This is a genomic window from Leifsonia poae, assembly GCF_027921845.1.
GTDB lineage: Bacteria > Actinomycetota > Actinomycetes > Actinomycetales > Microbacteriaceae > Leifsonia > Leifsonia poae.
Window position 1 is genome coordinate 277,235 of the sequence record NZ_BSEN01000003.1, and the last position, 56,879, is coordinate 334,113.

Annotated in this window: 54 protein-coding genes (1 of these 54 cut by a window edge); 22 read left to right on the top strand and 32 right to left on the bottom strand. The window is 69.3% G+C overall.

The annotated features are described in order from the left end of the window. Window positions 1-20: 20 nt before the first annotated feature. The 7 genes from PKE84_RS04960 (at window position 21) to PKE84_RS04990 (ending at window position 6,521) form a co-directional block, all read left to right on the top strand. Window positions 21-587, top strand: coding sequence for a dihydrofolate reductase family protein (locus tag PKE84_RS04960; protein WP_271176106.1), 567 nt, complete (start codon window positions 21-23; stop codon window positions 585-587). Continuing rightward, window positions 584-1,447, top strand: coding sequence for a DMT family transporter (locus PKE84_RS04965; RefSeq protein WP_271176107.1), 864 nt, complete (start codon window positions 584-586; stop codon window positions 1,445-1,447). Before PKE84_RS04960 ends, PKE84_RS04965 begins: the two co-directional genes overlap by 4 nt. A 132-nt stretch (window positions 1,448-1,579) precedes the next feature. Further along, window positions 1,580-2,203 (top strand): ECF transporter S component, encoded by a 624-nt coding sequence (locus PKE84_RS04970; RefSeq protein ID WP_271176108.1) that lies wholly within the window; start codon window positions 1,580-1,582, stop codon window positions 2,201-2,203. Next, window positions 2,200-3,942, top strand: a complete 1,743-nt coding sequence (locus tag PKE84_RS04975; RefSeq protein WP_271176109.1) for an ABC transporter ATP-binding protein — start codon at window positions 2,200-2,202, stop codon at window positions 3,940-3,942. The genes PKE84_RS04970 and PKE84_RS04975 overlap by 4 nt, the downstream gene beginning before the upstream one ends. Continuing rightward, a complete protein-coding gene (locus PKE84_RS04980; RefSeq protein ID WP_271176110.1) occupies window positions 3,939-4,751 on the top strand; it encodes an energy-coupling factor transporter transmembrane component T family protein in 813 nt (270 codons plus the stop codon). The genes PKE84_RS04975 and PKE84_RS04980 overlap by 4 nt, the downstream gene beginning before the upstream one ends. Beyond that, window positions 4,748-5,596, top strand: a complete 849-nt coding sequence (locus tag PKE84_RS04985) for a siderophore-interacting protein (RefSeq protein WP_271176111.1) — start codon at window positions 4,748-4,750, stop codon at window positions 5,594-5,596. The genes PKE84_RS04980 and PKE84_RS04985 overlap by 4 nt, the downstream gene beginning before the upstream one ends. 82 nt (window positions 5,597-5,678) lie before the next feature. After that, a complete protein-coding gene (locus PKE84_RS04990; RefSeq protein WP_271176112.1) occupies window positions 5,679-6,521 on the top strand; it encodes a helix-turn-helix transcriptional regulator in 843 nt (280 codons plus the stop codon). Window positions 6,522-6,542: 21 nt separating this feature from the next. Here PKE84_RS04990 and PKE84_RS04995 read toward each other — a convergent pair whose 3' ends face one another. The 14 genes from PKE84_RS04995 to PKE84_RS05060 all read right to left on the bottom strand — a co-directional run bounded on the left by PKE84_RS04995 (window position 6,543) and on the right by PKE84_RS05060 (window position 22,473). Further along, a complete protein-coding gene (locus PKE84_RS04995; protein ID WP_271176113.1) occupies window positions 6,543-7,763 on the bottom strand; it encodes an RNA polymerase sigma factor in 1,221 nt (406 codons plus the stop codon). Continuing rightward, complete coding sequence (locus PKE84_RS05000; RefSeq protein WP_271176114.1) at window positions 7,760-8,128, bottom strand: YciI family protein; 369 nt, start codon at window positions 8,126-8,128, stop codon at window positions 7,760-7,762. Before PKE84_RS05000 ends, PKE84_RS04995 begins: the two co-directional genes overlap by 4 nt. 322 nt (window positions 8,129-8,450) lie before the next feature. After that, window positions 8,451-9,212, bottom strand: coding sequence for an SDR family NAD(P)-dependent oxidoreductase (locus PKE84_RS05005; protein WP_271176115.1), 762 nt, complete (start codon window positions 9,210-9,212; stop codon window positions 8,451-8,453). A gap of 135 nt (window positions 9,213-9,347) precedes the next feature. Further along, complete coding sequence (locus tag PKE84_RS05010; RefSeq protein WP_271176116.1) at window positions 9,348-9,839, bottom strand: hypothetical protein; 492 nt, start codon at window positions 9,837-9,839, stop codon at window positions 9,348-9,350. 134 nt (window positions 9,840-9,973) lie between these two features. After that, entirely contained in the window at window positions 9,974-10,444 is a 471-nt protein-coding gene (locus PKE84_RS05015) for a MarR family winged helix-turn-helix transcriptional regulator (RefSeq protein ID WP_271176117.1), read from the bottom strand. A gap of 15 nt (window positions 10,445-10,459) precedes the next feature. Beyond that, window positions 10,460-12,211 (bottom strand): MFS transporter, encoded by a 1,752-nt coding sequence (locus PKE84_RS05020; RefSeq protein ID WP_271176118.1) that lies wholly within the window; start codon window positions 12,209-12,211, stop codon window positions 10,460-10,462. A gap of 124 nt (window positions 12,212-12,335) precedes the next feature. After that, entirely contained in the window at window positions 12,336-13,769 is a 1,434-nt protein-coding gene (locus tag PKE84_RS05025; protein ID WP_271176119.1) for a protein kinase domain-containing protein, read from the bottom strand. Between the two features lie 166 nt (window positions 13,770-13,935). Then, a complete protein-coding gene (locus PKE84_RS05030; protein WP_271176120.1) occupies window positions 13,936-14,304 on the bottom strand; it encodes a VOC family protein in 369 nt (122 codons plus the stop codon). Between the two features lie 137 nt (window positions 14,305-14,441). Next, entirely contained in the window at window positions 14,442-15,236 is a 795-nt protein-coding gene (locus PKE84_RS05035; protein WP_271176121.1) for a thioesterase family protein, read from the bottom strand. 134 nt (window positions 15,237-15,370) lie between these two features. Then, entirely contained in the window at window positions 15,371-16,129 is a 759-nt protein-coding gene (locus PKE84_RS05040) for an SDR family NAD(P)-dependent oxidoreductase (RefSeq protein WP_271176122.1), read from the bottom strand. Further along, a complete protein-coding gene (locus PKE84_RS05045) occupies window positions 16,120-17,298 on the bottom strand; it encodes an ATP-NAD kinase family protein (protein ID WP_271176123.1) in 1,179 nt (392 codons plus the stop codon). Before PKE84_RS05045 ends, PKE84_RS05040 begins: the two co-directional genes overlap by 10 nt. After that, window positions 17,299-18,954 (bottom strand): aminomethyl-transferring glycine dehydrogenase subunit GcvPB, encoded by a 1,656-nt coding sequence (gcvPB, locus tag PKE84_RS05050; RefSeq protein ID WP_271176124.1) that lies wholly within the window; start codon window positions 18,952-18,954, stop codon window positions 17,299-17,301. Then, window positions 18,951-20,363 (bottom strand): aminomethyl-transferring glycine dehydrogenase subunit GcvPA, encoded by a 1,413-nt coding sequence (gene gcvPA / locus PKE84_RS05055; RefSeq protein WP_271176125.1) that lies wholly within the window; start codon window positions 20,361-20,363, stop codon window positions 18,951-18,953. Before gcvPA ends, gcvPB begins: the two co-directional genes overlap by 4 nt. 55 nt (window positions 20,364-20,418) lie before the next feature. Beyond that, window positions 20,419-22,473 (bottom strand): beta-galactosidase, encoded by a 2,055-nt coding sequence (locus PKE84_RS05060; protein ID WP_271176126.1) that lies wholly within the window; start codon window positions 22,471-22,473, stop codon window positions 20,419-20,421. Between the two features lie 176 nt (window positions 22,474-22,649). Between PKE84_RS05060 and PKE84_RS05065 the strand changes: the two genes are divergently transcribed. Beyond that, entirely contained in the window at window positions 22,650-23,327 is a 678-nt protein-coding gene (locus PKE84_RS05065; RefSeq protein ID WP_271176127.1) for a GntR family transcriptional regulator, read from the top strand. A gap of 349 nt (window positions 23,328-23,676) precedes the next feature. Here PKE84_RS05065 and PKE84_RS05070 read toward each other — a convergent pair whose 3' ends face one another. The 9 genes from PKE84_RS05070 to PKE84_RS05110 form a co-directional block, all read right to left on the bottom strand. After that, window positions 23,677-25,431 (bottom strand): amylo-alpha-1,6-glucosidase, encoded by a 1,755-nt coding sequence (locus PKE84_RS05070; RefSeq protein ID WP_271176128.1) that lies wholly within the window; start codon window positions 25,429-25,431, stop codon window positions 23,677-23,679. A gap of 17 nt (window positions 25,432-25,448) precedes the next feature. After that, complete coding sequence (locus PKE84_RS05075) at window positions 25,449-26,360, bottom strand: carbohydrate ABC transporter permease (RefSeq protein WP_271176129.1); 912 nt, start codon at window positions 26,358-26,360, stop codon at window positions 25,449-25,451. Beyond that, window positions 26,357-27,337, bottom strand: a complete 981-nt coding sequence (locus PKE84_RS05080) for a carbohydrate ABC transporter permease (RefSeq protein ID WP_271176130.1) — start codon at window positions 27,335-27,337, stop codon at window positions 26,357-26,359. The genes PKE84_RS05075 and PKE84_RS05080 overlap by 4 nt, the downstream gene beginning before the upstream one ends. Window positions 27,338-27,350: 13 nt before the next feature. Further along, on the bottom strand, window positions 27,351-28,649 hold the full coding sequence (locus PKE84_RS05085; RefSeq protein WP_271176131.1) for an ABC transporter substrate-binding protein: 1,299 nt from the start codon (window positions 28,647-28,649) through the stop codon (window positions 27,351-27,353). 218 nt (window positions 28,650-28,867) lie between these two features. After that, window positions 28,868-30,019 (bottom strand): Gfo/Idh/MocA family protein, encoded by a 1,152-nt coding sequence (locus PKE84_RS05090; RefSeq protein ID WP_271176132.1) that lies wholly within the window; start codon window positions 30,017-30,019, stop codon window positions 28,868-28,870. A gap of 106 nt (window positions 30,020-30,125) precedes the next feature. Next, window positions 30,126-31,763 (bottom strand): fucose isomerase, encoded by a 1,638-nt coding sequence (locus tag PKE84_RS05095; protein WP_271176133.1) that lies wholly within the window; start codon window positions 31,761-31,763, stop codon window positions 30,126-30,128. 32 nt (window positions 31,764-31,795) lie between these two features. Then, window positions 31,796-34,336, bottom strand: a complete 2,541-nt coding sequence (locus PKE84_RS05100; protein WP_271176134.1) for a GH116 family glycosyl hydrolase — start codon at window positions 34,334-34,336, stop codon at window positions 31,796-31,798. 145 nt (window positions 34,337-34,481) lie between these two features. After that, a complete protein-coding gene (locus tag PKE84_RS05105; RefSeq protein WP_271176135.1) occupies window positions 34,482-35,990 on the bottom strand; it encodes an FGGY-family carbohydrate kinase in 1,509 nt (502 codons plus the stop codon). Between the two features lie 66 nt (window positions 35,991-36,056). Further along, entirely contained in the window at window positions 36,057-37,037 is a 981-nt protein-coding gene (locus tag PKE84_RS05110; protein WP_271176136.1) for a LacI family DNA-binding transcriptional regulator, read from the bottom strand. A gap of 183 nt (window positions 37,038-37,220) precedes the next feature. On the opposite strand from PKE84_RS05110, the gene PKE84_RS05115 reads away from it, so the two are divergent. Together PKE84_RS05115 and PKE84_RS05120 are read left to right on the top strand one after the other, a co-directional pair. After that, a complete protein-coding gene (locus PKE84_RS05115; protein WP_271176137.1) occupies window positions 37,221-38,342 on the top strand; it encodes a glycoside hydrolase family 172 protein in 1,122 nt (373 codons plus the stop codon). Window positions 38,343-38,400: 58 nt separating this feature from the next. Further along, complete coding sequence (locus PKE84_RS05120) at window positions 38,401-38,868, top strand: hypothetical protein (protein WP_271176138.1); 468 nt, start codon at window positions 38,401-38,403, stop codon at window positions 38,866-38,868. Between the two features lie 25 nt (window positions 38,869-38,893). Here the strand turns inward: PKE84_RS05120 and PKE84_RS05125 are convergent, their stop codons facing one another. The 5 genes from PKE84_RS05125 to PKE84_RS05145 form a co-directional block, all read right to left on the bottom strand. Next, complete coding sequence (locus PKE84_RS05125; protein WP_271176139.1) at window positions 38,894-40,327, bottom strand: mannitol dehydrogenase family protein; 1,434 nt, start codon at window positions 40,325-40,327, stop codon at window positions 38,894-38,896. Next, window positions 40,324-41,145 carry a carbohydrate ABC transporter permease gene (locus PKE84_RS05130; protein ID WP_271176140.1) on the bottom strand — a complete coding sequence of 274 codons (822 nt, stop codon included), beginning with the start codon at window positions 41,143-41,145 and terminating at the stop codon, window positions 40,324-40,326. Before PKE84_RS05130 ends, PKE84_RS05125 begins: the two co-directional genes overlap by 4 nt. Before the next feature lie 13 nt (window positions 41,146-41,158). Next, complete coding sequence (locus tag PKE84_RS05135) at window positions 41,159-42,154, bottom strand: carbohydrate ABC transporter permease (protein WP_271176141.1); 996 nt, start codon at window positions 42,152-42,154, stop codon at window positions 41,159-41,161. A 70-nt stretch (window positions 42,155-42,224) separates the two neighbouring features. Beyond that, a complete protein-coding gene (locus PKE84_RS05140) occupies window positions 42,225-43,565 on the bottom strand; it encodes an ABC transporter substrate-binding protein (RefSeq protein WP_271176142.1) in 1,341 nt (446 codons plus the stop codon). Window positions 43,566-43,613: 48 nt separating this feature from the next. Further along, the gene (locus PKE84_RS05145) at window positions 43,614-44,762 is read right to left on the bottom strand and encodes a glycoside hydrolase family 183 protein (protein WP_271176143.1); all 1,149 of its coding nucleotides are present in this window, start codon (window positions 44,760-44,762) and stop codon (window positions 43,614-43,616) included. Window positions 44,763-44,955: 193 nt separating this feature from the next. On the opposite strand from PKE84_RS05145, the gene PKE84_RS05150 reads away from it, so the two are divergent. Next, a complete protein-coding gene (locus tag PKE84_RS05150) occupies window positions 44,956-45,930 on the top strand; it encodes a RidA family protein (protein WP_271176144.1) in 975 nt (324 codons plus the stop codon). A 106-nt stretch (window positions 45,931-46,036) separates the two neighbouring features. Here PKE84_RS05150 and PKE84_RS05155 read toward each other — a convergent pair whose 3' ends face one another. After that, entirely contained in the window at window positions 46,037-46,540 is a 504-nt protein-coding gene (locus PKE84_RS05155; RefSeq protein ID WP_271176145.1) for a hypothetical protein, read from the bottom strand. Window positions 46,541-46,649: 109 nt separating this feature from the next. Continuing rightward, window positions 46,650-47,135, bottom strand: a complete 486-nt coding sequence (locus PKE84_RS05160; RefSeq protein ID WP_271176146.1) for a MarR family winged helix-turn-helix transcriptional regulator — start codon at window positions 47,133-47,135, stop codon at window positions 46,650-46,652. Between the two features lie 80 nt (window positions 47,136-47,215). Here PKE84_RS05160 and PKE84_RS05165 point away from each other — a divergent pair, with 80 nt between their 5' ends. Genes PKE84_RS05165 through PKE84_RS05185 form a run of 5 tightly spaced genes read left to right on the top strand, consistent with a single transcriptional unit; the run spans window position 47,216 to window position 49,983 of the window. Next, window positions 47,216-47,851, top strand: a complete 636-nt coding sequence (locus PKE84_RS05165; protein ID WP_271176147.1) for an NAD(P)-dependent oxidoreductase — start codon at window positions 47,216-47,218, stop codon at window positions 47,849-47,851. A 22-nt stretch (window positions 47,852-47,873) separates the two neighbouring features. Next, window positions 47,874-48,233, top strand: coding sequence for a DoxX family protein (locus PKE84_RS05170; protein ID WP_271176148.1), 360 nt, complete (start codon window positions 47,874-47,876; stop codon window positions 48,231-48,233). A gap of 44 nt (window positions 48,234-48,277) precedes the next feature. Further along, window positions 48,278-48,490, top strand: coding sequence for a three-helix bundle dimerization domain-containing protein (locus PKE84_RS05175; RefSeq protein ID WP_271176149.1), 213 nt, complete (start codon window positions 48,278-48,280; stop codon window positions 48,488-48,490). Beyond that, window positions 48,487-49,032 carry an AAA family ATPase gene (locus PKE84_RS05180; RefSeq protein ID WP_271176150.1) on the top strand — a complete coding sequence of 182 codons (546 nt, stop codon included), beginning with the start codon at window positions 48,487-48,489 and terminating at the stop codon, window positions 49,030-49,032. The genes PKE84_RS05175 and PKE84_RS05180 overlap by 4 nt, the downstream gene beginning before the upstream one ends. A gap of 39 nt (window positions 49,033-49,071) precedes the next feature. Further along, on the top strand, window positions 49,072-49,983 hold the full coding sequence (locus PKE84_RS05185; RefSeq protein WP_271176151.1) for an alpha/beta hydrolase family protein: 912 nt from the start codon (window positions 49,072-49,074) through the stop codon (window positions 49,981-49,983). A gap of 84 nt (window positions 49,984-50,067) precedes the next feature. On the opposite strand, the gene PKE84_RS05190 is transcribed toward PKE84_RS05185, so the two are convergent. Then, the gene (locus PKE84_RS05190) at window positions 50,068-50,265 is read right to left on the bottom strand and encodes a multidrug transporter (protein WP_271176152.1); all 198 of its coding nucleotides are present in this window, start codon (window positions 50,263-50,265) and stop codon (window positions 50,068-50,070) included. A 165-nt stretch (window positions 50,266-50,430) separates the two neighbouring features. Here PKE84_RS05190 and PKE84_RS05195 point away from each other — a divergent pair, with 165 nt between their 5' ends. From PKE84_RS05195 to PKE84_RS05210, 4 genes are all read left to right on the top strand, one after another. Beyond that, window positions 50,431-50,778, top strand: coding sequence for a hypothetical protein (locus PKE84_RS05195; protein WP_271176153.1), 348 nt, complete (start codon window positions 50,431-50,433; stop codon window positions 50,776-50,778). Next, on the top strand, window positions 50,775-53,120 hold the full coding sequence (gene treY / locus PKE84_RS05200; protein WP_271176154.1) for a malto-oligosyltrehalose synthase: 2,346 nt from the start codon (window positions 50,775-50,777) through the stop codon (window positions 53,118-53,120). The genes PKE84_RS05195 and treY overlap by 4 nt, the downstream gene beginning before the upstream one ends. Continuing rightward, window positions 53,117-54,856 (top strand): malto-oligosyltrehalose trehalohydrolase, encoded by a 1,740-nt coding sequence (gene treZ / locus PKE84_RS05205; RefSeq protein WP_271176155.1) that lies wholly within the window; start codon window positions 53,117-53,119, stop codon window positions 54,854-54,856. Before treY ends, treZ begins: the two co-directional genes overlap by 4 nt. Window positions 54,857-55,016: 160 nt before the next feature. Next, on the top strand, window positions 55,017-55,934 hold the full coding sequence (locus PKE84_RS05210) for a putative endonuclease domain-containing protein (RefSeq protein ID WP_271176156.1): 918 nt from the start codon (window positions 55,017-55,019) through the stop codon (window positions 55,932-55,934). A gap of 64 nt (window positions 55,935-55,998) precedes the next feature. Here PKE84_RS05210 and PKE84_RS05215 read toward each other — a convergent pair whose 3' ends face one another. Next, window positions 55,999-56,394: a hypothetical protein gene (locus PKE84_RS05215; RefSeq protein WP_271176157.1), complete on the bottom strand. Its 396-nt coding sequence runs from the start codon at window positions 56,392-56,394 to the stop codon at window positions 55,999-56,001. A gap of 189 nt (window positions 56,395-56,583) precedes the next feature. On the opposite strand from PKE84_RS05215, the gene PKE84_RS05220 reads away from it, so the two are divergent. Further along, on the top strand, window positions 56,584-56,805 hold the full coding sequence (locus PKE84_RS05220) for a hypothetical protein (protein ID WP_271176158.1): 222 nt from the start codon (window positions 56,584-56,586) through the stop codon (window positions 56,803-56,805). Continuing rightward, a protein-coding gene (gene glgX, locus PKE84_RS05225) for a glycogen debranching protein GlgX (RefSeq protein WP_373877113.1) crosses the window boundary here: on the top strand, window positions 56,799-56,879 show its beginning. Its footprint extends 1,959 nt past the window's final position; the window shows 81 of its 2,040 coding nt (coding positions 1-81); the start codon lies at window positions 56,799-56,801; its stop codon lies off the right edge, out of view. The genes PKE84_RS05220 and glgX overlap by 7 nt, the downstream gene beginning before the upstream one ends.

The window sequence follows — 56,879 nt, forward strand, 5'->3', positions numbered from 1 at the left end:
CACGCTGCTACGCTCAGCGCATGCGTCGCTTGATCGTCACGGAGTTCATGACGCTCGACGGAGTCGTCGAGGCGCCCGGCGGCGAGCCCACGCATCCGCACTCCGGCTGGACCATGCCGTTCAGCACTCCCGAGCTCCGCGAGTTCAAGCTGCGGGAGGTGCTCGAGGCCGAGTCCCTGCTGCTCGGCCGCAAGACGTACGAGCAGTTCGTCGAGGCGTGGCCGGAACGCGAGGGCACGTTCGCCGACAAGATGAACCGGATGCCCAAGCACGTCGTCACCGCGTCGACGGAACCGCTCGGCTGGAACGCGACGCGCGTCGAAGGCGATGTGCGGGCGGCGATCGGCGACCTCAAGGCGGGCGACGGCGGCCCGATGCTCGTCGCCGGCAGCGCCACGCTGGCGAAATCCCTGCTGGTCTGGGGACTGGTCGACGAACTCCGCCTTCTCGTCTATCCCGTGATCGTCGGCGGCGGGCTCCGGATGTTCCCCGACGACCGGGCCAAGGCCGAGCTCCGGCTCGCCCAGCTCGAGGAGTTCGACAGCGGCGCGGTGCTGCACCGCTACCTCTTCAACCGCACCGCATGATCACCGCGGTTCTCGGGCTCCTCGGAGCCCTGGTGTACGGGTCTGCCGACTTTCTGGGCGGCCTGGCGTCCCGGCGCATCAGTCCCCTGCGGGTGACCGCGATCGGCGCCGTGACCGGGCTGGCGGCACTGCTGGTGGCGCTGCCGTTCTTCGGGGGCGTCTGGTCGGCCGCCGCCATCGGCTGGGGCGTTCTCTCGGGCGTGACCGGCGCGATCGCCATCTCGCTGCTCTACGCCTGCCTCGCGATCGGGCCGATGAGCATCCTGTCACCGCTGACCGCGCTGATCTCGGCCATCGTTCCGACCACCTGGGGGCTGCTCGGCGGCGAGACGTTCGAGCCGAGCGGATATGTGGCGATCGGGATCGCCCTGGTCGCCGTCGTGCTCGTGGGTTTCGTGCCGGAGAAGGGGGCTGTGCGGCCGAGCCTGCGCGGCATCCTGATGGCGATCGGGTCGGGCGCGATGATCGGCGCGTTCCTCATCATCATCGATCAGACGCCCGACGACTCGGGGCTGGTGCCGCTGGTGTTCAACCGCGGCGTCAACGGGGCGATCATGTTCGCCGTCGTCGGCGTGCTCGCGTTCGTCGCGCGGAGGCGCGGCACCACGAGCCAGACTCCCGGATGGCGTCCCGGGCTGATGCTCGCGGTGGCGTGCGGCCTCGTCGACACGGCGGCGAACATCCTGCTGCTGGTGGGCATCCGCCTGGGCGATCTGACCGTCATGTCGGTGCTCACGGCGCTCTACCCGGCGGGCACGATCCTGCTCGCGGCCATCGTGCTCAAAGAGCGCGTCGCGCCGGTGCAGCGGGTCGGCCTGGCGCTGGCCGTCTCGGCCGCGGGAATGCTCGCCATCGCGTAGCGCGGGCGCATCCCCTCCATAGCGGGCGTGCCTCCTGTGCAGAGACCGCAGATCCCCGCATCCGCTTGTAAGGGTTACCTAACCTCGCTTACGCTGAGGTGGTAACGCCCGTCGTCCGACGCGAAAAGGCCCATGAAGAACACCAGCACCCGCCTCCTGCTCACCTGCGCCGCCATCGGGGTGGCAGGCGGCATCGTGTTCTCGATCAGCGCTTACGTCTCCGGCACCCTGGCGGCTGCCGCCCCGATGTTCTACGGCGCGGTCATCGGCGTGTACTTCCTGCCGGGAGTGATCGCCCAGGCTCTGTTGCGGCGCGGCGGTGTCGCCCTCATCACCTCGGTCATCGCCGGGCTGGTCTCCGTGCCGTTCCAGCCCATCGGTTTCGCCGCCGTGATGGCCGCCGGGTCGATCGGCCTGCTGCAGGAGATCCCGTTCGCGATCACGCGCTACCGCTACTGGCGCGCCTGGCTGTTCTACGTCGCCGTCACGATCGCAGGACTCATCTTCGGCATCGGTGTCTACCTCGCGCAGGGGGCGGAGCAGAGCCAGCCCTGGGTGCAGGTTCTGCACATCGGGCTGTTCGTGCTGAGCCCGGTCTTCTTCACCTGGGTGGGCCGCGCCGTCGCCGCCGGACTCGACCGCACCGGAGCCGGGCGTGGCCTGCAGCTGCCGATCGTGCGTACACGGCAGCCCCGCAGCACCGACTCGGATGCCCCCACCAACGCCGACTCCGGCGCGGGCACCTCCACCCGTTGACCACCCCCACCGATCGGCCGCCGGCGCTCGCGGCCCGCGGTGTGCGCATCCGCCACGAGGGCGGCGAGGACTGGACCCCGGATGGCGTGAGCTTCGAGCTCGCCGCGGGTGAGGTGCTGCTGGTCCTCGGACCGAGCGGCTGCGGAAAATCGACACTGGCGCTGGCGCTCAACGGCCTGGTGCCGCACGCCGTTCCGGCGACGATGGAGGGCAGCGTGGTGGTCGGCGGCGTCGCGACGGCGGATGCGCGGGTCGCCGAGCTCGCGCAGCGGGTCGGAATGGTCTTCCAGGACCCGGACGCCCAGTTGGTGACGGCGACGGTGCTCGACGAGGTGTGCTTCGGCCCCGAGAACCTGCTGGTCGAAGCGGCGGAGGTGACGGCGCGGGCCGAACTCGCTCTGCGTGCGGTCGGCCTGTGGGAACGTCGCGGTGACAACCCCGACATCCTGTCCGGCGGCGCGAAGCAGCGACTCGCGATCGCCTGCGCTCTTGCGCTCGACGTTCCCGTACTCGTTCTCGACGAACCGACCGCCAACCTGGATCCGGCCGGCGTCGAGGAGGTCTACGACGTGCTGCGCTCGCTCGTCGCGGACGGCCGTCACAGCATCGTGCTGGTGGAGCACAACCTCGATGCCGCGATCGAGCTGGTCGACACGGTCGCCGTGCTCGACGGCGCCGGACGGCTCGTGACGGTCGGTCCAGCCCAGACCGTGCTGCGAGAGCGTGCGCCGGAGCTCCTCGCGCTCGGTGTCTGGCTGCCCGCCGCCACCCTCGCCGCCCTGCGGCTGCGCGACGCCGGCGTCGTGATCGATCCGCTGCCGCTCACCCCGGTCGAGCTCACCGACGCGCTCGACCGTCTCGACACGCTGCCCGCGCTGCCTGCGCTGCCCTCACTGCCCGCGCTGCCGAGCACGCCGGAGCCCCCACCGCCTCCGGCCGTGCGCGTGCGGAACCTGACCCTGACACGGGGCCGGAGGACCGTGCTCCACGACGTCTCCCTCGACATCGCGAGCGGCGACTTCGTGGCGATCGTCGGAGCGAACGGCGCCGGCAAGACCACGCTCGTGCAGGCGATCGCAGGTGTCATCCGCCCGCCGCGGGGCACGATCGAGGTGGGCGGCCTCGACCCGGCTCGAGCGCGGGCGGCCGACCTCGGCGAAGCCGTCGGCTTCGTCTTCCAGAACCCCGAGCATCAGTTCGTGGCCGACACCGTCACCGACGAGCTCGCCTTCGGGCTGCGCCGACGTCGCGTGCCCGCGGCGCAGATCGACGACCGCGTGAACCGGATGCTCGCGACCCTCGGCCTCTCGGGCGTCGGCGACGCGCACCCGTTCCTCCTGTCGGGTGGGCAGAAGCGACGACTCTCCGTCGGCACCGCCCTCATCGCCGGGGCACCCGTGCTCGTGCTCGATGAGCCCACCTTCGGACAGGATCGCGCTAGGGCGACCGAGCTGCTCGGGATGCTCGCCGCGCTGAACTCCGCCGGCACGACCGTCATCATCGTCACCCACGACCTGCAGCTCGTCGCCGAGTTCGCCAGCCACGTCGCCGTGCTCGCCGACGGCCGGTTGCGCAGCTTCGGCCGGACGTCCGCGGTGCTCGCGGACGCCCCGCTGCTGGAGAGCACCGGGCTGCGCGTCCCGCCGCTGGCGCGCACGTTCTCCGCGCTGCGCGCGCATCCGCAGTGGCGCTCGATCACACGCCTCGCCGACCTGCCGGGCGCGGCGGTGTCGGCATGAGCCTCCTCAGCACCGACCCGTACGGCGCCGCGCCGATCGCGCCCGCCCATTTCCTGCACCACCTGAACCCGCTCGCCAAGGTGGCCGCCGTGCTCCCGGCGATGGCGGTGCTGCTGTTCACCCGAGATGTCGTGACTCCCCTGCTGTTCGTCGTGCTCGGAGTGGTGGTCATCCTGATCGGCGCACGCCTGCGGGCGGGCATCGTGATCGGCCTGCTGGTCGTGCTGCCGGCGCTCATCCTGCTGATGGCCCTCAGCTTCGGCTTCTGGACCGATGCGTCGCGTCTCGCCGACCAGCGCATCCTGTTCATGATCGGCGACTTCGCGTACACCGCCGGTGCCTTCGCGGTCGGGCTGGCCACGTCGCTCCGCCTCGGCTCGCTGGTGGTCCTCGCCCTGATCGGCGGCCTCACCACGACCGGCCCCGACCTCGCCCGCTCGCTCGTGCAGCAGCTGCGCGTCCCCTATCGCATCGGGTACACCGCGATCGCCGCCTACCGGTTCATCCCGCGGTTCGGCACCGAACTCGCGCTCATCCGGCAGGCGCAGCGGGTGCGCGGTGTGGCGGGGGGTCGCGGACCGGTCGCGGCCGTGAGCCGGGCGTTCGCCGCCGTGGTGCCGCTGCTCGCGTCGTCCATCCGGCACGCGGAGCGGATGTCGCTGGCGATGGAGTCGCGCGCGTTCGGCGCGCATCCGACCCGCACCGAGCGGTATCCGACGCCCTGGCGCATGCGCGACACGGTCTTCGTGGTGCTCTTCTGGGTCGTGTCGGCCGGCATCTTCGCGCTCGGGGCGGCGGTGACCGCGTGAGCCGTCAGCAACCGGACGCCATCCTGCCGCGGGTGCAGAAGCTCCTGCGCCTCCGGGTCGTGCGCACCGAGCGGGTCAGTGCCGACTTCATTCGCGTCACGCTGGGCGGCGACGACCTCGCGCATTTCGAGGCGATGGGCCGCGACCAGTGGTTCCGGCTGTTCCTGCCGCACGACGCGGAGCGCGAGCCGACGCTGCCATCCGCGGCCGACGCACGCTGGTGGCCCGAGGTGCTGCGCATCCCGCAGCACGAACGCCCGTACGTGCGCAACTACACCGTGCTCGCGTTCCGTCCCGACGTTTGCGAGCTCGACGTCGACTTCGTCATCCACGAGTCACCGGGAGGGCCGGCCAGCGGCGAGCACCCGAGCAGCACGGCGCCGAGCATGTCGCCGTACGGCGTGGCGTCCGAGTGGGCGCTCGGGGCGCAGGCCGGACATCCGGTCGGTCTGCTCGATCAGGGAGTGACGTGGAATCCTCCGCTCGGCACCCGGCACGTGCTCATCGCCTCCGACGAGACCGGACTGCCCGCCATCGTCGGCATCGCGCGCGAGCTGCCGCCCGACATCACCGGCACCATCGTGATCGAACTCGGCTCCGACGCCGATCGGCGCGTGCTCGACGTACCGCCGGGGGTGGAGGTGCGCTGGCTCAGCCGGGAGGGCACGGATGCCGTGCCCGGAACGCTTGCACTGGCGGCGTCGGCCGCGGCGCCGCTCCCGCCCGATGGCGTGTACGCGTGGGTCGTCGGTGAGCAGGCGCTCGTGACGGGCCTGCGGCGAGCGCTGGTCGCGCGCGGCGTGCCGAAGTCGTGCATCACGTTCTGCGGATACTGGCGCATCTGACCTCCCTCGAGTCAGGTGAGGTCGGGGTGAGGGGGATCACCGGTCCCTTGTACGCCGCGGCAACCCTGGCGAGACTGGAGAGATGGATCGAGCACAGCTGGCGGATTTCCTGCGCACCCGGCGCGAGGCGCTGCAGCCGGAGGACGTCGGCCTGACCCGCGGGCCCCGGCGCCGCACCTCCGGCCTGCGCCGTGAGGAGGTCGCGGCGCTCAGCGGCATGTCGGCCGACTACTACACGCGACTCGAGCAGGAGCGCGGCCCGCAGCCGTCGCAGCAGATGGTCGCCGCCATCGCTCGCGGACTGCATCTGACCAGCGACGAACGGGATCACCTCTTCCGCCTTGCCGGGCACAACGCGCCGGCCAGGGCGCTGCGCAGTGACCACGTGAGCCCCGGGATGCTGCGCATCCTCGACCGCCTGCAAGACACGCCCGCGCAGGTCATGTCCGGTCTCGGCGAGACGCTGCTGCAGACGCCGCCGGCCGTCGCGCTCCTCGGTGACGAGACGCGGCACACCGGCATGGCCAGGAGCATGGTCTACCGCTGGTTCACCGATCCGGATGCGCGCGCGATCTACCCGGAAGACGACCACCCCATGCACGCCCGGCTCTTCACGGCCGACCTGCGCGCCGCCTACTCGAAGGAGGGCAGCGGGGGTCGTGCGGAGGCGATCGTGAACGCACTGCTGGCCGAGACCGACGACTTCGCGCCGGTCTGGAACGAGCACCGGATCGGGCTGCGCCGACCGCCGTCGAAGCGCATCCTGAACCCGGAGGTCGGGATGATCGAGCTCGACTGCCAGGTGCTTCAGGACCCGGATCAAGGTCAGGCGCTCCTCGTCTTCACGGCCAAGCCCGGCAGTCCCGACGCCGACAAACTGCAGCTGCTCTCGGTGATCGGCCGCCAGCGCCTCGCCGCGCACTGAATCTGTCTGGGGTGCGCCGCGCTACCCTCCCAGCCGCCTCGCGCGGGCGTTGAGGTAATCGCGCTCCGGCGTCGAGCGCGTCCCGCGGGCGGCCGTGCGGAACTCGTCGATCGCCTCCGGCAACCTTCCGTCGCGCTCCAGCAGGTGCGCGCGAACAGAAGAGACGCGCTGAGAATCCACGGGGCGGCCGCTGCGCACGAGCCGGTCGATCGCGGCGAGCCCGGCCGCCGGCCCGAGCACCATCGCCTCGGCGACGGCCGCGTTGAGCGTGACCACGGGGTTGATGGTCTGCCGCTCCAGCAGGCGGTACAGCACCAGGATCTGCGGCCAGTCCGTCGCTTCCGAGCTCGGCGCCTCATCGTGCACGGCTGCGATCGCGGCCTGGAGCGCGTAGGGCCCGGCCGGGCGGCCGGGGAGCGATCGCTCGAGGATCGCGACACCCTCGTCGATCAACTCCCGGTTCCAGAGCGACCTGTCCTGCTCATCGAGAGGGACGAGCCGACCGGTCCCCGTCGTGCGCGCGGGTCGCCGCGCGTCGGTCAGGAGCAGCAGGGCGAACAGACCGGCCGCTTCGCCGCTCGCGGGCAGCGCGGCGACGAGCATGCGGGCGAGGCGGATCGCCTCGTCGGTGAGGTCGACGTCGTTGATCGTGTCTCCGGTGGAGACGGTGTGACCCTCCGAGAACATCACATAGACGACGGCGAGCACCGCCTCGAGACGATCGTCCGCGCCGACCGGCGCCGGGAACACCGCCCCCTCCTGCCGGATGCGCGCCTTCGCGCGACTGATCCTCTGGGCGACGGTGGGCTCGGGCAGCAGGTAGGCGTGTGCGATCTGCGCCGTCGTCAGCCCGGCAACGGCCCGCAGGGTCAGTGTGATCTGGGCCGACGTGGTCAGTGCGGGATGGCAGCAGAGCTGCAGAAGCTGCACGCTGTCGTCGGCATCCGTCAGCGGAGGATCGGCGAGGGGTTCGTTCAGCAGCGCCTGGGTGCGCTCACGCTCGCGCCGGCTGCTCTCGCTACGGATCTGGTCGATGAGGCGGCGTCGGGCCGCGGTGACCAGCCAGGCGCGCGGATCGACGGGACGCCCCGAGGCCGGCCATTGCTGAACCGCCGCGATCAGAGCCTCCTGCACGGCGTCTTCGCAGATGTCGAACTGGTTCGCCCCGTACCGCCGGAGCAACGCCGCGAGGACCTGCGGCGCGAGCGAGCGCAGCAGGTCCTCGAGCCGTTCGTCTGTCACATGTCCGCCCCGGCCGAGAACATGACGGGCCGGATCTCCAGGGCGAGGCCGTCGATGCGGGCATCCGGGATCTGTGCGGCCAGCTCGATCGCGCGCTCCTTGGACTCGACGTCGACCAGGTAGTAGCCGCCCATGAACTCCTTGGATTCGGCGAAGGGGCCGTCGACGACCTCGGGGGTTCCGCCGTTGCTGCGCACGACGGTCGACTGGCTCGGGTCGCCGAGCGCGTTGGTGCTGAGAAACTCGCCCGACTCGGTGATCGCCGCCATGAACTTCTGGTGGCCTTCTCCGATCGCGGCGTTCTGCTCGTCGGTCAGCGCGGCCAGCACATCCGGGTCGACCTGCATGAGGATCACGTACTTCACGGTTGTTCCTTTCGATGAGAGTCCGCTGCTGTAGCGCCGCGGTCGCCAAGAGGTCGGAGCCGAGCGCCGATTCTCGACACTCTACGTTTTGCCGTCCCCGATGTGGCGAAGACCGACGGAACAGAAGGCGGCGAGCGCATCCGCCACCGAGAGTTGGGCCGTGATCTCACGCCGGACCAAGGGAACCGACCACGACCCGCAGACGCGGCCTGCCGGCCGCTTCCGATTCAGCGACCGTTTCATCCCTGAAGCGCCCGAAGGGGCCGCGGCATGCGGCGCCGGTCGAGCCGCCTCGCGATGCGGTCGGCGAGGGAGAACGCCCCTAGAGCAGCGTGCCGCCCGAGGCCTCGATGCGCTGGCCGGTGACCCAGCTCATCCCGTCGCCGAGCAGCGCCGCCGTCACCGGGCCGATGTCCTCGGCCTCCCCGACGCGACCGAGCGCGGTCTGGCTTCCCATCGCGGTGCGCATCTCGGCGTCGTCGCGCACGCGGCCGCCGCCGAAGTCCGTCGCCACAGGTCCGGGTGCGACCGCGTTCACCGTGATGCCGCGCGCCCCGAGCTGCTTGGCGAGGTAGCGGGTCAGCACCTCCACCGCGCCCTTGACCGACGCGTAGATGCTGTACGGGCCGATGCCGACGAAGCGGGCCAGACCGGTCGAGGTCAGGATGACACGGCCGTTGTCGGCGAGGAGCGGCTCGAGCTCCTGGGTGAGGAAATAGACGCCCTTGAAGTGCACGTCGACCATCTGGTCGAAGGCGGCCTCGTCGGTCTGGCCGAGCGGGGTGAGCGCCGCGCTGCCGGCGTTGTTCACGAGGTAGTCGAAGGTGTCGCGCTGCCAGGTGGCGGCCAGCACCTCCCTCAGCTGCGTGGAGAACGGGCCGAACTCGACGATGCGGGAGGTGTCGAGCTGCAGTGCGACGGCCGTGCGACCGAGCGCGCGGACCTCGTCGACGACGGCGGCCGCCTCGTCTGCGTGCGAGCGGTAGGTGATGATGACGTCGATGCCGTTCTCGGCGACGGCGAGGGCGGTCGCGCGGCCGAGGCCTCGGTTGCCGCCGGTGATGAGTGCGATGCGCGCAGTCATGGGGTCCTTCCCTGCGGGCGGCTGTCGCTGTGCGCGACGCGGAACCGTCCGTCTGCTTCCAGCGTGCGCCGGATGGCCGACGGCATTCAGGCCGCAGTCATCCGGGGACCGCCGATCCGTGGTTGCGCGGCCGGGTCAGGGCTGACGAGAGATCGTCACGTCGGCTCCCACCCACCACGGCAGGTGGATGCTCGCGAGCTCCGTCGAGTCCGTTCCGAGGAAGAAGACCGGTCCGGTGACCACGATCGCAAGCACCGTCAGCGCCACGATCGCGATCGCGAATGGGGCCGTGCGACCAAGCGGGTTGGTGCCGCGTTCGCTCCGGAGGCGACCGACGCGGATGCCCGCCAGTGCGACGAGCACGATGAGCGCGAAGACCCACCAGTGCGGGTGGAAGACGAGGTTGACAGCGAGCGGAACGCTTGTCGTCGGAGCTCCCGTGTCGTCGACGTAACCCCCGTCGCCGTCGTAGCCCCCGAAGACCTGTCCGATGCTCCCGGTGCTCAGCACGGCGTACATCACAGCGCACGCGATCGCGACCCAGAACAGCGCGCTTCGTCGGAGATCGACGGCGGGCATCCTCGAGCGCATCGCCGTCGTCGGCGTTCCCCCGTCCCCCAGTGGCATGCCCTCAACCTGCCAGATGCGGGCATCCGGCGTCAATCGCGCCCGGCGGATCGAGTTGCGGCGAAACGCCGTCGGCGCGGTCGCTCGACCGCACATTCGACGCAAGTCGCCGCGACGCAACGGCGCGCAGCGCGTCAGGCGTCGGCGTTGAGCAGCGCGGCAGCCTCGAGCGCGGGCAGCGCCTGGCGCAGCAGCTCGGCCTGCTCGGGCGTGAGCTCGTCCAGGATGGCGTGCACCGCGCGGGCGCGATCCGAACGGGCGCGCAGCAGCAGTTCGATGCCGGCCTCGGTTCCGGAGACGAAGAACGAACGGCCGTCATCCGGATCTTGCTCGCGCTTCACCAGGCCGCGGGCCTCGAGGTCGGAGACGACACGCGTGGTGGTCGGGGCCGCGACGACCTCGATCGCGGAGATCTCGCTGGGCCGCAGCGGTCCCCGGCGCACGATCGTCGAAAGCGCCGACAACTGGCCGTGGCTCAGGTCGCCGGTCGACGAACGCAGCCGGCGATTGAACCGGCCGACGGCGAGGGCCAGACGCCCGGCGAGGTCGTCATCCTCCGAGAGGGTCGGACCGGTCGGGGCCTGGCGCCCGTCGCCCGTCACCATTGACGTTCCTGAGAGCTACGCGCGAGCCGCACCGACTTCCTCGCCTTCCGATTCCGCGATCGCCTGCTCGGCGACCTTCTCCTCATGAACATACTTGCCTCCGCCTGCGAATGAGGCGATAGCGCCGATGATCGACATGATGGCGGCAGCGGTGAAGACGACGACGAGTCCGTCGTGGAAGGGACCGGAGATCAGCTGGGGGAAGAACTCCTTGCCGGTGAGGGTCGCCGCGTTGACGTGGCTGAGGTTCGCGAGCACGCCCGTGGGTTCGAGCAGGCTCTGGATCGGGTTGTAACCGAGGAACGCCGCGAACAGGCTGCCGACCGGCGGGGTGTTGCCGATGCCGGCGGCCACACTGGCGGGCACCCCGTGCGCGGACAGGCCGTTGGTCAACGCCGACGGGAGGGCGACCGATAGACCGGCGATCATCAGCGAGAAGAAGATGCCGATCGAGAGCGAGCTTCCGGCGTTCAGGGCGACACCCGCCATCCCGGATGCCGACCCGCGTTCGTTGGCCGGCACGCTGTTCATGATCGACGTGCGGTTCGGCGAGGAGAAGAGGCCGGAGCCGATTCCGTTGAGCCCGGTGAGCAGGGCGAACTGCCAGTACTCGAAGTTCACCGGGATGAACAGCAGCCCGATGAATGTCGCGGCGACCAGCAGAAGGCCGGTGGTCGCGAACCCCCGCGAGCCGAAGCGGTCGGAGAGCGCGCCCGAGATCGGGCCAGCGATGAGGAAGCCGATCGTGATCGGGAGCATGTAGATGCCGGCCCAGAGCGGCGTCTGCTCGTAGCTGTAGCCGTGCAGCGGCAGCCAGATCCCCTGCAACCAGATGATCAGCATGAACTGCAGACCACCACGTCCGATGGCCGCCAGGAAGCCGGCGAAGATCCCCGACGAGAATGACCGGATGCGGAACAAGTGCATATCGAACATCGGAGACTTCACCCGCAGTTCGATGAACACGAACGCGACGAGCAGGAGGATGCCGCCGATGATCGCGCCGAGCACCCACGGGTTGCCCCAGCCCTGCGAACTGCCGCCATAGGGCTGGATGCCGTACGTTATCCCGGTGAGGAGGGCGATGAGGCCGACGGCGAACGTCGCGTTGCCCAGCCAGTCGATGCGTCCGGGGTTCTTCTGGCCCACCTCGTGCAGCGACTTGTACGACCAAATCGTTCCGATGATGCCGAACGGCACGGACACGAAGAACACCGCGCGCCAGTCGATCTCGGCGAGGACGCCGCCGATGATCAGACCGATGAAGCTGCCGGCGATGGCCGCGACCTGGTTGAGACCGAGGGCGAAGCCGCGCTTGTTGGCGGGGAACGCGTCGGTGAGGATGGCGGTCGAGTTGGCGAAGAGCATGGCGCCGCCGATGCCCTGCACGAAGCGCCAGGCGATCAGCCACATGGCGGCCGGGCCGCCGGTGAACGGGTCGAGGCAGAGCGCGATGGCGGCGATGGTGAAGACGACGAATCCGAGGTTGTAGATCTTGACGCGGCCGTACTGGTCGCCCATCCGGCCGAACATCACGACGAGTACGGCGGTCACGAGCATGTAGCCCATGAGCATCCAGAGCAGGTAGCTGACGTTGCCCGGCTCCAGCGGGTTCAGCTTGATGCCCGTGAAGATGGCGGGCAGGGAGATGATCACGATCGACGAGTTGATCGTCGCCATGAGCATTCCGAGGGTGGTGTTGCTGAGCGCCACCCATTTGTAGTGCGGGTGGTCTTTGTCGAACATGCCGGAGCGGGTGCGGGCCAAGGGAGTGCGTCCTTCTGAATTCACGTCGGTAGTGATAGTTGCTTTATATGCATTAACTATATAACGGCTGCGAGATTCCGAAAAGCGGCCAGACGAGCCTGACGAGCGCGGTCGTCAGCCAGGGTCAGGCGTTCAGCGGGGTCTCCCGCAACACGAGTGCCGCCGGCACGGGAGTCGGGATGTTCCCGCTGCTGTCTCCCGCCTTGCGCATGCCTTCGCGGCGGAGCTCGAGCTGGGCGACGATGATCGCAGCGAGGTCCTCCAGATTCGCGATGTCGGACGGCGAAGCCGTTCCCGGCTCGAAATCCAGCACCGACAGGGTGCCGATGGTCTGTCCGTCCTCGCGTTTCAGGGGCACCCCCACGTAGAAGCGCACCGCGAGCGGACCCTCGACCAATGGGCTCCCCTGGGCCCGAGGATCGTTGCGCGCATCTTCGACGATCACGGGCTCCTCCTGGGGCACCGTCGCTTTGGACAGGTCGACCTCGCGGGCGATGCGCGCGACGTCGGCTCCATAGTGCGACGTGAACCAGGTGCGGTCGTGGTCGACGACGCTGACGATCGAAATCGGCGCTGAGAGCATCCGGGCCGCCATGGCCGTCGCGCGGTAGAGGGCCTCGGTCGGGAGGGTGTCGAGAGCGTCCGGCGCGGGAACCTCGAGCGCCGGCCTGCCTCCGACCGGGAAGAGGGTCTCCGCCTCCTTGTGCCGACCGCTCTCGGCGATGACGATCTGCTTCAGCGCCGAGACGAGCTCGCGTGCCTCCGGCCGAGCTGCCGGGTCGCGGCTCGTCATCGCGGTGAGGAGCTCGCGCCAGCGGGTCGGCAGCTCGTCGGGGATGTGCGGGTCGCGGGACAGGCGCGCGACGGCGGATTCCACCATCCCTCCCGGGAACTCCTTCTTCAGCGTGAAGCATTCGAGGAGCACGAGCCCGAGCGAGTAGATGTCGGTGGCGGCCGTGACCGGGGCGCCGCTCGCCTGCTCGGGGCTCAGGTAGGCGGCCGTTCCGGTGGTCTGACCCTCGGCCGTCATCCGTTCGATGTCGTCGAACAGGGCGATGCCGAAGTCGGTCAGCTTCGCACGCGCACGTGACGAGCCGTTGCCGTAGTCGACGAGCAGGATGTTCGAGGGCTTGATGTCCCTGTGGATGACGCGGCGTGCGTGCACGTAATCCAGCACCTCGGCCATGTCGTAGCCGATCTCCGCGATGTGCCGACCCGAGATAGGCGCTTCGAAGAGACGGGTCTGCAGATTGCTGCCATGCACGAAAGGCATGACGATGAAGCGCCGGGTCCGGCCTCCCGCGTCGCGAGCCACCCCGGCGTCGATCATCGGGACCAGACCGTGATGGTCGAGACCGGCGAGGACCTGGAGCTCGCCCTCCTGGTGACCGGAGTCTCCGACGGCCGCGTGATAGAGCTTGACCGCCACCGGGCGCCCCAGCGTCTCGTCGTACGCGCGGTAGACGGTCGCCATTCCGCCACGCCCGACGACCGAATCGAACCGGTATCGCTCTGCGAATACCTGGGAGACGACATCGTCGTCAGCGGCGGCAGCCATAGTCACCTATCTCTCTCCCGTCAGTGTCGCCGATTCAGGCGCAATCTCCAAGCTCAGAATCGGGGGTTGACCGGGAGATCTGCATGGTGCATAGGCAGACCACCGCTCGCCATCCGTGTACGCAGGGAATCGTCCCGCGCATGCGTCGGCGGTGAGAGCGGCGACGTCAGTCGTTGGGCTTGATCAGGCAGAACGGATGCCCGGCCGGGTCGCGGTAGACACGGAACGTCGGATGCTCCGACCCCGCACTCGTCGCGCCGAGCGCCAGCACCGCGGCCTCAGCCGTGTCGAAGTCGGTGTCGATCCTGACGTCGATGTGCATCTGCTGCGGCACGCTCTGGCTCGGCCACTGGGGCGGGTTGTATTCGGCGACCTGCTGGAAGGCGACGAGGGGTCGCCTCCCGCCCTCCGCCACGATCTCGGCCCAGTCCTCGTCGTAACCGACGATCTCCAGGCCGAGGAGCTGCGAATAGAAGCGGGCGAGAGCGCGAGGGTCCGGGCAGTCGATGATGATTGACTCGAAGGTTCCGATCATGGCCTGCACGATAGGCCCTACCCCCGACACGCGCCAGTGCCGCACCTTTTCGTCGGGGACTGTTTTCGTTGAGCGGCGGCGAACGCACCCAAAACGGCGGTTTTAGGTGCGTTCGCCGCCCTTCAACGAGAGGAACCTCAGGGGAGGGGGCGGAGCGTGAGGGATTGCTGGGCGTAGCCGACCGGTCCGCTCAGGTCGTGCAGCACGGTGGCGGTCACGCCCTGGCCGGTCGGGCCGAACGTGACGGTGGTGTCCATTCCCACCCAGCGACCCTCGGGCTGCCGGTGCAGGTGGATCGTGAGATCGACGTTGGGGAACATCCACTCCTGCGGTGGCCGCCGCACCGCGACGCCGTTCGCCGTGTCGATCAGCATGAGCCACGACGCGAGGGCGCCGACGTCATCACCGGCGACGAGGGCGGTCTCCGACGAGAGCCAGACCTTTCCACGACCCGGATGCGCAGGGCCGGCCGCCCGCACGTCCACCGATGCGACGTAGCCACCCGGCCACACGGACGTCAGCGGCACGGACGGCAGACCATCTGGAGATGGGAGCCGGTCGTCGGAGCCACCGGCGACGCTCGCGGTGTCGAACGCCGCGAGGTACCAGGCCCGCGCCCGCACGGCCACTCGACCCGCGATCACCGCGGTGGCCTCGATGAGCCGGATCGTGCGCCCGGGCCGGATGGTCTCGACCGAGATCTCGCACTCTTCCGCGGCGAGGAAGCCGAGGATGTCGAAGCTGATCCTGCTGAGCTGCAGACCGTCGCCGTGATGCTCGGCGACGTACTGCTCGATGGCGTGCACGATGAGACCGCCCAGCGGGCTGAAGTGGATCTCCGCGTCTCCCCACGCTCCTCCGGCGTGGGGCGTGGGATGGAAGCGTGCGGGGCCGACGCGCTCGAAGTAGGCGCCCGGATGGGTGATCGTCATGAGTCCTCCTGCATCGAACCTACGCGACACGTCCGTGCATCCGGATACGCCGGCAGGTCCTTTCGTTGAGGGGTGGCAAACGCAGGTTCCACCGGCGTGTTTAGGCGCATTTGCCGCCCCTCAACGAGAAGCACTCAGGCGATGCCGCCGCCGTCGACGACGAGGGCGGAGCCCGTGACGTAGGACGACTCGTCGCTGGCGAGCCAGACGACAGCGGCCGCGATCTCGCCGGGCTCGCCCATGCGCTGCAGCGGGCGGTCGGCGGCTTCCGCGAGGAACGATCCGGCCTCCTGCCCGAGCTGACGCGCCTCGTCGCGGAGCATCCCGGTGTTCACGTCGCCCGGGTTCACCGAGTTGACCCGGATGCCCTGGGGTCCGTGATCGATGGCGAGCGCACGCGTCATGTTCACGACGGCACCCTTCGACGCGCAGTACGAGATCGCCTGCCCTCCGCCTTTCAGACCCCAGCCGGATCCGGTGTTCACGATGGAGCCGCCGCCGTTCGCCGCCATGACGGGGACGACGTGCTTGCACATCAGGAAGATGCCCTTCACGTTCACCCCGAAGACGCGGTCCCACTCCTCGGCCGTGGTCTCTACCGCCGTCGTGCGGCGGATGATGCCGGCGTTGTTGAAGACCACGTCGACCCCGCCGAACGCGGCGACCGTGTCGGCGACGACGCGCTCGATGTCCGCCTCGTTCGACACGTCAGCGGTGAGGGCGATCGCGGTGCCGCCCGCCGCACGGATCTCGTCGGCGACCCCTTCTGCGGCACCGGGCGCCACGTCGACGACGGCGACGCGGGCCCCCTCTGCGGCAAAGGCGAGGGAGGTGGCGCGACCGATGCCTCCCGCTCCTCCGGTGACGATGGCGGACTTGTCGGCTAGACGCATGGATGCGCTCCTTCGGTGGTGGCCGCACTGGCGGCACTGACAGGGTAGATGCTCGACGACGCCGAGCCGGTGATCACCCGGAGGTGGCCGGCGAGGCGGGCGTCGATGGCGGGGTCACCGGTGTCGACCAGCAGCGGCCGTCCGGCGAGATCGATGAGTTTCTGCTCGGTCGCCACGACGAGCAGGGGGTCCGGGCCGAGAGCCGCGACGACGTCGGACGAGAGCTGCTGGTTGCCGCGGCCGAGCAGGAATCCCTGGCCGCCGATCACCGTGACCACGGCTTTGGCCGGATATCCGGCGACGGCGTCGAGCGCCTGGGCCTCGGAGAGGTCGCGGGCCACGAGCCGCCCGTCCTGCACGACATCCACCCCCAGCGGCGTGCCCGGGATGCCCAACTCCCGCGACACGGCGGCGAGCGTGCCGCCCGGTCCGAGCAGGTAGCGCACGCCGGGCTGCATGGAGGCGACCGCTCCCGCCGCAGCGGAGCGCACGGCGGCCGCCTCGCTCGTCGGCGTCGGCGCCTTGCGCGCCTGGGTGCGGCCGGACGACGCAGGCACCTGCACGAGCGCGAACAGCCGCGGGTCCGGGCGCCCGGCGCGCAGGAGCGTCTCGTCGAGGTCGAGGATCTCGCCCTCGCGCGTCGGCAGCCCTCCGGTGGTCTGCCACTCGGCCGCCAGCGCTCCGGCCGCGACCGGCGCCACCGCGAAGCAGCCGGAGTACATCTTCACTCCGGCGGGAATCCCGAGCAGGGCGACGTCGTGACTCAGGCCGCTCGCGGCATCCCGCGCGGTGCCGTCGCCACCGGCGAAGAGCACCAGACGGGCGCCCTCGGCCGCGAATGCCGCGACGGCGCGCATCGTGTCGTCGCCGGTGGTCGCTCCCGGCGCGGCCGGTGCGTAGACCACGCGGGCCCGCAGTCCGGATGCACGCACCACGTCCTCGCCCATCGCGCCGGCCGCGGTCAGCACCTCGAGCTTCGGATGCACGGCTGCGAGCGCCGCAAGGGCCACGGCCGCACGGTCGGTCGCCCTCGCGTGGGCTCCCCGCGCATACGCCTCGCGCTGCACGGCCTCGCCGTCGCTGCCGACGAGCCCGACGGGCCCGCCGACACCGGCGACGGGGTTCACGACCACCCCGATCGCCGGGTGCAGCTGACGGACGGTGGACATCTAGGCCGCTGCCTCCTCGGCCGAACCGGCCGAACCAGTCGAACCGGCCGAACCGGTGGCGGCCGCACCCACGCCCTCCGCGCCGGCGGCCCCGGCGCCGAAGTACTTGCGCTGGTACGCACGCCAGGTCACCGCCCAGCGCTCGGGGTCGTCCAGGTCGTCGTGGTGCGTGTGGTGCACGGTCTGGTTGTGCGGCGCCGTGCGCACGACCTCCGGCGTTTCGCGGGCCTCGCGGGCGACCTCGGCCAGCACCGCCGCGTACTCGTCGAGCTCGGCCATCGAGTACGACTCGGTCGGTTCGAGCGTGAACGGCTGAGGAACGATGTACGGGTGGTGGCTCGTCCAGTAGTGCATCCCGAAGTCGGAGGCGCGCACGCCGATCTCCTCGGAGCTGATGCCGGTCTCCTCGTAGAGCTCCTGCCAGGAGTAGCGCACCTGTTCGATGCGGCGTCGCCCGGTCGCGTAGGGCGCGCTCGCCCCCGGGATCTCGAGGATGCGCTTCATCAGATAGTTGTTGTTCAGCACGGCGGTCTCGGCGACGGCGCGCAGTCCGTCCGCTCCGAGCGCGGCGATCCAGGCGTAGGTGCGCACGATGTTCGGGATGACCCCGTAGAACGGTGCAACGGAGCCGATGGACTGCGGCCGGTCCCCATCCAGCACGTAGCGGTCGCCGACACGTTCGACGACGGGTCCGGGCAGGAATGGCGCCAGCGCCTCGGAGACCGCGTTCGCGCCCGAGCCGGGTCCGCCGCAGCCGTGCGGTGTGCCGAACGTCTTGTGCAGGTTGAAGTGGCAGACATCGAATCCGGCGTCGCGGGCACGGGTGATGCCGAGGATCCCGTTGGCGTTCGCCTGGTCGTACGACGCGAGTGCGCCGACCTCGTGCGCCAGCTCCACCCATTCCCGGATGCGCGGGTTGTAGATGCCCGTGTCCTCGGGGTTGGTGACCATGATGGCGGCCGTGCGCGGCGAGAGCGCCGCCCGCAGGGCATCCAGATCGGGGTAGCCGTCCGCATCCGGGTGGATGGTGATGACTTTGTAGCCCGCCGCCTTCGCGGCCGCCGCGTTCGACGGGTGGGAGAAGATCGTCGTGATCACCTCGTCGCGCTGCTCGGCCTCACCGCGTGACGCGTGGTAGGCGCGGATCATCGAGATGTTCGCCCAGATCGCCTCCGAACCCCCGCTGGTCTGCAGCGATACGCGGCTCATGCCGGAGATCTCGGCGAGCATGCGCTCGGTCCTCCAGATGATCTCGAGCACGCCCTGCGCGCTCGCCTGGTCTTGCAGCGGGTGTAGTTCGGTGAGGTCCGGGGTGCGGATGATCGCCTCGTTGACCTTGGGCGCGTACTTCATGGTGCAGGTGCCCTGCCCGACGTCGACGTTGAGGTCGGCGCCGAGGTTCTCCTGGCTGAGGCGCAGGTAGTGCTTGAGCACGCGCATCTGGCCGATCTCCGGCAGCGCAGGCGGGGTCGCGCGGCGCAGCGAGGCGGGAAGGGCGCCGAGCACATCGCCGACGGCCTCGCGCACCCCGTCTTCCGTGCGGGAGACGAGCACGCCGCGCTCACCGGGAGCGTGCAGCTCGAAGACGATCGGCTCGTCCCAGCGCGCCTGGTGGAAACGCCGCAGCGCCGGCTTGGGGGCGATGGGGAGGCTCATGCGTTCTGCTCCTGGTTCTGTGCGGGCTGCTGTGCGGATGCTGCCTCGGCGAGCGCCGCGCCGAGCACGGCTGCGAGGTCGTCGATGTCGTTCTGGGTGTTCTGCTCGGTGACGCACACCAGCAGGCGCCCGTCGTCGAGGGCGAGCCCGGGCTCGAATCCGGATGCGCGTCCGGCCGCCACCAGTGCGGGTGCGGTGAGCGGGGCATCCGTCACATCGAGGACGAACTCGCGGAAGTGCGCCGCGCCGTCGGCGAGCACGACGCCCGGCAGCGCGGTGAGCACGCGCGCCGCGTACGCGGTGCGGGAGAGGACGGTCTCGCCCAGCTCGGCCATCCCCTGCGGCCCCATGAGGGCGAGGTAGACGCCGGCCGCGATGCCCCAGAGAGCTGCTGCGGTGCCCACCCATTCTTTACCCTCTTCGCGGAGCGCGAACGACGTGCGGTCGTAGGCGACATCGCCGAACCCGTACTCGCCCGGCACGTCCGTGGAGGCGAGACCGAACAGGCGCGACGGCATCTCCATGACGAACCGCGGGTCGTCGTGAACGGCGATGAAGCCGGCGTGCGCGCCGCCGAACCAGGGGTGCAGGCCGAGCGACTGGATGTCTCCGTGCACGATGTCGGCGCCGAGGTCGGCGGGCGGGGTGAGCACTCCCAGCCCGATCGGGTCGGTGCCGACGATCACGATGGCGCCGACCGCGTGCGCGGCCCGGGAGAGCTCGGCGAGAGCCGTCTCGAGAGCGCCGGTGTAGCTGGGGGTCTCGACCCAGATGGCCGCGACGGTCTCGTCGAGCATCCCGGTCGCCGTGGAGACGTCGGCGACGCCGTCGAGCGTCGGCACCAGCACGAGGTCGATGCTCGGCGCGATGAAGTCGCGCACCTTGGAGAGCTTGTCGGGGTGGGCGTCGCTCACCAGCAGCACCGTGCGGCGGCCGGTGATGCGGCCGGCCATCGCCAGCGACGTCGCGGCGGCCTGGTAGCCGTCGTAGGTGGGCACGTTGACGACGTCCTGGTTGAGCAGTTCGCCCATCAGCGACTGGTACTGGAAGAGCGCCTGGAACCGGCCGTGGTCCTCGTACGGCTCCCCCGCGTAGGCGGTGAGGAACTCGCTGCGGTTGATGACCTCGTCGACGACCGCGGGGACCGCGTGCTGATAGGTGCCGGCACCGAGGAAGAGCCGGCCGGGCTCCACCGCGCGGTTGCGGCGCAGCAGGCCGCCGACGTGACGCACCAGATCCTGCTCGGCGACGAGCGGCTCCGGGAGGTCGAGCGGCCGCGCGAGGCGTAGGTCGGCGGGGACGTCGGCGTAGAACTCCTCGACGGACTCCGCCCCGACCGCGTCGAGCATCGCCTGACGGGACTCGGGTGCGGTGTTCGGCACGTACGGGTGGACGAAGGGTTGGATCATGGTGGCCTCGCGGTCGCTAGCGGATGGGTCGGTGGGGTCGGACGGGGCGGCGGGGTCAGTCGCCGGTCGTCCTGGAAGGGGCGGGGTGCTGCACTACGGCCACGCCGAACGGCCCGAGCGGCAGCCCGTCGGCGGCGTCGGCGCCGGTGAGCAGGTCGCGGCCGCCGGGGATGGGCGGCGCGGTGCGGTCATCCCGCCCGTGGTTGAGAACGAAGGTGTAATCGGTGACGCCGTCGGTGCGCGTGACGACCTCGAGCGCGGTGTCGGCTTCGCGGGCGAGCTCGGGGGCCACGTGCACCCCGGCCGCTGCGAACACCTGGGCGAGCACGGCGCGCATCCCGCCCGCGTCGAGGCCGGCGCCCAGGTACCAGGCCGCTCCCGCACCCGATGCGCGTCGAGTAATGGCCGCGCGCCCGGCCAGGTCGCCGTCGGCGTAGGTCGCGAGCACGTCGGTGCCGTCGGCGACCTCGAGCCATTCGCTCCACACGCGCACGCCGTGGCGCTCGCCGCCGAGCTCGATCGCGCCGTTCTGCCCGTCGGCCAGCGGCCACCACTCGTCGACCTCGACCCCGAGCAGGCCGCGCAGCGGGCCGGGTGCTCCCCCGGGATGCACCTGCTCGCGGTGGTCGACCACGCCGGAGAACGGCCCGACCACCAGCTGGCCGCCGGCGGCGACGAAGCCGGCCAGGGCATCCGCCTGCTCGGGGGTGGTGGCGTAGAGGTTGGGGACCAGCAGCACTCGGTGGTCGCCGAACGGACCGGCCGCGCGCGCCACATCGACCGGCTGGCCGAGCGCGAACGCCGGCGCGTGCCAGGCCCGCGCCTCCTTCAGCCAGTCGAGACGGAGCGACGGCAGCGAGTCCGGCGCGGTCACGCCCCACCAGGAGTCCCAGTCGGCGACGAGGGCGACGGATGCCCGCACGCGGGTGTCCTTGATCGCGGCGAGCGCCTTCAGCTCGGCTCCGAGGGCTGCGGTCTCCTGGAAGCTGCGGCTGCGCTCGCCGCGGTGGCCGAGCATCGCCGAGTGGAACTTCTCCGGCCCGAAGCGCGCCTGCCGCCACTGGAAGAACATGACGCCGTCGGAGCCGTGGGCCAGAGCCTGCATGCTGCCGAGCCGCATCTGGCCGGGTGCCTTCGGCACGTTCACGTCGCGCCAGCTGACCGCGCTCGGCGCCTGCTCGAGCAGCAGCCACGGTCGTCCGTCTTTCAGAGAGCGCATGAGGCCGTAGTTGAGGGCGGCGCCGATGTGGGCATCCGGATCGGCGGGGTCGGGGTACGCGTCGTCGGTGACGAGATCCTCGGCGTCGGCGAAGTCCCAGTAGTCCAGCTCGCGGAACAGACTCATGAAGTTCGTGGTGACGGCGATGTCGGGGGTGACCTCGCGCAGCACGTCGATCTCGGCCTGGAAGAGTTCGAGCAGGGCGTCGGACGAGAACCGCTCGAAGTCGACGAGTTCGGCCGGGTTGATCGGACCGGTCGCGGTGCGCGGCGGCTCGATCTGCTCGAAGTCGAGGTAGTTCTGGCCCCAGCAGCTCGTGCCCCAGGCCTCGTTGAGTCCGTCGATGGAGTCGTACCGGTCGCGCAGCCAGCGGCGGAAGTGCCGCGCCGACTCCGGGCACCAGCAGCGCGAGACGTGATCGCCGTATTCGTTCGAGACATGCCACAGCGCGAGCGCCGGATGCTCGCCGTAGCGTTCTGCGAGCGCCCGGGTCAGACGCAGAGCGGCCTCCCGGAAAACCGGCGAGCTCGGGCAGTACGACTGCCGGGAGCCGAACTCGAGCCGCACGCCGTCGGCGTTCCACGGCAGCACCTCGGGGTTCGCTCGCACCAGCCACGCGGGAGGCGTGGCCGTGGCGGTCGCCAGGTCGATCCTGATCCCGTGCTCCCAGAGGAGGTCGATCACGCGGTCGAGCCCGGCGAAGTCGTACTCGCCCGGTCGCGGCTCGAGCAACGGCCACGAGAAGACAGGAAGAGTGACGATGTTGACGCCGGCCTCGACCATGAGTCGCGCATCCTCGAGCCAGACGCTCTCCGGCCACTGGTCCGGGTTGTAGTCGGCCCCGTAGGCGAGGGCGTCGAGGCGGATGCTCCGCGGCGAGGTGGTCGTCACTGGTCTCCTTGCGATGGTGCTGGTCGAGCGGATGGTGCGGGTGATGCCGAGCGGACCCGGCGCGTTGCTTTACATCGGTCAATCGTCGACTGTATTCTGTATACAGTAACGCTAAAGCGATTCCGGTGAAGGGTCAACCCCTAAGCTGGCGACGCCGGCAGGCCGCGGGGCCACGCATGAACGTCCAGGAGGTCACAGTGATCGAGCGCAAGAACCTGCGGTCGCAGGTGCGCGAAGAACTCATCGCGAGAATGCGCGCCGGCGACGTGCGACCCGGCGAGAGCATCAACGAGGTGCAGCTCGCCGCCGAGCTCGGCGTGAGCCGCACTCCCCTCCGCGAGGCTCTGATCGCCCTCGAGAGCGAAGGCCAGATCGAGAGCGAGAACGGCAAGGGCTTCCGTTTCGTGCCGCTCAGCGCGCGCGAGTTCGAGGAGCTCTGCCCGATCATCGTCACCCTCGAGAGCCTGGCGCTCGACCTGAGCCCCCGCGACGAACTCGCCCGCCTGGGCGAGCAGCTCGCCGCCCTCGCCGCCGAGTTCAACGACGACGTCGCCGAGCACGCCCTCGTCAACCGCCGCGACGACGAGTGGCACAACCTCATGCTCAGCGCCTGCCCCAACAAGCGCCTCCTCGACGAGATCGCCGGCGTGCGCCGCGCCATCCACCGGTACGAGTCGCTGCTCGTCTCCGACGACGTCATGGTGGAACGCAGTGCGAAGGAGCACGCCGACATCGCCCGCCACCTGGTCGCGGGCGACTTGCCCGCCGCGAAGGCCGCGCTCGACGCCAACTGGACCAACGGGATGCGCCGCCTGCTCGCCGACGCCGGCATCTCGTGGGAGCGCCTGGGCTGAGGCGGCCGGCCGGCCCGACCCGGTCCTACGCGTGAGCCCCGAGGTCCTCTGTGAGCACGGGTCCGCTGCCCGATGTCGTTTCGTTCGCCCTCTATCAGTCGCACGCGGGAGTGCGCACCGACTCCGCGGAGCCGTTCGCCGGGCGAGTGATTGAAATCACCGCTTAAAGAGAAGCGGCCCCCGGGTGCCGTAGCAATCAAATCGGGGGCCAGAACGACTGTCCGTCTCCAGAGGGTCGTCCCTTGCTCTGCGTTCGACTCTTTCACATTCCGGGGTTCGGTCGCAGCGCCGCACAGACAACTCTCACGGAAGGGCTTCACCCCGAGCCCCGAATCGCGGGGGCCGGGCGTCATCCCGACGCGCGCACCGCGAGGTCGATGTAGAGGGCGGCCGACCAGCCGAATGACGTCGTGGCCGTGCGTGCCTTCTCGCCCGTGAGCGGGTTGAAGTACTCGTGCGGGCCACCCGCATGCTGCACCAGCGCCAGCGTCGCCTCCACAAGCTCACGCGAACGCTCGGCGTAGCCGGAGACGGCGAGACCTTCGGCGATGAGCGCGTTGACGTTGACCCAGACGGGGCCACGCCACATCCGCTCGGCCGAGAACTCGGCATCCCGTGCCGCGACCGTCGGAACCGCCCACTGTGTCGCGAACCGGTCCGGGTCGTCGAGGGCCTCCAGCATCCTGGACACGATGCGACCGGGCAGGCGTCCGGTCAGCAGGGGAAGCAGGCTCACAGCCGTCTCGGCAGCCAGCGGGCGGCCGGCGCCGCGCGACCGGAAGAACCCGGCGTCGTCGTCCCACATGTCTTCCAGCAGCGCGAGCGTGCGCTCGGCCCGGCGCGCGTGACGCTCGGCGGCCGCGGCATCGCCGACGGAGCGGGCGTGGGAGGCGAGCAGGTCGTCCTGCAGGATCAGGTAGCCGGCGAGATCCGGCGACGCCACGGGCAGTTCGCCGTCGAAGACCGGGCTGTCATCGAGGCCCGACGAATACGGATGCCCGTACTCCGGCATCCCATCGCCGTCGAGGTCGGAGTGGGCGAACCACCACTCCTGGCTGCGGGCGACGGTCTGCCAGGCCTCGTCGAACCACGCCGGGTCGTCGATCAGTCCCTCGAGGGCACGAAGCGCCCAGGCCGCGAGCGGCGGCTTGGTGAGCGGGATGGGCGCGCTCGGGTCAGCGATCGCCGAGCCCGCACGACGCAGGTTGTCCCTGTCACCCGGCGGCAGGTCGTCGCTCGACGCGAGCACGCCCTCGTCATGCACCACGTCGGGCAGCTGCCCGTCGGGCGTCGGGAAGCCGAACGCCAGGGCGAGCTGCTCGCGGGCGAGCTCGGGGTCGCCGTGGCGCAGCCCCGCTGCGATGAAGTAGGCGTCCCATTGCCACAGGCCGACGTAGCCGATCTTCGACGGCACGACGGCGCGCGCGTCGCCGCGGCCGGGCAGGGTGACGATGTTCGCGCCCAGCACCCACCAGCAGAACGCGGTGAGGTCGGCGAGATCCGGCCGCACCGACGGCGTGCGCTCGAACCAGTCGTGCCAGACGCGGGTGGTCGCGGCGAGCGCGGCGCTGTGCGAAGCGGCAGCAGCGGGCGCGCCGGGCGTCCCGAGGGCGATCCGCACGCGCGCGTCATCGCCCGCCAGGGAGAGCCGCACGACCGTGCCGCCATCCGGTGCATCGCGCAGCAGCACGTCGTCGGCGCCGGAGGTCCGCCACCCGGCGACGGGCGCCGAGGGGAGCGCCGGCGTCCACGCACCGGACTCGAGTGCCGGATGCTCCGCGGAGCCCGGCACCGTCAGTTCGATCGTCCATCGTCCGTTGCCGCCGATGCTGAGGGCATCCGGACCGTCGAAGGTCAGCGAGACTCCCCCGGCGAACGCGATGCGTTCGGGACGCACGTCGACGAGCCCCGCCAGGCGACCATCCGCCCCAAAGACCCGCAGCTCCCGCACGACGACGCAGTCGTCGAGGCGCCGCTCGTACTCGGCCAGTCGCATCGTCACCCCGCCGTCGGCGCGCTGCACCAGGATGCGCGACCCGGGCAGCGTGAACGGCGCCTTCTCGAGGTCGAGGAACCGCGCGGCCCGATCGGCTGCGCTGAGCACTTCGGGCTCCGCCGCGGTCACCGGCCACCCAGCCCCGACGCCGCCATGCTGTTCAGGATGCGGCGCTGACCGATGACGAACGCGATCAGCATCGGGATGGTCGCCACCGCCGACGCCGCCATGATGAGGCCGTAGTTGATCGACCCGAATTGCCCGCGGAAGCTCTGCAGCAGAAGCGGCACGGTGAAGAGGTCCTGGCTGTTCAGCAGCACGAGCGGCAGCAGGAAGTTGTTCCAGGTGCCGAGCGCGACGATGATCGCCAACGCGCCGAGGCCAGGGCGGAGGTTCGGGAGGATGATGCTCCAGAAGATGCGCCAGCGTCCGGCGCCGTCGACCAGCGCCGCCTCTTCGAGCTCCTTCGGGAGCGAGAGGACGAACTGGCGCATCAGGAAGACCGCGAACGGGTTGGCCAGCGCGGCCGGGATGATCAGCGACAGGTGCGAGTCCACCCAGCCGAGCTTCGCCATCAGGAAGTAGAAGGGGATGAGCGTGACCTGGATCGGGATCATCTGCGTCGCCAGGAACACGACGAAGAGCACGCGGTTGCCGCGGAACGGGATGCGCGCGAAGCCGTAGCCGGCCATCGCCGCGGTGACCAGCGTGCCGATGACCACGAGCACGGCGATGTAGATGCTGTTGAAGTACGCCTGGGCGAACGGGGCGTCGTTCCAGGCGTCCACGTAGTTCTGCAGTGTGAACGGCTGGGGCAGGAAGCTGAGCGGGTCGTTCAGGAGCTGCGGCAGCGTCTTGAACGAGGTGATGAGCATCCAGATGAACGGGAAGACCATTGCGAGTCCGGCGAGCGCCAGAACGATATGGAGCGCGGTCTTTCGTGCACGGCTGCCCGCGAGGCCCTCCCGTGCGGCGCGAGGTGCGGGGGCAGTAGGGCGTGTCTCCGCGGGAGGAGCGGTTCTGACGGCGGTGGTCATGCTGCACCATCCTCGTAGTGGACGAACTTCTTCTGCGCGGTGAACTGGATGCCCGTGATCACGAGGGTGATGAGCAGCAGGATGACGGACGCGGCGCTCGCCGGTCCGAACTGGAACTTGCCGAAGCCGAGATCGTAGATGTGGTAGACGATCGTGCGCGTGGCGTTGTCCGGTCCCGCATCCGCGGTCAGGATGAAGACGGTGTCGAACGTCTGCAGCGAGCTGATGAACGCGATGACCGACGAGAAGAACATGATCGGCGAGAGCAGCGGCAGCCGCACCCGGAAGAACAGCGTCAGCGCACCGGCGCCGTCGATGCGCGCCGCCTCGATGACCGAGGGCGAGATGTTCTGCAGCCCGGCCAGGAAGATGATGACGTTGAGGCCGAGCGACGACCACACCGACACGATGCACACGGCGATGAGCGCCAGGTGCGGGTCGCCGAGCCAGTCGGGCGGCGGAACGTGGAAGACGCTCGAGATGAAGCCGCTGAGCACGCCGTCCTTGCGGAACAGCTGCTGCCAGATCATGGCGACCGCGACCGACGAGGTGACGACGGGCGCGAAGAAGAGGATCAGGTAGAGCGTCTTGGTCTTGAGCCGCTCGAGGGCGACCGCGATGATGACGGCCAGCCCGAGGCCGACCGGCACGGTGATGAGCGCGATCAGCAGGGTGTTGATGATGGCCCGCCCGAAGAGCGGGTCGGAGAGCTCGGTGCGGAAGTTGTCGAACCCCACCCAGCTGAGCGCGTTGAGGCCGTCCCACTGCGCGAAGGCGAGCACGATGCTCGCCGCGAACGGCAGCAGCACGAACAGCGCCATGCCGATCAGCTGCGGCCCCACGAAGACGTAGCCCCAGCGCCGGTCGCGCCGCCGCCAGGCGGACTCCTCCCGGAGCCCGCCCGGCGCCGTGCCCGCCGGTCCTGGCATCGCCGCCCGCTCGGGGGCGTCGGCCACTGAACCTCGGATTGCACTCACGTGTCGATCCCTACTACTTGCTCGTCTTGTCCTGGATCATCTTCGCGACCTCGTCGAGCGTCGCCTGCGTCGAGGCCTTGCCCTGATAGAGCGCGAGCATCTTGTCGCTGATGTCGCTCGACAGGCCGGAGACGGATGCTTCGGTCGCGTAGTCCTCGAAGCCGATGTCGCGCATGTCGAGCAGCGTCTGCGCGTGCTCCGGGTAGCCGTCGAGAACGACCTTGTCGGCGCCCTTGATCGACGGGACCGCGTTGCCGCCCCCGGTGAGCCGCTTCGTCTGGCCCTCGGCCGAAAGGAAGTTGGTCCAGAACTCGAACGCGGCGTCCTTGTTCTTTGTCTTCGCGTTGATGGCGAGGTAGCTCACGGCCGTCCCGGTCGGGGCGGCCTTGCCGTCGGGCGTCGGCCACGGCGCGACGTCGTAGTCCTGCGGGTCCCCGGCCGACTTGACGGTGCCGATCGTGTAGCGACCCTGGATGAAGAAGCCGGCCTTGTGCGTCACGAAGATGCTGTCGGCGCCCGCGCCCTGCGGAAGGGTGTCGGCGACGACGAAGGTGCCGTTCTGGAAGTTCTTGGCCAGCACGTCCATGGCCGCGACGCTGGTCGGGTCGGTGTTGGCGACGAACTTCCCGGAGTCGTCGAACGCCTTGCCGCCCTGCGACGAGATCCAGCTGTAGTGGGTCGACCAGTAGTTCCAGAACATGGAACCGGTCAGGCCCGCCTTCTTCAGCTTCTTGTTCATGTCGAGGTACGCCTCGGTCGTCCACTTGCCCTCGGCGGCGAGCGTCGCGGGGTCGTCGGTCACGCCGGCCTTCTTCAGCGCCGCCTTGTCGTACCAGAGGGCATCCGGGTTGGAGTCGTTCGGGGCGGCGTAGATCTCGTCGCCCTTCTTCGTGGCTCCGAACAGGCCCTGGGCGAAGTCCTCGGGCTTGGTCTTGCTGGCGCTCGAGTTCATCAGCGAGGTGAGCGGCAGCAGCGCGTTCGAGTTCACGAACTGGCCGATCTTGTCGTCGCCGATGTAGAACACATCCGGAGCCGTGCCCGACACGAGCTGCGCGAGGAGCTTCGTGTGGTAGTCGCCGTAGTCGGCGACCGGCTGCAGCACCACCTTGATGTCCGGGTGGTCCTTCATGAACTGGTTGTCGAAGTCCTTGTACCGGGCGATCTCCTCCGGAGTGCCCCAGGTGGACCAGACGACCGTCTTGGTGCCCGAACCCCCCGATCCGGATCCTGAACACGCGGCCATGCTGAGCGCAACCGCGACAGCCGCCCCCACGGCCACCAGCCTTCTCATCTTCGAGTCGACGCGAGACATGCCTACCTCATTCCTTGAAGTGTCTCTTGCATTTCGGGGGCCACGATGCCGGGGCCGCTCCTGGTCTGTATTCTGTATACAGTAGGCAGACGCGTTATGCAAGCAATGAATGAGGCTGTGGTTCTAGGGGATCACACTTCGTCGAGGGGCGGCAAACGCAGCCAAAACCGCGGTTTTGGCTGCGTTCGCCGCCCCTCAACGAAATACGGAACGGACGGTCAGCGCGGGCCGTAGGCGGGGACGGCGACCTCGGCGCCGCCGGCGAGGGCGGACTGGTGCGCACAGATGCCCGGGGCAGTCCAGGCGGCCGAGCGGTAGGCGTCGATCAGCGGCGGCCGGCCCTCGACGATACTCGATACGAATTCGTGCACGAGGAACGGGTGCGACCCTCCATGATGCGCCTCCACCCGAGCCGGCGACGGCATCCCCGGCAGCAGCACATCGGTCGGGCGCACGAAGGCCTGCAGCGCCTCGGGCAGCCGCTCAGGCGCATCGCGCGGCTCGAGAGAACGCGCCTCCACACGGTTACCGCGCTCACCGGATGCGGGCGGCAGCATGTCGTACGCCGTCATCGGCCCGACGTTGTCGATCGGCCACTCCACGCCGAGGCGCTCCCCGTAGAGCGAGAAGCCCTCGACATAGCTGCGCGCCGTCTGGAAGAACGACATCGTGACGTCGGCGAGCACGTCGCTGTCGCGCAAGGTGAACTGCCCGACCTCGGTCGGGAACGGATTGTCGAAGCCCCCTCCCGCGTTCGCCGGCGCGAGTCGACCCGCTCCCCGCGCACTCACGGAGGCGACAGTGGTGCCGAGCAGCGACAGGATGGGCGAGAGCGCATGCGTGACGTAGTGCATCGGCGGGAACCCCTGCCAGTACAGCGGGAAGCCCTCGAGGTTCTGGATGTGGAACCCGCGGTAGAGCGCCAGGTCTCCGAAGGCCCCGGCCCTCAGCAGTTCGTCCACGGCGATGTACTCGCGGCCGAACACCGTGGTCTCCATCATCATGTAGTTGCGGCCGCTGCGCTCGGTCGCCGCGATGATGCGTTCGAGATCCTCCAGCGTCGTCGCCATCGGCACGGCGCACGCCACGTGCTTGCCCGCGTCGAGAGCCGCGACCACCATGTCGGCATGCAGGAACACCGGCGCGAGGATGTGGACCGCATCGATCGCCGGATCGGTGAGCGCCTCGGAGAGGTCTGCGTACCCGGGGGCGAGACCGAACTCGTGGGCGACAGCCGCACGGCGCGCCGCGTCCGGCTCGACCAGGATCACGTCTGCCACGGCGGGGTGACTGCGGTAGATCGGCACGAAGTCGCGCCCGAACCCGAGGCCGACGACGGCGATGGTGAGAGGACTCGATCCACCATTCATGCGACCCTCCCGTGCCGAGCAATAAAAGTTCCGTTGAGGGGTGGCAAAGTCGGCCTGCAGCGGCGTGTTTAGGCCGATTCGCCGCCCCTCAACGGAGTGGATTGGGTCAGACGGCGACGTCGCCGCAGAGGTGCACGATCACGCCGAGCTCGTTGAAGAGCGCGGCCTTGGCGAGGAGCGCGCGGTCGGCTCCGTCGGCATCCGGTGCATAGGCGACCTGCGCGTGGTTCGCCTTGTGGCGGGCCATCAGCTGGTCGCGGCTCACCCCGTCGAGCACGGCGTGCATGATCGGCCACTGCGGGTCGGTCGCATCGAGCCGACGCTGCGTCTCCTCAGCCGGCAGCTCCACGACGTGGCCGCGGCCGAGGTCGACGTGCAGCACGCCTTCCATGATGAACACGCGCGACCAGACGATCTCGCCCGGCTTGGAGACTCCGCTCAGCGTCCCGCCGCCGAGCGGGAAGAACATCGGCGGCTGACGCATGCTGTAGCTCTTGTCGTAACCACCGTTGTGCGAGGCCGGCACCGATCCCGAGATCTCGAAGACCCACACGAACTCGCCGCCGTACTCCTCGCCCCACCGGATGTCGTGCAGCGTGTTGGCGGGGTCGAAGCCCATCGCGTTCCAGACGCGGTTCGTCACCAGCGCGTCGACGGCTACGCCCTCGTCGACCTCGTTGAAGTGCGGAACAGCCTGGCCTGCGTAGAGCTCGCGCGAACCGTCGCGGCTGAACACAGGCGGGCGCTCGACGTTGTTGAGCAGGCCCTCGGCCAGGTCGCTGGCGGGCACCGTGTCCTTCAGCCCCTGCTGGTACTGGATGCCGACGGCATCCAGCCCGAAATCGTCGCTGATGCGCAGAGCTGCGATGTACATCTTGAACTGGCTGCACACCTGGTCCTCGGTCAGCTCCGTCGCCTCGTCGGTGCCGAAGTGGAACGTGAACCCGCGCTCGTCGAGCCAGCGACGCACCTGCTGGGCTTCCTCATCGCTGACCTTCTTCATCTCGGCCACGAGCGCGCTCTGCGAGAGTCGTTCCTTGTAGATCCCGAGCGGGTTGAGCAGCTCGTCGTCGATGATCGCGTTGTACATGCCCATGCAGCCCTCGTCGAACACGCCGACGATGGCCTTCTCGTCGGCGAGCTGGCGAGCGAGGGCGACACCGAGCTCTACCTCGGGCGCCTCCGGGTCGAGCGCCGGCAGATCGCGCACGTGCGACTGATCATGCTCGATCGTTCCGGTCTCGAGCCAGGTGCGCAGTCCATCACGCGCCCATTCGTCAGTGAAGTCGGGACTCCACAGCGCCGAGTAGTCGACGCCGGCTTTGGTCATGCTTCCGGTGAGGTTGAGCAGACCGACCAGCCCGGGGAAGTCGCCGGCCCAGTTCGCCACGACCAGGATGGGGCCCTGGTGCGTGCGCAGACCCGCGAGCACATGGTGGCTGTACTGCCACACGGCGTCGACGACCACGAGCGGCGCCGTCGACGGGATGCCTTTGAACACCTCGATGCCCGCACGCTGACTGTCGATGAAGCCGTGGTTCTTGACCGGATCGAACGCGTGCCCGCGCTCCACCGACCAGCCGAGGTCGCCGATCGCGGCCGCGAAGTCGCGCTCGAGCTGCTCCTGGGTCGGCCAGCACTTGACGTTCGCGCTCGGGCGCAGGTCGCCGCTCGCCACGGTGTAGACGGTTCGCGGCCGCGCCTCCGGCCGGGTGAGCGGCTGAGGCAGGGTGTACGTGGTCATGTGGTGATTCCTCCGATGGTGTGGTGAAACGGTCAAAGACGATCGGGCGCCGCGAGGGCGACGATGTCCCCCGCCCGCGCAGAGACGCTGTGGGCGCGAGAGGTCCCGCCATCCGGATGCTCGAAGCGCACTTCGTCGAGATCAAGGCGGCCGCCGAGCAGGTGCAGCCGGACGCCCGACACGTCCGACAGCACCTCTCCCCAGCCCGAGCCCGTGGTGAAGATCACGCGAAGCTCACCGTCGCGGATGGCCGCCGCGTGCGGCGCGAAGGCGATGCGACGCTCCGAGGCGTGATAGTCGACGCCGGTGAGGGCGAGCACCAGTCCCCAGCTCGCGAGCGAGCGCGCGTAGTGGTTGCCGCACTCGACCTCGTTCCACGGATTGCGGCGGTGGCCGTCGTGACGGTCGCGGACCGCGCGCACGATCTCGAGCCCCTCGTCGGCGAGGCCCTCGTAGACGAGGTGTGTTGCCACCTGGTACTCGATGCCCGACCACACTTCGTCCGAGTACACGAACGGGATGCGCGGCCGGCCGCCACGCGGCCACGAGCAGAGCAGCAGCCCCGCCTCGTCGTTGAGCGCGTAGGTGCGCTGCACGCTGACGTGAGCGGTGAGGTCGGCGCGGAAGTTGTGCTCGTGGATCGCCTTCACCGCGCTGCGCACATGGTCGGCCGGGAGTACGTGCCCCAGTCCTGCGACGTGCGCCAGCAGCTGTCCGAAGACCTGATCGCTGAGGCACCCGGTGCCGTACTGATACCGGCGGGCGTCGAGGTCGTCGAGACGCTGCTCGTAGTACTCGCCGTTGAACAGCAGCGCGTCCATGCGCTCGGCTCCGCGCGTCGCCGCGTCGCGGTAGCGTTCGGCGATGTCGGTATCCCCCACGTGCGCCGCCATCGCGGATGCGGCGGTCAGCGCCGCGAAGAACATCGAGTTGGCCAGGGAGTTCGCCCCGTAGAACTCGATGTCGTAGGTGTTGTGCTGCTTGCTGTCGAGAACCCCGTCGCCGTCGGAGTCCCACTCCGAGAAAGCGAAGTCGACCGCCCGCACGACCGCCGGCCAGACGTCGGCGAGGAACGTGTCGTCGCCGCTGAACCGCCATTCGCGATACACGCGGACAACAGCGCCGAGCTGACCGTCGACCGCGGGGTGGAAGTCCCACGGCTCATTGCCGAACACGCTGTTCGCGCGGAAGTTCATGCGGCCGTCGTCACGCGTCTCGTGCAGGAACTCCGTGCGCCTGGCACTTCGCTCGAGCTCCGGGAACAGATGAGCGAGCGTCTGAGCGTAGTTCCAGACGTGCGTGCAGGTCCCCTCGCAACTGCCGGAATGGTCGAAGCTGCCCTCCCAGGCGGCGAACACGCCGCCCGCGAGGCGGAAGCAGGTCGTGCTGCGCGCCGCGACGAGGGTGGACATCGTTGCGTCGACGACCTCCGGAGGAAGCGTGCCGTCGTACATCGCCCGATGGAACTCGCGGGTGGCGGACTCGAGCTCGGCCAGATTGTCGGCGAGATGACGCGCCGCCGCCCACGCGTCGGCGAACGCCGTCGCGTAGTGATTGCGCACGATCTGGTCGTCGTTGCCATTGTCGAGGTTGATGTTCCCGTGCCATGCCCGGCGACGGTTCGGAAAGCTCCACGACAGCTGGAACTCGAAATCGCGACTCTCGCCCGGCTCGATCCGATGCACGATGCCGAGCGAGCCCACGCGGAGCTTGGTGAACCAGTCGGGGTACGGCGGCTCGTCGATGCTGAATGCCGTCTCCCGCTCCAGCAGACCGTCTGCGCTGAGGTCGTCCCAGAACACCTGCACGCCGTCTTGCCAGAAACCGGAGAGCCACTGCGGTTTCACGGTCACCGACTCGTCGGTGGTGGTCAGTGCCGCCGTGCCGAACCTCGGGTCGTCGGCCGGGAGGTCCGTGCCGAAGCGGAGTCCGCGCAACCGGCCGTCGTCGGTGAACTCCACCGTGGGCTCTCCCGCATACTCGGGGAAATGGAAGACGTTGCGGCCGGTGATCCCGATCGGGTTGGCGAGTGATCCGACGACGGTCACGTCGACCGGTGCGGTCGTGGTATTCGTCACCGTGTAACGCAGTACCGCGCCCGGGATGCCGGACGCGTCGGCGTCGAGGGGGACCAGGGGCGTGAATGCCGTGAGCCTGACCTGCACCGGGAGGTCGTCGTCGTCGAAGTCGATGGTGAGCAGCGGGTACTCGCCGCGCATCCGGCTCCCGGCAAGACGCGGGAGCCCGGCCATTCGCCCGGCGTCGTAGCCCTGGTCGCCTTCGTGCGGGCCGGGAATGCGTGCCTCCAGGATGCGCGTGACCGGCTCGCGCGCGGCCGCTGAACCGGATGCATCGGCCACCGCCGCCCGGATCGCGAAGCACGTGAAAGGCAGCGTGGCGCCCTTGTCGGGTTGATTCGCGAGCTCCCAGTCGCGCAGGTCGCCGCGGGATCCGATGGACACGTTTCCGGTGCCGATCCCACCGAGGGGGAAGGCGGCGACGGTGGCCGTGGGCCCCAGCTCGCGGCCGGCGCGGATGACCGCCGTCGCCCCGCTGCTCGTGCTCGTCGCCATCGACGCTCCTCGGATCATCTGCGTTTCAAAAGAGGTGAAATCGGTTTCAAGTATGTCGACTATTTTGGCTCAATGCAAGCCCATGGATCAGTCGAACACAAGCCCGGAGCCGCTGAAATCGATACAGCAGGGCGGCCGCGCTCGCTCAGACGGCGACGGACTCCCGCGCACTTCTCTCCTGCCACGCGGCGAGGGCGTGCGCGACCGACTCCGTGGCCGGATACAGCTCGCGGTACAGGGCGTACAGCTCGTCGTACTGGCGCACGATCTCCGCGCGCGGCTCGCGCTCCTCGACGACGGGGTTCCACGTGCCGATGTCGGCGGGACCCACCGCGGCGGCCGCGAGGAAGGCGGCGCCGAGGCTCGCGCCCACGACCAGGGCCGGGATGGCCTGCCGGCGACCGGTCACATCCGACACGATCTGCGTCCAGAGAGTCCCCTGCGCGCCGCCACCGACCGCGACGATCCGGTCGATGCGGCCGCCTGCCTGCTCCATCACCTCGATGTTGTGCCGCACGCCGAACGCGGTCGCCTCGAGGGCGGCCCGGTACAGATCGCCCCGGGTGTGGCTGAGCGTGAGGCCGGCGATGACGCCCCGGGCATCCGGATCCGGGATCGGTGTGCGTTCGCCCGCAAAGTACGGGAGCATCACGATCCCGTTTGCCCCGGGAGCGGAGGCCTCGGCCTGCGCGATCAGCTCGGGGTAGCCGGGAGAGCCGAAGAGGTCACGCAGCCAGGCCGTGATCGCACCGGACGTCGCCATGCCACCGGCGAGATTGTGCGTTCCAGGGAGCGCGCCCACTGTTCCCCAGAGAGTCGGCGAAGTGACCGGCTCGGGCACGGTGTTCACCAGGAACATCGTGGTGCCATACATCAGCATCAGGTCGCCGTCGTTCTGCGCGCCGACGCTGAGCGCCTCCGACCATGCGTCGATCGTGCCCGCGATGACCGGAGCGCCGACGGGGAGCCCGGTCTCGGCGGCCGCAGCGGCGGTGACCCTGCCGGCGATCTCCCCCGGCCACACCAGCGGCGGCAGTTCGATCGACGGGGCGACGAGCGAAGCCCACGGCCGGTACCAGTCCTGCGCGGCGGCGTCGTGCATGGGCGTGCACTGGCTGGCCGAGTGATGATCGAGGTAGTAGGCGCCGGTGAGCCGGAAGCCCAGCCACGAGCTCGGCATGAACAGGCGTCGGGCGGCGGCGGCGACCTCCGGCTCGTTCTCGGTCAGCCACGCGAGCTTGGGGCCGACGGCCTGCGTGGAAAGCGAGGAACCGCAGCGCTCGCGAATCGCGTCTGCGCCGCCGAGCTCGTCGGTGAGGCGCTCGATCTGGTCGGTGGCACGCGTATCTATCCCATAGAGGATCGCGGGGCGAAGCGGAGTGCCGTCAGCATCGGTCACCAGCACGCACGGCCCCATGCCGCTCACGCCGACCGAGACGACCTCGGCATCGCGGCCGTTCGCCAGAAGCTCGCGGACGATGCCGACGAATTCGCTCCACCAGATCTCGGCTTCCATCTCGACGTGACCGGGGAACGGTCGCTCGACGCGGTGCTCACGGGTGGCGGTGGCGATGACGTCTCCCTCGACCCCCACGAGCACGCCCTTGCTGCTCGAGGTTCCGATGTCGACGCCGACGACGGCGGCTCTGCTCATGGCAGTACCATCGCAGAAATCGATTTCATCGTCAAGCGGCGACGAATGCGCGGACGAGGTGGCGGGTCAGGCGCGCGAGCCGGATCCGACCTCGTTGCGCAGCACGATGGTGCGCGCCGGCTGGTCGTCGCCGTTGATGCGGTCGAGCAGCAGCTTGGCCGCGGTGACGCCGAGATGGCGCGCAGGCAGATGCACGACGGTGATCTCCTTGGGGGCGAATCCCGCGAATGGCAGGTCACCGAAGACAGCCATTCCGACGGCCGGCGGAACGGCGCCGCGCTCGGCGAGCACCTGCAGGGCGCCGACGCTCATCAGGTTGTTCGTGATGAACGCGGCATCCGGAGGCTCGGGGAGGTCGAGGAGCTCGCGCATCGCGGCCTCGCCACCGGCGACGCGGTAGTCGGAGTACTTGAGGTAGTCGTCGGTCGCCGGCATCCCCGCGGCCTGCACCACTTCGCGCCAGCCGTCGGCGCGCTGCTGGGCGGTCTCGACGTCGCTCGGACCGGTGATGCATGCGATGCGCTTGTAGCCCTGCTCGACCAGCTCGGTCGTGGCCGCGTGGCCGCCGGCCCTGTTGTCGACCATGACGGCGTCGATGTCGAAACCGTGCGGTCCGCGGTCGACAGCGACGATGGGGCGCTTTCGTTCGATCAGCTTGCTGAGGTCGCTGTGGTCGCCGGCCGCGGCGAGGATGACGCCGGCCATGTTGTCGCTGATGGCGATGTCGAGATAGCGGGCCTCCTTCTCGGCGTTCTCGTCGGTGTTGCAGAGAACGACGGAGTACCCGGCGGCCTGCGCGACGTCTTCGACACCGCGGGCGAGCGACGTGAAGAACGGGTTCTCGATGTCGGGGATCACCAGAGCGATCACCTCGGAGTGCTGACGCCGCAGAGTGCGGGCCGTGCGGCTCGGAGTGAACGAGAGCTCCTCGGCAGCCTTGCGCACGAGCTTCGACTTCTCCGGGGAGACGTTCATCCCGTTGAAAACGCGTGAAACCGTCGCGGGTGAAACGCCGGCCAAGGCGGCCACCTCGTAGATCGTCGGCATCCCATCTCCATCGTCGTCGACCGGGTTTCCCCGGAGTCCATGGTGCACCGAGCGCGCACTCCCCAGCGGTTGACACTCGTGCTGCCTCGACTCTACAGTGATGAAATCGATTGCACCAGGGTGGCCTCTCCGGAGCGCCCTGGGCCGCCATCCGCCATGCACAACGACGTACAGGAGACCTCCGTGACCAACGCCGACCTGAGCACCATCTCCCGCCTGCGGAGCGTGCAGACCCGGTCGATCAGCCCCGAGAACTTTGACGGATCCGTCGGAGGCGGTGGCCGCGCAACAGAAGGGACCGGGGCGGAGTCCGCGCGTGACCTCGGACCGGGCTGGAAGATCTCGCCGAGCGTCGACATCAAGGCGGGCGAGACCTTCGAGCTCGCGTCGATCCCCGGCGCCGGCAAGATCACCCACATCTGGATCACCACCCACAAGGACAACTGGCGCACACTGCTGTTCCGCGCGTACTGGGACGGCGCGGAGGAGCCGGCGATCGAGGTGCCCTACGGGGACTTCTTCTGCAACGGCTGGGGCGAGTTCGCCCAGGTCAGCTCTCAGCCCATCGCGGCCAACCCCAACGGCGGCTTCAACTCCTACTGGCCGATGCCGTTCCAGGACGGCGCGCGCCTGACGATCGAGAACCTCTCGGTCGTCGACGTGCGGGTCTACTACCAGGTCACCTACGAGATCGGCGGCGACTACAGCGGCGACGGCTACCTGCACGCGCAGTGGCGGCGCAGCAACCCCCTCGAGGACCGCACGCCCCACACCATCATCGAGGGCATCGAGGGCCAGGGGCAGTACGTCGGCACGTACATCGCGTGGGGCGTCAACAGCAACGGCTGGTGGGGCGAGGGCGAGATCAAGTTCTACCTCGACAGCGACGACGAGTACCCCACGATCTGCGGAACCGGCACCGAGGACTACTTCGGCGGCGCGTGGAACTTCGACATCCCGGGGCAGGGCTACACGGCCTTCTCGACCCCGTACCTCGGCATGCCGCAGGTCATCCGCCCCGACGGCCTCTACCTCAGCCAGCAACGGTTCGGGATGTACCGCTGGCACCTGCTCGACCCCATCCACTTCTCCGAGAAGCTGCGGGTGGACATCCAGGCACTCGGCTGGCGCTCCGGATGGCGGTACCTTCCGTTGCGCGACGACATCGCCTCGACGGCGCTGTTCTACCTCGACCGCCCCACCGCACGCCGCCCGAAGACGCCGTCGGCCGACGACCTGGAGGTGCACTTGGGCCGTGAGGCTGTGCCGGACATCGGCGCGCAGCCTCCGCGCGACCCCGCGTAGCGGCCAGCCCGGCGACGCGGGCCTCCCCTCGTGGATCGGCTGCTCGTAGAGTGGGCGCATGGTGTCTCTCATCGGCAGCGAAGCCCTGATACCCAACCCCGCGTTGAAGCCGTTCGAGGCGGTGATCGGCGAGTGGGAGACCTCGGGGAGCCACCCGTATCTTCCCGGCCGGCCTCTGCACGGGCGCAGTTCGTTCGCCTGGCACGAGGGCGGCGCGTTCGTGATCATGCACACCGAGGTCGATGCGCCCGAGATCCCCAGCGGCGTCGCCGTCTTCGGCAGCGACGACGAGCACGGACCGCTCACGATGCTCTACTTCGACGAGCGCGGCGTCTCGCGCAGGTACGACGCCACGATCACCGATCGGCTGCTCAGCTGGGAGCGGCTCGACCCGTCTTTCTCGCAACGCGTCACCCTGACGTTCGTGCCCGACGGCACCCGGATGACCGGCAGAGGCGAGATGTCGCGCGACGGCGCCCCGTGGGAGGGCGACCTCGCCCTCGACTACGTCCGAGTGACCCCGTAGCCCGAATCGTGGGCGGGGCGGGTCTTCAGTCGAGGGACTCGAGCGTGGCCTGTGCGCCGGAGCGCAGCAGCAGGTCGAGCGCGGCGGTGTACTCCGTGACGAAACGCTCGTCGTCGATGAGATCGCCGAACAGCGAGCGATCGGTGAGGAACGCCGTAGGGTCCTCGCGCTGACGTGCGGCCTTCGCCATGACGCTGTCGCGCACCCGGTCGACCACGTCGAACGTCTCACCGTTCTCACCCGTGCCCTCGGCGTAGCGCGCCCAGCTCGCGACGATCGCCGCCGAGAGCCGCACCGGTCCACCGGCAACGAGCTCCTCGCGCACCACCGGCAGCAGCCACTTCGGGATGCGGTCCTCCGCGCACAACCGCGCCAGCGTGTCCAGCACGTACTCGTTCGAGAAGCGCTCGATCAGGGTCCGCTTGTACTCGTCCAGATCCACTCCGGGCACCGGACGCAGCGTCGGCGTCGCCTCCTCGACCATGTAGCGCAGGAGGAACCGCGCGATCAACGGGTCCCGTGCGGCCTCGTGGGCGTAGGTGTATCCGCTCAGCCGCCCGAAGTAGCACATGCCCTGGTGGCTGGCGTTGAGCAGCCGCAGCTTCATCAGCTCGTAAGGCTCCACGTCGTCCACGAGCTGTACTCCCGCCTCGTCGTACGGCGGCCGCCCGAGCGGGAAGGCGTCTTCGAGCACCCACTGGAAGAAGGGCTCAGCGACGACGGGCCAAGCGTCCTCGACGCCGAACTCGGCCGCGATCTCCGTGCGGTCCTGGTCGGTGGTCACGGGAGTGATCCGGTCGACCATCGAGTTCGGAAAGGAGACGTTCTCTGCGATCCACGCGCCCAGGTCCGCATCCTTCTGACGTGCGAACTCGGTGAAGACCCGCTGGGCCACGTGGCCGTTGCCTTGGATGTTGTCGCAGGACATCACCGTGAAGGGCGGGATCCCGCGGTCGCGACGGCGCCGTAGTGCCTCGGTCACGAGCCCGAACACGGTGCGCGGCACGGCATCCGGCTTCAGATCCGCAGCGACGTCGGTCGTCGTCAGATCGAACGCCCCCGAGACCTGATCGATGTTGTAGCCGCCCTCGGTGATCGTCAGCGAGACGATGCGCACGCCCGGATCCGCCATCCGCTCGATCGCGGCGTCGGGGTCGTCCGGCGCGTAGAGGTAGTCGACGATGGAGCCGATCTGGCGGGCCTCGCGGGCACCATCCGGATGTTTGAGCACGAGCGTGTACAGCCCGTCCTGCGCGTGCAGCACATCACGCATCCGCTGGTCGGCGGGCAGCACCCCGATGCCGCAGATCGCCCAGTCGTGGGCGAGTCCGCGGTTCATGAGCGTGTCGAGCACCATGGCCTGATGGGCGCGGTGGAAGCCGCCGACACCGAAGTGCACGATTCCGACGGTCAGGTCGCTGCGGTCGTACGACGGGCGGGCGACGGGCGCGGTGCTCATTTGATCCCCGAGATCCGCACGCCGTTGACGATGAATCGCTGGAAGATCAGCAGCAGCACGATGGTGGGCAGCGCCGCGAGCGTCGAGCCGGCCATCAGCAGCCCCCAGTCGTTGCCGCGGTCGGAGCGGAAGTTGCCGAGGAACTGCATGATCTGGGTCAGGTTCGGGTCGGTGATCGTCAGGATGGGCCACACGTACGCGTTCCAGTAGGCGAGGTACGAGGCGATGCCCATCACCACGAACGGCGCGGCCGACTGGGGAAGGAACACGCGCAAGAAGATCTGCCAGCGCGTGGCGCCGTCGATCAGCGCCGCCTCTTCGACGGCGACCGGGAAGCCGAGGTAGAACTGCCGGATGAAGAACATCTGCGCCGCCGAGGCGGCACCCGGGATGATCAGCACGGCCAGCGTGTTCAGCATTCCGAGGGCCGAGACCACCATGAACGAGGTGAGCAGGATGGCCATCATCGGGATGAACATCGGCATGATGCAGTACACCCACCAGAACCGCTTGCCGCGGAAGTCCAGCCGGGCGAAGGCGTAGGCGGCGAGGGAGTTGATGACCAGACTCAGGGCGGTGAAGATCAGCGCGCCGACGAAGGTGACGACCATCGCCCGGGAGAACTCCGGGTCCTGGAGGATCTTGACGTAGTTGTCGAAGCGCCAGACGTCGGGGAAGAACTGGAACGGCGAGCGCAGCACCTCGGTCTTGCCCTTGAAGCCGGCGATCGCCATCCAGGCGAGGGGGAACAGCACGCTGACGCTGATCAGGACGATGAGCACAGCGGACACGGTCCGCTGGGGGACACTCTTCTTCATCGGGGGTCTTTCCTTATCCGTCGACGGCTTTGTCGGAGTTGATGAGTCGGAACACGACGATCGAGATCGCGCCGAGCACGACGAACAGCAGCAGTGAGGCGGTCAGCGAGAAGCTGGTCGCGTAGGGCGTGAGGTCGCGGAAGCTGTTGAAGATGAACAGGTTCGGGGTCGTGGTCGCATCGACCGGACCGCCTCCGGTCATGATGAGCGGCAGGTCGAGCATCTGGATCGCCAGCGTGAAGCCGGTCACGATCAGGTACAGGAACACGTTCTTCAGCAGCGGGATCGTGATGTAGAAGGTCTTCTGGAAGAAGCCTGCCCCATCGAGCTGCGCGGACTCGTAGTAGCTGTCCGGGATGTCGAGCAGGCCGGCGAGCAGGATGAGCGTCGTCACGCCGAAACCGAGCCAGATGCCCGGGATGGCGATCGCAGGGAGAGCCGTGGTGGGGTCGTTGAGCCAGGCGACCGGACCGGCGTTCAGCAGGCTGAGCAGCCAGTTGGCGACGCCCTGGTCCTGGTAGATGAAGACGAAGAGCACCGAAGCCACCACGGTCGAGACGACCGCGGGCAGGTAGACGGTGGTCTTCATGAAGCTCGCCGCCTTCTTGCTCAGCGTCTTGATGAAGCTGGCGAGCAGCAGGGCGATCACGAGGCCGGTGGGGACGACGAGCACGGCGTAGTAGAGGCCGACACCGATCGACTTCCAGAACTTGGGGCTCTCCAGCACGTACTGGTAGAACTGCAGCCCGACGAACTCCGGGTCTTTGTAGAAACTGATCTTGAACGTGCTCAGGTACACCGAGTAGATGAGCGGCCAGATGACGAAGATGCCGAGAAGGATGACCATCGGAGCGATCATCAGGTAGGCGGTCTTGTTGTCCTGCAGATGTTTCGCGACGGGCGGGTTGGCCGCCCGCCGGCGGGCGCGCCGGTTGCCGGGCTCCGGAGCGATCGCCTCGGCTTCGACGGGAGGCAGCTGCACCTCGCCTGCTGGGTTGAGAACGGACACGGTGGTCTCCTCGACTGAGTGGTGCCCGGGGGTCGCTGCTGCGGCCCCCGGGCACCGGGGATGGTTCGGTTTACTGCTTCGGCGCGGTTCCCGCGAGGGACTGCTTCTGGATCACATCGTTGATGGCGTCGTTGGCCGTCTTCATGGACGTCGGCACATCGGCGCTACCCTTCATAGCCGATTCGATGCCCGTTCCGAAGGCGAGCGAGATGTCCCACGGGTACCCAGGCTCCTGCTTGCCGTTCGGCACGACCTGCTCGGAGATGATCTTCATGAACGGGTCGCTCGACGCTTCCGGGTTGGAGGCGAGCGCCTCATCCACCGACGTGCGCACGGTGTACTTCGAGAAGCCGCTCGTCTTGAAGAAGTCGGCCATGATCTCGGGGTCGCCCGCCAGCAGGTAGTTGATGAAGTCGGCCGCCTGCTGCTTGGCCTTCGACTTCGCGTCGACGGTCAGCGTCCAGCCTCCGAGGGTCGCAGTCGTCTTGTTCGACGAGCCGTCCATCGAGGGGAACGGCGCGACGGCCGTCTTGGCAACCATGTCCTTGAAGTCGTTCTTCAGCTGACCGACGGCCCACGAGCCGTCCGCCATCATCGCGACCTCGCCCTGACCGTAGGGGGTGGCGTCCGCGTAGCCGACCTTCGGCTGCTGCGGCATGTAGCCGCCCTTGTAGAGGGCCTTGTAGAAGTCGGCGAGCTTGCCGAAGCAGGGCTCGGTCGCCTGCGCCTTCGACCAGTCGTCGTTGATCGGCAGGTGACCGCAGGCGCTGTACTGCAGACCCCAGCTCGACCAGCCGAGGTCGGCGGCGACAGAGGCGATGGTCATACCCTTCACCTTGCCGTTGGTCAGCTTCTTCGCCCACTCGAGCAGTTCGGACCAGGTCTTCGGCGGGCTAGCCGGGTCGAGTCCGGCCGCCTTGGCGAGGTCGGTGCGGTAGTAGAGCACGGTCGAGGGCTCGACGAGCATCGGATACGCGTAGTGCTTGCCGTCGCTCGAGACGAAGCTCTTGACGTTGTCCTTGATGTCGCTGAACGCCTTGGCCGGCATCAGGTCGTCGAGCTGCGCGAACTGTCCGTTCACGACGCCGGCGGCGATGTTGCCGTAGTTGGTGGTCGCGACATCCGGCGACTTGCCCGCGGCCTGCGCGGCCTTCAGCTTCTGCGGCCAGGTGTCGGCGGGGACGACCTGGTAGTCGATCTTCACCTTGTCCTGCGATGCGTTGTACTTGTCGACGTACTTCTTGAACCACGCCTGCTGGTAGTCCTCGAACTTCTGCTGCCAGAACGTGACGACGGTCTTGCCGTTCTCTGTCTTGGCCCCGCCGCCCGCGCCGGAGCAGCCGGCGAGAACGAGGCCCGCGGCGAGGGTCGCCGCGACAGTGAGCAGTAGCCTGCTGCGCCTCTTGTGCATGTGTTCCTCCTCTTGATGCGGCTCGTCTTCGAGCCGACGTGTGTGGGCCTAGCCCTGTCTGACCAGGTCGGCCTTGTACCAATAGACGTTGTAGGGATCCCAGACGGAGAGCGTGAAGTAGATCGTGCGCCCGCCGTTCTCGGTGTACTGCGGGAGCATGTACGGCGAGTACAGCCCGGGCACGTCGGACGAGGAGACGAGCGTGTGCTTGTCACCCCACGGCCCCCAGGGCGTCGCGCCCTCCCGGATGGCGGTGCCGTCGCCCCCGCCGTCGGTGTAGGTCATGATCCAGCGGGACAGGTAGTCGTTCCAGACCACCGACAGCTCCCCGACCGTGTCGTCGACGATCGTCGTCGCTGCGGCGATGTCCGCGCTCCAACGCGGGGCGCCGTTCGAGGCGGTGCCGCTGAAGTAGCGGTAGGCCGACTGCTTTTCGACGTCCTTCTCCGGCACCTTCATGAGCTGCACGCCGCCGAAGCGTCCGTGCGTGACGCCCCAGAAGTACAGGTCGCCATCACGTTTCGACACGCTCACCTGCACGAAGTTGCTGTCTCCCGCCCAGCGAGGTGCAGCGAGCTTGGTCCAGGTGCGCCCGTCGTCGGTCGACTTTGCGAAGCCCGCGTAGTTGGTCTCCCACTCACCCGGCTCACCCCAGTGCTTCACCGACATGTAGTCGAGATACATCGCTCCGTTCGCCTCGAAACCGTAGGTCGGGATCGTCGTCATCTCGGTGCCGTCGACCTTCTTCGAGTCGATCAGCTCCGTGGCCCAGCCGAGGTCGTCGGAGATGTAGCCGTCGAACCGGATGCCGTCGGTCGGGTCGGTATCGGTCGTGTATGCGAGGGCGTTGGATCGCCATTCGGTGCCTCCGCCGCCGGTGAGACCGTCTTCGCGCTGACCGAAGGTGTCGCCGAAGACGAACCAGGTCTTGCCGCCGGCCTGGAACATCGACCCGAGGTCTTGTCCGGCGATTTCGTAGCGGGCGGTCTTGTTGAGAGAATCGTGGCCGGTGAGCTGGGCGACCCGCTTCACGTTCGTCACTCCCGACAACACGAACGGCATCTTCTCCGTGCTCAGCATGGCGGCGGATGAGCTCGAGCATCCCGCGAAAGCGACGGCTGCGAGAGCGGCGACGGATGCGATGGCCACCCCACGCACCAGGGGTGCGCGGCGGGTTCGCGGTCGCGTCAGCGTCATGCCGTTCCTCTCCCTTGAGCGTCGATGGATATCAGTGAACCTTAAGAAATCGGTTTCGTCAAGCGTCGACTCAGATCACCAGCATGCCGCCTGCTTCTCAATGTTTTCTTGAGCGAAACCGATTTCAAATTCTTAACCGCCCGGCTAGGGTAGTGGACGACCAGATCTCGCTTGACGCACAAGGATGTCCGCAATGAGTTCGACTGAATCGCTCCCTTCCATCCCTTCCGACCCGGCAGCGACGGTCGTCGACGCAGGCTGGCTGCGGCCCGTCCCGGATGCGCCGGCGGAACCTCGCTGGGGTCACCCCGACGGCATCCAGCTCGGACTCCATCCCCTCGGTGGTCCGCGCGGTCTGTTGCGCATCTACACGCCGTATCTCGGGCATGCGCGCGATCGGCTGCTCAACTTCATCGCGGTCGAGCCGATCGTGACCGGCGAGGCCGAGCGCGGGTATTCGGAGCTCGAGCCGAGCCGACTGGACGCGGCACAGGGCAAGCGCTTCTGGAGCGCGGACTCGCTCGACGACACAACTCCCCGGGACCCGTCCTCACCGGCGCGCGGTGTCGTGGACACCGTCGACGGCGTCGAGCGCCTCACGGTCTACGTGATCAGTGAACGCTTCGACAACGGGGCGAGCGTCGCCGTGCGGGTGCGCTTCCGTGCGGACCGGCCGCACGAGCTGAGCGTCGCCGCCATCCGTCTGCCGGATTCCGCGGACCTCGACTTCTGCGTGCTGACAGCGACGATGGGCAACTTCGCACGCCTCCGGCGCGTGCAGCTCGTCGACCGCACGGTGACACCGGCGCTGCTCTGGCCCGGCTTCGAGGGCGTGCACTTCACCGAGCATGCGGCGTTCGGCGTGGCCGCGCTGCCGCGCAACGCCGCGGGCGAGGTGGAGGTGTCGGCGACGACCGACGAAGACGACCCGGTGTCGGCGGTGTACGCCGATGACGTCGCCGAGCACTGGAAGTACGTGGGACTCCGCGCCGTTCAGACCTGGACCGCGGCCGACCCCGACCCGGCACTGCAGGTGCTGGTCAACGCGCGCCAGGCGTACTGGGCGAGCACGTCGACGATCCCGGGCGGCGCGGCGTTCGAGAACTTCGAGCTGAAGGAGCCCTTCCGCCAGGAGCGCGAGCTGCGCTTCCGCGTCGACCCCGCCTGAGCGGCGGCCCGATTCGTTGAGGGGCGGCTAACGCGCCTAAACACGCCGGTGGTCGACGGATTCGCCACCCTTCAACGGAAGGGGCCCGACGAAAGAGGCGCAGACCTCAGGGCGACGGGAGCGGAGTCGGGGACGGCGACGGCAATGGCGTCGGCGTCAGGGTCGTGTACGGCGGCAGGTCTCCCGCGAGCACCGGGACCTGCAGGTCGACGGCCGCGTCGCCGGTCGTGAATCCGACGTTCGCGAGCGAGCCCGGGATGGACGTCAGCTCGGTGAAGTAGACGAGCGTGCCGTCCGCGGTGCCGAGCTGCTTGGTCTCCGCCGGACCGAGAGAGATCGTCTGCTGATTCTGGCTGTCGCTCCCGTACGCGATCTTCACGTCTTCGCTCGACGAGCCCTGGTTGATCAGGGTCACGACCAGGTTTCCGACCTTCTGCGAGTCGGCGACGATCACGGCGTTGCCGATGAAGACGGGCCCCACGTTTCCGCTGACGCCGTCGCTCGCCTCCTTGATGTAGAGGGTTTCCTGCGGAGCGAACAGGTCGCATCCGGTCATCGACACCAGGATCGCCGCCGCGATCGACACTGCGAGTCCCGCTCGTGCTCTCATCCGCCTCACCTGACTCCTGTCGCGTCCGGCCCGCTGGCCGTCGCGCACGAGTCAACTCCGCCTCCCGCGCCTGCGCGTCACCCTTTTGGAGTGATCCGGCCGCAGGCGATCAGCCCGCGAGCCCCGGATGCACGCCCGCGGCGATCCCCTGCTCAACGGTGATCCGGCGCAGCAGCGCCACGAGGACCTCCCGCTCCGACTCGCTCAGCCCGACGGTCAGCTGCTCCTCCAGCGCGTCGGCCGCGGCGGTCGCTTCGCCGAGCACTGCGTGTGCGGCATCGGTGAGCCGGATGGCGTACGCCCGACGATCGCTCGGATGCGCTCCCCGCTGCACGAGACCGCGCTCCTCGAGCGAGTCGATCAGCGAGACCATGACGTTGCGGTGAATGCCGAGGGCCTCCGACAGCTGCTGCTGCGAGAGTTCGACCCCGGTGTCGGCGTTCCGCAGGCGGGTGAGCACCCCGAACTGCACCGGCCGGATGCCCAGCGGCGCCAGCCGTTCCGCGAACTGCTGCGCCGTGTACGCGCCCAGCTGACTGAGCAGGAAGGCGGCGCGCGTGTCGAGGGCGGCCAGGGCATCCGTGTCATCGGTCATGTGCCGAGCATATCGGCACTTGCGTAGATAATCACTTTGAGTGACAATATGAAAATCATATTAATTGAGAGGCGGTCGCCATGAGGGTGACGGTATTCGGAGCGAGCGGCGGCATCGGCCGCGAACTGGTGACGCAGGCGATCGGCCGCGGAGACGAGGTCACGGCCGTGATCCGGAGCTCGTCGACAGCAGACCTTCCGGCGGAGGCCGAGATCGTGCGCGTTGACGCGTTCGACGATCCCGCCGCTCTCGTGCCCGCACTCGACGGGCGCGACGCCGTGCTCTCGGGCATCGGCCCGCGCGGACGCAACGACGGGCCCGTCGCCGCCCCGATCACCGCCGTCATCGTCGAGGCGATGAAGCAGGCCGGCGTGCCGCGCATCGTCGCCGTGAGCGCCGCCCCGGTCGGGCCGCCGCCCGAGCACGACGCGTTCGTGAACAAGCGGGTGCTCATGCCGCTCATCGGCTCGATCCTCAAGCCGGTGTACGACGACCTCGACCGGATGGAGCAGGTGCTCCGCGCCAGCGGGCTCGACTGGACCGTCGTGCGACCGCCCAAGCTGACCGCGAAGCCCGCCACCGGCGCCTACCGCACGGTCGTCGGGGCGAACATCGGGCGGGCGTTCTCCGTCTCCCGCGCCGACGTCGCGAGCGCCATGCTCGACGCCCTCGGCGACCCGGCAACGGTGGGCCAACCCGTCGGCATCGCGAACTGACGCGCGCGAAGGAGGAGCGATCGTGTCCCTGCTCTCGGTCATCGTCGTGTGGACGGCGATCGTCGCCAACGGCTTCTCCGGTGTCGCGGCCCTGGTGCACTTCAAGCCGATCCTGCCCGGCATGGCCGCCGCGGGCGTCCCGGTCTCGTGGCTCACCTTCCCGATCGGCACCCTGAAGACGCTCGGCGCGATCGGGCTCCTGGTCGGGATGCTCGCCGCTCCGGTCATCGCCGTCGCTGCGGCCGCCGGCCTGGTCGTGTTCTTCGTCTGCGCGCTCTACACCCACGTGCTGGCGCACGATCTGTCCGCGCAGTTCGGGCTCGCCACCGCGCTGCTCGTGCTGAATTCGGCGACGCTCTGGGCGACACTGACCTGGCTCTGACGCGCTCCCAGCTTTCTGCAATCTTGCTACGCCAGCCTTCGACCATGGCCGGAAAGAAGTCTGAGCGCGATGCGATCGACGACGTTGTGAAGCGTCTCCAGGAGAAGTACCCGAACATGACCGACGAGCACGTCGCCGAGATCGTCGAGGACACGTACCAGACGTTCCAGCATGCCAAGCTGCGCGACTACATCGCCGTGCTCGTCGAACACGGCGCCAAGTCCACGCTGAAGCAGGAAAAGCGCGCGAGCGCGTGACGGAGGCGGCCCCGTCCGTCCTGTTCCTCAACGGAACCGTCGGCGTCGGCAAGACGACGGTCGCGGATGCCGTGGGCGCGCTGCTCGCCGAGCGCGGCATCCCGCATGCGGTGATCGACCTCGACGCGCTGCGCCGGGGCTGGCCGTCACCGGAGGGCGACCGGTTCAACAACGCCATCGAGCTGACGAATCTGCGCTCGGTCGCGGCGAACTACCGGGCGGCGGGAGCGCAGGTCCTCGTTCTCGCCGGCGTGCTGGAGGAGGTCGCCGCGATCGACGACTACCGGGATGCCCTCGGCGGCGTCACGCCGACGATCATCCGGCTGACGGTGGACCCGCGCGAAGGGGAGCGGCGCCTGCGGGCGCGGCACCGCGCCGACGGCGACGGCGACGGCGACACCGCCGAGCTGAGCTGGCACCTGGCCCGGCACGGCGAGCTGGACGGCGTGCTCGACGCGGCCGCGATCCCCGGCCCGGTGATCGACACGACCGCGCGAGACGCACGAGCCATAGCCCTCGAGGTGCTGCAGACGGCAGGATGAGTGCATGAGCACCCCGCCGCGGACGATCGGGACGATCCGATGAGCGCGCGCGAGCTCACGGCCGTCGCCACCGACGGTGTCACGCTGGCCGGCTCGCTCTGGCTGCCGGATGAGCGTCCGCCGCGTGCACTCGTTCTCATGCAGCCGGGCTCGGGGCCGTCCGATCGCGACAACGATGTGCTGTTCCCGCCCATCCGCGAGGCCCTGCTGGCCGTCGGGATAGCGGTGACCTCCTTCGACAAGCGCGGGGTCGGCGCATCCGGCGGCTCGTGGCTCACGGCCGACATCGAGCGACAGGCGGGCGACCTGACCGCCGCGCTCTCGGTCGCGCGCGGCGAGCTCCCGGGGACACCGGCCGGCCTCTTCGGCCACAGCCAGGGTGGCTGGGTGGTGCTGGCCGCCGCGGCGCCGTCACACGCCGAGTTCGTCATCACCAACTCGGGGCCCGGCGTGACGCCGCGGACCCAGGAGGCCTTCGCGACGCGCGGGCATCTCGCCGCTCTCGGTCTCGAACTCGAGCGCGAGGTCGAGGCGGCCGCGACGTTCGACGAGCTCGCGTTCACCCTGTCGGACGGGACGCCGTTCGCCGAGGCGTCCGAGTGGATGGCGGATCCGTCACGTCGCCGCGCGCTCGACGATCTGGCCGCGGCGAACGCCTTCGTGCCGACGACGCGCGAACTGTGGGACTTCGCTGCGACGATCGTCGACTTCGATCCGGCGGACGCGCTGCGGGGCATCCGGGTGCCGTTGCTGGGGCTGTTCGGCGGCGCCGATGACATCGTTCCGGTCGACGAGAGCGCCGACCGGTTCGCCGAGCTCGTGCCTCCGGAGTTCCTGAGCCTCGCGGTGCTCGCCGGCGGCGACCATCGCCTGCAGCTCCCGGGCACCGAGACCTTCGTTCCGGGCTACCTCGACGCGCTGATCTCGTTCGTGCTGACGCACACGCACTGACCGACCCCGCCGCACGCGGCCCGCTTTCGTTGAGGGGTGGCAAATGCAGGCTCGGTCGGCGTGTTTAGGCGCATTTGCCGCCCTTCAACGAGATGAATCCGGGTCGGCGCCGGGGCGAACCGCGGCGTCGTCGCGGATGTCGATGCGCGTGATGCCGTCGCCCCGGTCGGTGACGTCGATGCGCGGATCGGCGTCGTCGTCGGACGCCTTGGGCGCCGTCGTGAGCTGATCCTCCCGCGCGGCCTCGTGCTCTGCCCTGTCGTCGTCCGCAGGTTCACCCATCGTGGTCTCCGTTCCGCCCAGCGTGGGGGCATCCGCGACCGTGTGACGGCCGGTGCACCGAGCAATCCATGTCGCGTCCTCCCTGTCAACCCCCTGCGCCCGTCTTGGCGTCCCGTCGGCGACCCCGTATAACTCAGAGAAGGGGAAACCAGAGCAAGGAATGGGATGACCGCACACACAGCTGAGATACCTCGGCTCGCCGGCGGTCCGGTCGAGACCGGGCGCGCGCAGTCGGGTGACTTCACCGCGCCCTGCGCGCCCGGGCTCGGCCACGGGCTCTGGGTCATGATCGAGCCGGGACTCTGGGTCGGCAACGCCGGTGGCAGCTACATCGGCATGGTCGAGCGCTCGCCGCACGGCTTCGTGGCCAGCGACGGACGCGGCACGTTCGCCGGGCACTTCGCTCTGCTCGCCGACGCGAAGGCCGCACTCGCGCGTCGCTTCGGAGGCGCCGACGCCCCGCGCTGCACCGAGCCGGTCGCCACCGGCCACGACGGGCGGCCGCCGGCGTGAACGAGCGACCTCCGCACGACCTGCCGGCCAGCACGTACCGTCTGCAGATCTCGGCGGACTTCACCCTGCATGACGCATTGCGCGTTCTTCCGTACCTGCAACGCCTCGGCGTGGACTGGGTCTACCTCTCGCCGCTGCTCGAGGCGCAGCCCGGATCGGCGCACGGCTACGACGTGATCGACCACTCCCGCGTCGACCCGGCGCGGGGCGGCCCCGAGGCGCTGGCCGCTCTGGCCGATGCCGCGCACGCCCTCGGCATGGGCATCCTGGTCGACATCGTGCCGAATCACATGGGGATCGAGACGCCACGACGCAACGCGTGGTGGTGGGACGTGCTGACGCACGGACGGGCATCCGGATTCGCGGACTACTTCGACATCGACTGGGCCGCGGGCGGCGACCGGGTGCGTCTCCCCGTGCTCGGTGACGGGGCCGACGAACTGGATGCGCTGCGGATCGACGAGGGCGAACTCGCCTACTACGACCACCGCTTCCCGATCGCGGAGGGTACCGGCGACGGCAGTCCGCGCGAGGTCCACGACCGCCAGCACTACGAGCTCGTCTCGTGGCGGCGCGCCGACCACGAACTCAACTACCGGCGCTTCTTCGCGGTGAACAGCCTGTCAGGCCTGCGCGTGGAGAGGCCGGAGGTGTTCGACGCGTCGCACGCCGAGATCGGCCGCTGGCTCGCCGACGACCTGGCCGACGGGCTGCGGGTCGATCATCCGGACGGCCTCGCCGACCCCGGCGCGTACCTGCGGCGGCTCGCCGACCTGGCCGACGGACGCCCGGTGTGGGTCGAGAAGATCCTCGAGGGCGAGGAGCGGATGCCCGCCGAATGGCCGGTCGCCGGCACCACCGGCTACGAGGTGCTCGCCGACATCGACCGGGTGTTCGTCGACCCGCGTGGTGAGGATCCGCTCACGCTGCTGGCGATCGACCTGGACGACCGGTTCGAGTCCGGCGACTGGGATGTTCTGGTGCGGCGCCGCAAGCGCGCGGTGGCCGACGGCATCCTGAACTCCGAGATTCGGCGGTTGGCCCGCGAGGTCGCCGGCGAAGCGGGCGACGACGCGGGCGACGACACAGCCGGCGGCGCCGAGGACCCGGACGTCGTCGATGCCCTGGCCGAGCTCGCGTCGGCGCTGCCGGTCTACCGCTCGTACCTCCCGTATGGCGCCGAGCACCTGGATCACGCCGCTCGCGCGGCCGCCGAGTCCCGCCCCGACCTCGCCGAGACCATCGCCGCGCTGGCCGTCACGCTCGCCGACCCCGCGCATCCGGCCGCCGTGCGCTTCCAGCAGACGTCCGGGATGATCATGGCGAAGGGCGTCGAGGACAACGCGTACTACCGCTACACCCGCCTCACCTCCCTCACCGAGGTCGGCGCCGATCCCGCGCAGTTCGCGCTCGCGCCGTCCGCGTTCCATGCCCGCCAGGCCGACCGGATGGCTCGGCTCCCCCACACGATGACCACTCTGACCACGCACGACACGAAGCGCAGCGAAGACACCCGCGCGCGCATCGCCGTGCTCGCCGAGGTGCCCTCCAGCTGGGAACGGTTCATCGCGGACGTCCGCGGTCGCGTCTCGGTCGGCGACGGTTCGCTGGAGAACCTGGTCTGGCAGGCGGTGGTCGGTGCCTGGCCGGCGTCGCGTGAGCGTCTGCACGAGTACGCACTGAAGGCGGCCCGCGAGGCGGGCGCGTCGACCGCGTGGACCGACGGCGACGAGCAGTTCGAGGCCGCGCTGCTCAGCCTCGTCGACGCCGCCTTCGACGACCCCGCCGTGAGCGCGGAGGTCGCAGACTTCGTGGCGGCGGTCCAATCCCCGGGTGCCTCGAACGGGCTCGGCGCCAAACTGCTGCAGCTGCTCTCCCCTGGCGTGCCGGATGTCTACCAGGGCTCCGAGCGCTGGGAGCGCTCGCTCGTCGACCCCGACAACCGGCGCCCCGTCGACTTCGAGGCGGCGAGCGAACTGCTCGAGCGCCTCGACACCGGATGGCTGCCGCCGGTCGACGAGTCGGGCGCGGCGAAACTCCTGGTCACGTCGCGGGCGTTGAGGGTGCGCCGCGAGCATCCGGAGCTGTTGACGGACTACCGGCCGGTCGAGGCGACCGGCGAGCGCGCCGAGCATCTGATCGGCTTCGACAGGGGCGGCGCGATCGCGCTCGCCACCCGGCTTCCGGTGACCCTGGAGGTCGCAGGCAGCTGGGGCGACACGGCGATCGACCTCGGCGAGCGCGAACTCGTGGACGAGTTCACCGGCAGGCGGTACTCCGGCGGGACCGCCGTGGCCGAGCTGTTCGCGGTGTATCCGGTCGCGCTGCTGGTGACGCGATGAGCGGCGACTTTCCCGTGTCGGCGTTTCCCGTGTGGGCGCCGAACGCTACGACCGTGAGCCTGGTCGCCGAGGGCTCCGAGCGTCCGCTCGTCGCGCAACCCGGCGGCTGGTGGGCGCTGCCCGACGGCGAGAGTCCGGCATCCGATCAGGAGGCGGTCGACTACGGCTACCTCGTCGACGGCGCCGGGCCGTACCCCGACCCGCGCTCGCTCCGGCAACCGGACGGGGTGCACGCCCTGAGCCGCACCTGGAGCCCCGACGACTTCGCCTGGAGCGACTCCGCGTGGCCTGGTCGCAGCCTGACGGGCGCGGTCATCTACGAACTGCACATCGGCACCTTCACGCCGGAGGGCACGCTCGACGCCGCCATCGAGCGGTTGCCGCACCTCTCCGCGCTCGGCGTCGAAGCCGTCGAACTGCTGCCGGTGAACGCGTTCAACGGCACGCACGGCTGGGGCTACGACGGCGTGCTCTGGTACGCCGTGCACGAACCGTACGGCGGGCCGGATGCGTACCAGCGCTTCGTCGACGCCTGTCACTCCCGCGGTCTCGCGGTCATCCAGGATGTCGTGTACAACCACCTCGGCCCGAGCGGGAACTACCTCCCGGTCTACGGGCCCTACCTCAGCGAAGCGGCGGCCGGGCCGTGGGGCGATGCGGTGAATCTCGACGGTGCGCAGTCCGACGAGGTGCGCCGCTACATCCTCGACAACGCCCTGTTCTGGCTCCGCGACATGCACGTGGACGGCCTGCGCCTCGACGCCGTGCACGCCCTGCATGACAGCCGGGCTCTGCCGTTGCTCGAAGAACTGTCGGCGGAGGTCTCCCAGCTCGCCGACGAGACCGGACGTCCCGCGACCCTGATCGCCGAGAGCGACCTCAACGATCCGAAACTGATCCGGCCGCGCGCCGAGCACGGGTTCGGGCTCGACGCGCAGTGGGACGACGATGTGCACCACGCCCTGCACGTCAACCTCACGGGGGAGACGACCGGCTACTACGCCGACTTCGAGGGTCTCGACTCGCTCGCGAAGGTGTTCGAGCACGGCTGGTTCCACGACGGCACCTGGTCGAGCTTCCGGGAGCGCCACCACGGGCGCCCGCTCGATGCCGGCACGGCGTTCACCCGGCTCGTCGCGTTCTCGCAGGACCACGACCAGATCGGCAACCGGGCGACCGGCGACCGTCTCACCGCCACGCTCGACCCCGGCGGTCTCGCGGTCGCGGCGGCCAACACGCTGCTCGGGCCGTTCACCCCGATGCTCTTCATGGGCGAGGAGTGGGGAGCGACCACGCCGTGGCAGTTCTTCACGTCGCATCCGGAACCGGAGCTCGGCGAAGCGACGGCGCGCGGACGGATCGCCGAGTTCGCCAGGATGGGCTGGGACCCCGAGCTCGTGCCCGACCCCCAAGACCCGGCCACGTTCGAGCGCTCACGCCTCGACTGGCGCGAGCTCGAGCATCCGGAGCACGCCAAGCTGCTCGCTCTCTACCGCGACCTCATCGCACTCCGGTCGACGGTGGATGCGGCGGAGCCGGCCACCGACGTCGTGGCGGATGCGGCATCCGGGCTGTTCACGTTCCGTCGCGGCGGCCTGCTGGTCGTCGCCGGGTTCGGCAGCGGACACCGCGAGCTGCGGGTGACGGAGAGCGAGTTCTGCGTCGCGTTCGGCTCGATCGGCTTCGAGGGCGGCACCCTGATGCTCAACGGGACCGGCGTCGCCGTGCTGCGCTGACGCGCGCTCACGCGCCCGCGCTCGCGCGCCCACGCGCAACCCCGCAGATCGAGTCGGGGATTAAGCACGCCCCTGGACGAATATGCGTGCTTAATCCCCGACTCGATCGAAGGCGTGGATGAGGCGGCCGGCGGCTCGACGGAACTCGCGACAATGTGGGATGCGACACCCGCCTCGACTCCCCTCCGAGCTCTCCGTGAAGGGCTTCCGCTTCGCCGACGCGCGCGACGTCGGCGTGGCCCGCAGGCGCCTCTACGACGACGACCTGCAGCGCCCCTTCCATGGCGCGCGCACGCTCGGCATCGACCTGTCGGATCACATCGCGCTGTGCCGGGCCGCGTCCGCAGTGCTGCCGTCCGCCTCGTACTTCAGCCACCGCAGCGCGGCCGTGCTCCACACGATGCCGCTCCGCTTGTCGAGCCGGCCGGAGATCGTCGAGGTCAGCGTGTTCGAGCCTGCGCATCCGCCGCAACTGCGCGGGATACGCGCACATCGGCTCAGCGTCTCCGGCCAGCGGGTGTCGCAGGCGCACGGGCTCCCGGTGATCGCACCGGCGGACACGTGGGCTCAGCTCGGCGCCGCCCTCTCCGTCGAGGATCTGGTGGCCGTCGGGGACTTTCTCATCACCGGAGAGGAGCCGTACTCGGGACGACCTCCGAAGGAGTCTCGTGAGTCGCTCGTCGCGGCGGCCGATCGCCACGGAGCGCGCCGAGGGGTTCGCCGGCTGCGCGAGGCGCTGGAGAAGATCCGCTACGGATCGATGTCACCGCAGGAGAGCAGGCTGCGACTGACCCTCGAGGCCGCCGAACTCCCCTCGCCGGAGCTCAACCATCCGGTCTTCGACAGCAGCGGCGCGTTGCTCGCGCTCATCGACCTCGCGTATCCCGATCGCGGCGTCGCCATCGAGTACCTCGGCGATCATCACCGCACGAGCCGCGATGTCTACCGCAAGGACATCGCTCGACGGGAGATGCTCGTCGATCGCGGCTGGTTCGTGATCTTCGTCACCGCCGCCGATGCGCCGTCCGACGTCGTCGGTCGCGTCCGGCGGGCCCTCCTTCGATCGAGTCGGGGATAAGTATCGCGAAATCGTCGTAGGACGTGATTAATCCCCGACTCGCGCCCCCGGGAAAGACCGGGGGTCAGTCGATGAGGGGTGGGTCGGTGACGGTGACGGGGACGCCGAGCTCCCGATCGTCGTCGTCCCGCTGCAGCCGCACCGCGAAGGCCGGATCGGCGCCGAGGCCGTCGAAGGCGTCGGGCGGGAAGGCGGCCGTGAGCACGCGCTCCGAGATGCGCTCGGTCCCGACGCTCACCACCGTGCGGTCCTCGTCGTCGGCCACGAACAGCTCGGAGGGCTGCGGGTGGTTGAGCGTCACCCCGACCAGACGCGTCGACCCATCGCGCGACGTCGCCTCGACCGTGATGGTCGCGCCCGACTCGTGCGGCAGCTCGCCGGAAAGATGGAAATGCACCCACACGTTGTCGACGCGGTGCACGACCTCGACGCTGTCGACCAGGATGTCCTCGCCCGTCATGCCGTCTCCGCTCGTCGTCAGGTGCCGGATGCCCAACCCAGTGTCCAGTGCCGTGCATCCACTGTTCCGTCGGTGCGCGTCGCGCTCCCGCACCTCAGCCGTAACCGAGTCTCCACCCGATGTCAACGGCTGGTCACCCGGCCCACTCGCTCGTTAGCCTTGCTAAGCACGAAGGACGAGGACTAGGTGATGACGGCAGCGGTGTACCAGACGGATGGCGGAGCATGGACGGTCGAGAAAGGCGCTGACGGCATCTACCGCGTCGACGCCGGCAACGGCATCCGGGGCTACATCGAGCAGGTCGGCAGCGTGTGGGTGACGCTGAAGGGACCGCGCCTCGACCGGTCCGTCGAGGTCGGCCAGTCGCGCACCCTCGAGTCCGCCGCGTCGCTTCTCCGGCCGCCGTGCTGAGCCGCAGCACGTCCTTCCCGTACCCGCTCGGCGTCACCCTCGTGGAGGGCGGGGCCAATGTCGCGATCTACAGC

Excerpts from the sequence above, each read along its gene's own strand:
- PKE84_RS04960 (WP_271176106.1), top strand. The coding sequence starts at position 21 with ATGCGTCGCTTGATCGTCACGGAGTTCATGACGCTCGACGGAGTCGTC.
- PKE84_RS04965 (WP_271176107.1), top strand. The coding sequence starts at position 584 with ATGATCACCGCGGTTCTCGGGCTCCTCGGAGCCCTGGTGTACGGGTCT.
- PKE84_RS04970 (WP_271176108.1), top strand. The coding sequence starts at position 1,580 with ATGAAGAACACCAGCACCCGCCTCCTGCTCACCTGCGCCGCCATCGGG.
- PKE84_RS04980 (WP_271176110.1), top strand. The coding sequence starts at position 3,939 with ATGAGCCTCCTCAGCACCGACCCGTACGGCGCCGCGCCGATCGCGCCC.
- PKE84_RS04990 (WP_271176112.1), top strand. The coding sequence starts at position 5,679 with ATGGATCGAGCACAGCTGGCGGATTTCCTGCGCACCCGGCGCGAGGCG.
- PKE84_RS05005 (WP_271176115.1), bottom strand. The coding sequence starts at position 9,212 with ATGACTGCGCGCATCGCACTCATCACCGGCGGCAACCGAGGCCTCGGC.
- PKE84_RS05010 (WP_271176116.1), bottom strand. The coding sequence starts at position 9,839 with ATGCCACTGGGGGACGGGGGAACGCCGACGACGGCGATGCGCTCGAGG.
- PKE84_RS05015 (WP_271176117.1), bottom strand. The coding sequence starts at position 10,444 with ATGGTGACGGGCGACGGGCGCCAGGCCCCGACCGGTCCGACCCTCTCG.
- PKE84_RS05025 (WP_271176119.1), bottom strand. The coding sequence starts at position 13,769 with ATGGCTGCCGCCGCTGACGACGATGTCGTCTCCCAGGTATTCGCAGAG.
- PKE84_RS05030 (WP_271176120.1), bottom strand. The coding sequence starts at position 14,304 with ATGATCGGAACCTTCGAGTCAATCATCATCGACTGCCCGGACCCTCGC.
- PKE84_RS05035 (WP_271176121.1), bottom strand. The coding sequence starts at position 15,236 with ATGACGATCACCCATCCGGGCGCCTACTTCGAGCGCGTCGGCCCCGCA.
- PKE84_RS05040 (WP_271176122.1), bottom strand. The coding sequence starts at position 16,129 with ATGCGTCTAGCCGACAAGTCCGCCATCGTCACCGGAGGAGCGGGAGGC.
- PKE84_RS05045 (WP_271176123.1), bottom strand. The coding sequence starts at position 17,298 with ATGTCCACCGTCCGTCAGCTGCACCCGGCGATCGGGGTGGTCGTGAAC.
- gcvPB (WP_271176124.1), bottom strand. The coding sequence starts at position 18,954 with ATGAGCCTCCCCATCGCCCCCAAGCCGGCGCTGCGGCGTTTCCACCAG.
- gcvPA (WP_271176125.1), bottom strand. The coding sequence starts at position 20,363 with ATGATCCAACCCTTCGTCCACCCGTACGTGCCGAACACCGCACCCGAG.
- PKE84_RS05065 (WP_271176127.1), top strand. The coding sequence starts at position 22,650 with ATGAACGTCCAGGAGGTCACAGTGATCGAGCGCAAGAACCTGCGGTCG.
- PKE84_RS05075 (WP_271176129.1), bottom strand. The coding sequence starts at position 26,360 with ATGACCACCGCCGTCAGAACCGCTCCTCCCGCGGAGACACGCCCTACT.
- PKE84_RS05085 (WP_271176131.1), bottom strand. The coding sequence starts at position 28,649 with ATGTCTCGCGTCGACTCGAAGATGAGAAGGCTGGTGGCCGTGGGGGCG.
- PKE84_RS05090 (WP_271176132.1), bottom strand. The coding sequence starts at position 30,019 with ATGAATGGTGGATCGAGTCCTCTCACCATCGCCGTCGTCGGCCTCGGG.
- PKE84_RS05095 (WP_271176133.1), bottom strand. The coding sequence starts at position 31,763 with ATGACCACGTACACCCTGCCTCAGCCGCTCACCCGGCCGGAGGCGCGG.
- PKE84_RS05100 (WP_271176134.1), bottom strand. The coding sequence starts at position 34,336 with ATGGCGACGAGCACGAGCAGCGGGGCGACGGCGGTCATCCGCGCCGGC.
- PKE84_RS05105 (WP_271176135.1), bottom strand. The coding sequence starts at position 35,990 with ATGAGCAGAGCCGCCGTCGTCGGCGTCGACATCGGAACCTCGAGCAGC.
- PKE84_RS05110 (WP_271176136.1), bottom strand. The coding sequence starts at position 37,037 with ATGCCGACGATCTACGAGGTGGCCGCCTTGGCCGGCGTTTCACCCGCG.
- PKE84_RS05120 (WP_271176138.1), top strand. The coding sequence starts at position 38,401 with ATGGTGTCTCTCATCGGCAGCGAAGCCCTGATACCCAACCCCGCGTTG.
- PKE84_RS05125 (WP_271176139.1), bottom strand. The coding sequence starts at position 40,327 with ATGAGCACCGCGCCCGTCGCCCGCCCGTCGTACGACCGCAGCGACCTG.
- PKE84_RS05130 (WP_271176140.1), bottom strand. The coding sequence starts at position 41,145 with ATGAAGAAGAGTGTCCCCCAGCGGACCGTGTCCGCTGTGCTCATCGTC.
- PKE84_RS05140 (WP_271176142.1), bottom strand. The coding sequence starts at position 43,565 with ATGCACAAGAGGCGCAGCAGGCTACTGCTCACTGTCGCGGCGACCCTC.
- PKE84_RS05145 (WP_271176143.1), bottom strand. The coding sequence starts at position 44,762 with ATGACGCTGACGCGACCGCGAACCCGCCGCGCACCCCTGGTGCGTGGG.
- PKE84_RS05150 (WP_271176144.1), top strand. The coding sequence starts at position 44,956 with ATGAGTTCGACTGAATCGCTCCCTTCCATCCCTTCCGACCCGGCAGCG.
- PKE84_RS05155 (WP_271176145.1), bottom strand. The coding sequence starts at position 46,540 with ATGAGAGCACGAGCGGGACTCGCAGTGTCGATCGCGGCGGCGATCCTG.
- PKE84_RS05160 (WP_271176146.1), bottom strand. The coding sequence starts at position 47,135 with ATGACCGATGACACGGATGCCCTGGCCGCCCTCGACACGCGCGCCGCC.
- PKE84_RS05165 (WP_271176147.1), top strand. The coding sequence starts at position 47,216 with ATGAGGGTGACGGTATTCGGAGCGAGCGGCGGCATCGGCCGCGAACTG.
- PKE84_RS05175 (WP_271176149.1), top strand. The coding sequence starts at position 48,278 with ATGGCCGGAAAGAAGTCTGAGCGCGATGCGATCGACGACGTTGTGAAG.
- PKE84_RS05185 (WP_271176151.1), top strand. The coding sequence starts at position 49,072 with ATGAGCGCGCGCGAGCTCACGGCCGTCGCCACCGACGGTGTCACGCTG.
- PKE84_RS05190 (WP_271176152.1), bottom strand. The coding sequence starts at position 50,265 with ATGGGTGAACCTGCGGACGACGACAGGGCAGAGCACGAGGCCGCGCGG.
- PKE84_RS05195 (WP_271176153.1), top strand. The coding sequence starts at position 50,431 with ATGACCGCACACACAGCTGAGATACCTCGGCTCGCCGGCGGTCCGGTC.
- treZ (WP_271176155.1), top strand. The coding sequence starts at position 53,117 with ATGAGCGGCGACTTTCCCGTGTCGGCGTTTCCCGTGTGGGCGCCGAAC.
- PKE84_RS05210 (WP_271176156.1), top strand. The coding sequence starts at position 55,017 with ATGCGACACCCGCCTCGACTCCCCTCCGAGCTCTCCGTGAAGGGCTTC.
- PKE84_RS05215 (WP_271176157.1), bottom strand. The coding sequence starts at position 56,394 with ATGACGGGCGAGGACATCCTGGTCGACAGCGTCGAGGTCGTGCACCGC.
- PKE84_RS05220 (WP_271176158.1), top strand. The coding sequence starts at position 56,584 with ATGACGGCAGCGGTGTACCAGACGGATGGCGGAGCATGGACGGTCGAG.